This window comes from Firmicutes bacterium HGW-Firmicutes-1 (assembly GCA_002841625.1).
Lineage (GTDB): Bacteria > Bacillota > Clostridia > Lachnospirales > Vallitaleaceae > HGW-1.
In genome coordinates this window covers 115,343-173,013 of record PHAG01000004.1, presented here as the reverse complement: position 1 = coordinate 173,013, position 57,671 = coordinate 115,343, and the positions used below count along the sequence as shown (strand labels likewise).

Here is a 57,671-nt window from a genome sequence, read left to right as displayed (position 1 = left end):
AGATTATTAAAATGCTAAAAGATCAGAATATTGAATTTATAGATTTTGGATGTCATTCAAAGGATTCCGTAGATTATCCTGTATATGCGAAACGTGTATGCGAATCTGTATTAAGCAATGAAAGCAATAAAGGAATATTAATTTGTGGTACTGGAATAGGTATTTCCATTGCTGCCAATAAGATCAAGGGAATAAGAGCTGCTTTATGTAGCGATTGTTATACTGCCAGTGTGACGCGAGAGCACAACGATACGAATGTATTGTGTCTAGGTGGAAGAGTAATTGGGGTTGAGGTAGCAAAGAAGATTGTCGAAACCTTTCTTGCTACAGACTTCTCAAATGAAGAAAGACATATCAAACGAATTCAGCAAATCGAAGAATAAAATCATAAATTAGGATAATTACCTAGGAGGAAAAGTAATGGAAAAATTACATTTGATGGATCATCCATTGATACAGCACAAAGTAGGTGTGCTAAGAAAATCAACAACAGGATCAAAAGAATTTAGAGAACTTGTTTCTGAAATTGCAATGCTTATGTGTTACGAAGCTACAAGAAATCTAAAGCTTAAAGAAATAGAGGTAGAAACACCTTTAGCAATAACTAAAATTAAGCAGATAGATGGAAAGACACTTGGGATTGTACCAATTCTTAGAGCTGGGCTTGGGATGGTTGATGGGATGTTGAACTTGGTGCCTACAGCTAAGGTTGGACATATTGGATTGTATAGAGATCCAGAGACACTGAATCCAGTTGAATATTACTGCAAGTTACCATATGATGCAACAGAAAGAGAATTGTTTGTATTAGATCCAATGCTAGCTACAGGAGGATCTGCTTCAGCTGCCATTCAATTTATCAAGGATAAGGGAGCTAAGAAAATTCACTTTATGTGTTTAATTGCTGCGCCAGAAGGTGTAAAAAGATTACAAGCGGCGCACCCAGATGTTGAAATATATATAGCAGCATTAGACGAAAAGCTTAATGATCATGGATATATTATTCCGGGCCTTGGAGATGCCGGAGATCGCTTATACGGAACAAAATAAGGAAGGAGAATGGACATGAGACCAACATGGGATGAATACTTTATGAATATCGTTGAGTTGATTAAAGAACGATCGACTTGTATGAGAAGAGAGGTAGGCGCCATGATAGTGAAAGACAAACGAATTTTAACTACTGGCTACAATGGTGCTCCGGCTGGTTGTGTCCATTGTTCTGAGATTGGATGTATTAGACAGGAATTAAACATACCTTCTGGCGAAAGGCATGAACTATGCAGGGCTTCACATGCCGAACAAAATGCTATAGTTCAAGCAGCCATGTATGGTGTTTCAATCAATGGAGGCACCATATATGTTACGGCTCAACCTTGCGCTATTTGCTCGAAGCTCATTATTAATTCAGGGATAAAGAGAGTTGTGTATAAAGGCGATTACCCAGATGAATTGTCCTTACAGCTTCTATCAGAAGCAAGTATAGAAGTGGTTAGATGGGAAAAAAATTAAGTTGACAATTGTTACATATAAATATAAAATATACATGGTTATTACAGCAAGATACACATATGCTATAAATTAGAAAAGACTAGAAAAGACTAAGCGATAAAATTCCTTTACGGGAGATGAAGACATGGATTTGTTAGCAGGTATTAATAGTAATTTGATATATATTGTTGGTTTTGCTATGGCATTTGTAATTACACTTTTAATGACACCATTAAGTAAGAAGTTTGCATTTAAGGTAGGCGCGGTGGCGGTACCTAATGCTAGAAGTATGCATAAAGCACCTATGCCACTAGCTGGAGGAAGTGCGATCGTACTTGGATTTGCAATAACGGTTTTGGCATTAGCACCTACCATGAAGAGTTTTCGGATCGAACATTACATAGGACTAATTATTGGAAGTATTCTTATAACGGTAGTTGGTTTATTAGATGATATCTATGACTTAAATGCAAGAGTAAAGTTATTCTTTCAAATGTTAGCCGCGCTTATTGTTGTGTTTTCAGGGACGACTATTGAGTTAGTCACTTGGCCGTGGGCAGCAGGTGGCGTGTTGATGCTTGGACCTATGAGTAAGATTGTTACAGTAGTTTGGATCATTGGATTAACAAATGCTGTTAACTTAATTGATGGATTAGATGGCTTAGCGACTGGAGTTTCTTCAATTGCTGCGCTCTGTCTAATGTTCATATCAATTATTTACAAGGAGCCAATGGTTGTTCTTCTTACTGCAGCACTTGCAGGCTCTTGTATGGGATTTTTGCCACATAATTTTAATCCAGCAAAAATCTTTATGGGGGATACTGGTTCAACTTTTCTGGGATTTACCTTAGCAGTCATATCAGTGAAAGGATTCATAAAAAGCTATACCGCTATTACCTTAGTGATTGCGATTGTTGTGCTTGGATTACCAATTTTTGATACCTCTTTTGCAATACTTAGAAGAATCATTAAAAGGCAGCCGGTTATGAAGGCGGATAGAGGACACTTACACCATCGTTTGGTTGATAAGGGATATAGTCATAAAAAGGCAGTTCTTACCCTTTATGGTATTAGTGGAGGGTTTGGTATTGCTGGTATATTGGTTGCAATGAATGACACTATATTTGCCCTAGTTATTATTTTGTTAATGGGTGTTGTATGGGTTACAGATTTGATGATATCAAAAAGAGAAAAGAAAAAATTATTAAATAAACAAGAACACGTTGAATAACGTGTTCTTGTTAGTGGTATGAAGGTATATTAAGATTATTGATTTATAAGTACCTTTTATTGATTTTATCCAGTAGGAAAGTTCTACTTTCCACGAAGCATAGAACAAAGCGTTAGATATCATAAATTATTATGTAACGCGCTGACAAGCGATTTGTTCTATGGTTCATTATTCTTTTATTAGTTCTCTAAATAATTTTGTAGCGATATCTTGATCAGAAGCATAAATTAGATAGGATATATCAACCTCAGAAGTTGTTATCATTACAATATCTATACTGTTCTCACATAGCAACTGCATGGTTCTCGCTGCAGTACCTGGTGTTGTTCTCATTCCCTCACCAAAAAGTGATATTTTAGTATTATTAGAATTAACTTCAATTCTAAGAGAAGGAATGCTGCTTTTAAATTCTTTAAGAGCTTGTATTGCAGCAAAAAGGTCTGAATCAGGTATTGTAAAAGATAAATTGATTGTGCCCTTTAATGGAGAAGTTTGACTAATCATATCAACATTAATCTCTTTCTTTGAGAGGGATAAAAAAATGCTCGATAAGACTCTCTGAGAAGTGGGGATTGCTATTAAAGTAATGAGTGTTACATTTTCTGTTAAACTCATACGGGTAACCGGTATGCTCATTAAAACACCTCCTAGAGTATGAACAAATGTGTGGTATTTATATTATAACATATGAGATTTTATGAAAGCAAATGGTATTGCACAACACGAAAATAATTGTTGATAATGAAATAAAAGGATATAATAAAAACATTACATAGGAAGGAAAGATATGATATGGCAATTCGAGTAATGAGTGTTTTTGGAACAAGACCTGAGGCGATAAAGATGGGCCCAGTCGTAAAAGCTATCGAAAGAACAGAAGGCATGGAAAGTATTGTATGTGTTACAGCGCAACATAGACAGATGTTAGATCAGGTTTTAGAAGTTTTTGACATAAAGCCAGATTATGACTTAGATATTATGAAAGCGGGTCAAACTTTAACTCAAATTACTACAAGAGCTTTAGAAGGTCTCGAAGCTGTCATTATAGAAGCCAAGCCTGATATCGTTTTAGTACATGGAGATACAACAACAACCTTTGCTGGAGCATTAGCAGCTTTTTATCAGCAGGTTAAGGTAGGACATGTAGAAGCGGGTCTTAGGACCTATAATAAGTACGAGCCATTCCCAGAAGAGATGAATCGCAAGCTTACAGGGGCAATAACTGATTTGCATTTTGCACCTACGCAAACGGCTAGAGAGCATTTGCTTAAAGAGGGCGTGGAAGATAGTTATATTTATGTCACAGGCAACACCGTTATAGATGCACTTAGTTCAACTATTTCTGATGAATATATGTTTTCTGTAGATCTTTTAAATACAATTGACTATAAGAAGAAACGTGTTATAACACTAACAGCTCATAGAAGAGAAAATCTTGGACAACCACTGATCAATATTTGCAATGCAGTTAAGCAAATAGCGCTAAACTTTTCAGATGTAGAAATTGTATATGCAGTTCATCTCAATCCTGCAGTTAAAAATACAGCATATGAAATATTAGGTGGCCTTAAGAATGTCCATCTTTTAGAACCACTAGAGCTGAAGGATATGCATAACCTACTCAATCGTTCCTATTTAGTGCTAACAGATTCTGGAGGTTTACAAGAAGAAGTGCCATCGATGGGTAAGCCTGTCTTGGTTCTTAGAAATGTTACGGAAAGACCTGAAGGAGTTGTTGCGGGAACATTGAAATTAGCAGGTACTGAGGAAGACACAATTTACCAAATGACCCATGAACTCCTTACGAATATAGAAGAGTATGAGAAAATGTCAACTGCAACCAACCCATACGGAGATGGTCATGCGGCTGAAAGAATAGTAAAAGCTATATTAAAAACAATATAATTTGAACCTTAAAAAATATTGTGAAAAAATTATCTTAATTTGCGAAAAAAGAATGGACATATAAATCATTTATAGGTATAATGTTATATTGTGGAAGGTAGTGTTTATTATGAAATTAGATTATAGTGCATTGAAGAATTTATCGCTATTATCCCAAGTAGGATTCCTTATGGCAATTCCTATTATAGGCTGTATACTACTGGGAAGTTATTTAGATGGACTGCTTGGAACCAATATTATTTTTTTAATTGTCTTTACAATTTTAGGTGTAATGGCTGCATTTAGAAATTTATACGTACTAAGCGTAAAGAAGAATCCAAGTGGAAAGAAGGCTCCTAAAAAATGAATTCAAAACACTCGCTTGTTATTGCTCTGGCCATAAAAGTAGTTATCATAATTGGCATATCATTTTTGATAGGATTATTTCTAGTAAATGATGTGATGGCGTATGGAAAAGGTCTAGCGTTAGGTGGAATATTTACAATATTAAAAATTCAATTAATGCAAACAACTTTTCAAAAAGCCACAGTTAAAAAAAGAAAGGCTGCAGAAAGTTATGCTACGCTACATTATACAATTAGATATGTACTTACACTTTTGGTAATTATTATTGGTGCATTAGAACCTACTATTCATATTGTGGGGGTTGTTATTGGACTATTGTCAATGAAAGCAGCTGCCTATTGGCAAGGCTACAAAGAAAAGCCAACGCCAAAGGATGGTTCCGTTGAATTTCTAGTATGGGAAGACGACGAAGAAGAAAATAGTGATTTTTAATAAATAAATGGAAAAGCTGCGGATATATGACAAGGATTTAAATTAATCACAGTGTTTTTCTTACATAAAGGAGCGAGGCTCCTATATAATAAGCTTTGACCTAACTGGAGAAGGTTTAGAGTTACATAATTCATTAAAAGGTACTTTATTCGAGGGATGCATTTTTAAAGCTATTCAAAAATGTTTTTGAGAATTGGCATAATGGGATTATGTAACTTTTTATATATATTCTATTTTTTATGCAAAGGAGGTGGAAAGTAATGGATTTTAATATTCATGTTGCCAAGGTCATTCACATCTTTGGTATTGAGATATGGATTACAGAGTCAATGGTTAATTCTTGGTTTATCTGTAGTTTCATAATTATAGGTGCCTTATTGATAAGAATGGCTATTAGAAATCCACAGAAAGTCCCATCAGGTGTACAGAATGTTGTAGAGTTTTTCGTTGAAGGCTTTGGTTCATTTACCTCATCAACCATGGGTAAGTATGGTCCGAAATTTTCATCATTCTATGGTGCTATGTTTATTTACATTCTATTTTTTAATCTTTCCGGATTATTTATAGGTCCAAATATTGTAGCGAGTACACCGTTAGACAAACAGCTACCATTTACTTTTATGAGACCACCAACAGCGGATATTGCTGTGACTTTAGCCTTAGCACTTATGACGTTTTTTATGACACAAGGCTTCGGTATTAAAAGTAAAGGTATAAAAAATTGGTTGAAAGGTTTGACAGAACCCATATTCTTGCTAACGCCATTGAACATTATTGGAGAACTTGCGAATCCTGTTTCATTAAGCTTCCGTTTATTTGGTAATATCCTGGGAGGCACCATTATTATGGGTCTTTATTGGAATTTACCATGGTTTGCATTGTTAGGGATACCGGTTGCGCTTCATGGTTACTTTGATGTTTTTGCAGGGGTATTACAATCATTTATTTTTATTATGCTGAGTATGACTTTCGTTTCAGGTGCTATGGAATAGATAATAGTAGCACTTATTTATCAAGAAGAGAGGTGAAGCCATGGCTATATTAGAATTTCTTTTTGGCTGGATGGAGCGCGTTGACGGGAAAGCATTAATATTGGGCTTTTCAGCTATTGGAGCAGGAATTGCAATGATCGCAGGAATTGGGCCAGGAGTTGGGCAAGGATTTGCAGCTGGTAAAGCAGCTGAAGCTGTTGGAAATAATCCAGAAGGTGGTAGGCAAGCAACCATTGTTATGTTGCTTGGTGCAGCCGTTGCCGAAACATCGGGTATTTTTTCTCTTGTTATTGCAATTGTTATATTGTTTGCGAACCCTTTAGTCAATCAAACAGGAACAGCAGTTGTATTAGCGGCTAGTGCATTAGGCGCGGGACTATCTATGATTGCTGGTATAGGGCCTGGTATTGGTCAAGGCTATGCAGCCGGTAAGGGTGCAGAAGCTGTAGGAAAACGACCGAAATTACAAAGTAGTATTGTCAGAACAATGTTACTAGGTCAAGCGGTAGCCCAAACCACGGGAATCTACGCGTTGATCATATCTTTAATTTTATTGTTTGTTAATGTACTTAATAAATAATACTAATTTATTTAAAATTTAAGGAGGATTTATCATGGAACAAATCGATGGAAAGGCTTTAATTTTAGCATGTTCAGCAATAGGAGCAGGTCTTGCAATGATAGCAGGGATAGGCCCTGGAATTGGACAAGGTTATGCAGCAGGTAAGGGTGCAGAAGCAGTTGGAAGACAACCTGGAGCTCAAGCTGATATCGTTAGAACTATGTTACTTGGTGCAGCGGTAGCAGAAACAACAGGTATTTATGGATTAATCGTAGCAATTATTTTATTATTCGCTAATCCACTTATTATTAAATATATCAGCTTACTTGGCTAATAAATGTGTAAGTAAGGGTGCCTACCCTGTTACACTTTTATGAAAGGAGGAAAGTAATTTTGAATGCTTTATTAAGTAGTGTTGAAAACTTTTTAGCAAGTAATGTCTTATTAACAACTACAGCTCCTGACGTTTCAGAAATGTCAAGAATCCTTGGATTTGATCAACAACTTCTTATTCAAACAGGGATTCATATGATTACAAGTCTTTTGCTTTTTGCAGTCCTTGGAAAGCTGCTTTTTAAGCCAGTTAAAACGATTCTTGCAAAAAGAAAAGAAACAATTGCAAATGAATATGAAACAATTAAAAGAGAAACGGAAACAGCGTTAGCCCTAAAAAAGGGATATGAGCTTAGAATTTCTGATATTAATAAAGAAGCAGCAGATATTATAACCAAAGCAAGACAAGCTGCCGTTACTCAAGAAAATAAAATACTTCATGAAGCTAGACAAGAGGCTGATAGAATTCACGCAAGAGCAGCTCTAGCAATTGAAAGAGAGAAAGAAAAAGCAAGAGATGATATTAGAAAAGAAATCATAGAGGTAGCAACTTTGATGGCAAGCAAATTTGTAGCAGCATCTATGACGGAGCTAGCAAGAAATGAGTTGTTTGAAAAAGCACTAAGTGAAATGGGTGAAAACACATGGTTGAATTAGTAGCACAACGATATGGTACTGCCTTATTTGAGCTTGCCTTAGAAAACAATCAAATTGATGAAATGGAACAAGAAGTTGTTTGTTTGAAAAAGATATTATCAGAAGAGAAGGAATTAATAGAACTCATTAGTAATCCGAAAATCACATTAAATGACAGAAAAAAAGTGGTTGAGGATATATTTAAGGATAAAATTTCTGATAATTTACTAGGTCTTATTGATTTAACTATTCATAAAAAAAGACAAAATATGTTACTGCAAATTTTTGAAGATTTTCTTTCTAAAGTGAATGAACATAAAGGTGTAGTAATTGTTGATGTCACGGTATATACTCTCTTATCAAAGGTTCAAGAGACAGAATTAATTGGTAGGCTTGAAGCTTTAACGAAAAAAACAATCGTCCTAAACCAAAAGGTAGATAAATCGCTTGTTGGAGGTTTAATCATTAGAATGGGTGATAGAATTATGAACCATTCTGTGAAAGGTATGATCGGTGCAATGTCAAAACAACTACTTGCACAGACTTAAACAAATTTATTTTCAAATTACATCAAAGTTAGCAATAGATATATGCGAGAAAAGTAATAAAACTAATAGAAAGGCGGTGTAACCTTCGTATGAACTTAAAACCAGAAGAAATCAGTTCTGTCATAAAAGAACAGATTAAAAGATATAAATCTGAACTACAAGTAACGGACGTAGGAACTGTATTACAGGTTGCCGACGGCATAGCTCGTATCCATGGTCTCGAAAATGCCATGGCTGGTGAGTTGCTCGAATTTCCAGGCGAAGTCTATGGAATGGTTTTAAACCTAGAACAAGACAATGTCGGTGCAGTATTGATGGGTGCAGACAAAAATATTAATGAAGGCGATATAGTAAAATCAACAGGTCGTGTTGTTGAAGTGCCTGTTGGAGATGCGCTTATAGGACGCGTTGTTAATGCATTAGGTCAACCAATCGATGGAAAAGGTCCAATTCAAACAACGAAATTTAGAAATGCAGAAAGAGTAGCACCTGGTGTTATGTCTAGAAAGTCTGTTGATACTCCAGTACAAACTGGTTTAAAAGCGATTGACTCTATGGTTCCGATTGGAAGAGGGCAAAGAGAGCTTATTATCGGAGATAGACAAACAGGTAAAACAGCAATTGCAATTGACACCATTATCAATCAAAAGGGTCAAAATATGTTGTGTGTTTATGTCGCTATTGGACAAAAAGCATCAACAGTTGCTGGTATCGTAAAAACACTTGAAGACAGTGGCGCAATGGATTACACAACAATTGTTGTATCCACAGCATCTGATCCAGCACCTCTTCAATACATTTCTCCATATGCAGGTTGTGCAATGGCAGAAGAATGGATGGAAGAAGGCAAGGATGTATTAATCATCTATGATGATTTATCCAAGCATGCAGTTGCGTATAGAGCCATGTCATTATTGCTTCGTAGACCACCAGGACGTGAAGCATATCCTGGGGACGTATTCTACTTACATTCAAGATTATTAGAAAGAGCAGCTAAACTTTCTGATGAGTTAGGTGGAGGATCCATCACAGCATTACCAATCATTGAAACACAAGCAGGAGACGTTTCTGCATATATTCCCACAAATGTAATTTCCATTACAGATGGTCAAATTTATTTGGAAACTGAAAGCTTTAATGCAGGGATTAGACCAGCGATTAACCCTGGTTTATCTGTATCTAGAGTTGGGGGTGCTGCGCAAATTAAAGCAATGAAAAAAATTGCTGGACCTATTCGTGTAGAATTAGCTCAATACCGAGAATTAGCTGCATTTGCACAATTTGGTTCTGACTTAGATAAAGACACAAGAGATAGCTTGGCACAAGGTGAACGTATTATTGAAGTGCTTAAACAAGCACAATATACACCAATGCCAGTAGCCCATCAATTGATTATTTTGTACGCAGTAACGAGAAAATTCCTTATGGATATACCAGTTGATAAAGTAAAAGAATTTGAAACAGGTTTAATTGAAATGGTTGAATCAAAGTATTCAGATATTATTACAGATTTAGTTGGTAAAGAGGGATTAACTCAAGAGCTTGAAGAGAAGTTAAATAAAGCAATTACTGAGTATAAAGGTCACTAAAATATGTAGATAAAGAGGTGTAAAAAAATGGCCTCCATGCGAGATATTAAAAGAAGAAAAACGAGTGTACAAAGTACAGGACAAATCACTAAAGCAATGAAGCTTGTTTCTACCGCTAAGTTACAAAAAGCGAAAGTGAAAGCTGAAGAAACAAGACCGTTTTTTAGAAAGATTTATGCCACTATTTCTTCTATTATTAAGACCAGTGGTAATGTAAAACACCCCTTATTACTTGAGCGAGAAGGCAATCGTCATACCTATATTGTGATTACCTCCAATAGAGGATTAGCAGGTGGGTATAATGGTAATGTTTGCAAGTTGATCTATGGTAAAGAAAAGAAAAATCAAGATGTAATCATTATTGCTGCTGGTAAAAAGGGATGCGATATTCTTAAGAAAAAAGGATATGATATTTTATCCGAGCACCACAATGCCGTTGATGTACCTACTTATGTAGATGCTCGAGACATTGGTGAAGAGGTATTAAATCTATATAAGGAGAATAAAACAGATAAAGTATACATTGCTTTTACTGGTTTTAATTCTTCGATTTCACAAGAAGCAAAAGTCATGAGATTGCTTCCACTAGAAGCGGGAAATTTTGAAGAAGAAGTAGCTGAAGAACCTATGAACTATGAACCAGAGGCAGAGGCTGTTCTTGATCAAATTATACCTAAATACATTTATAGTATTATTTATGGTGCTTTAAAGGAATCTGTTGCAAGTGAACATGGCGCAAGAATGACAGCCATGGATTCCGCAACCAATAACGCAAATGATATGATTGATAAATTGGCATTACAATACAATAGAGCGCGTCAAGCTTCTATCACACAAGAACTTTCAGAAATTGTTGGTGGAGCAGAAGCGCTTAAGTAAAGGAGTGAAATAAATGGCAGAAAATAACATAGGTAAAATCACTCAAATCATTGGTGCGGTACTAGATATTAAATTTGAACCTGGAAAGCTTCCTGGATTATATAATTCTATTATTATTGATAGAGAAAATGGGAAAAAGCTTGTAGTTGAAGTAGCACAGCATCTTGGTGATGATACAGTAAGATGTATTGCAATGGACGCTACTGATGGTTTAAAAAGAGGTATGGCAGCAATGGATACAGGGAAACCAATTGAAGTACCTGTAGGTGAGGAAACACTAGGAAGAATGTTTAATGTAACAGGTGATGTAATTGATAATTTACCAGCACCTGCTACGAAAGAAAAATGGTCAATTCACAGACAACCACCTACTTTTGAGGAGCAAATTACTGAAACAGAGATCCTTGAAACAGGTATTAAAGTAGTAGATTTACTATGTCCTTATCAAAAAGGCGGTAAGATTGGTCTTTTTGGTGGTGCAGGTGTAGGTAAAACAGTACTTATTCAAGAGCTTATAAGAAATATCGCAACAGAGCATGGTGGTTATTCTGTATTTACTGGTGTTGGAGAAAGAACAAGAGAAGGTAATGACCTTTATAATGAAATGAAGGAATCTGGTGTTCTTAGTAAAACAACAATGGTTTTTGGTCAAATGAATGAGCCACCTGGAGCAAGAATGAGAGTTGGACTTACTGGATTAACAATGGCTGAATATTTCCGTGATGAAGTAGGTCGAGACGTATTGCTTTTCATTGACAATATCTTCCGTTTTACCCAAGCAGGTTCAGAGGTTTCAGCACTTCTTGGTCGTGTACCTAGTGCGGTTGGATATCAACCAACCTTAGCAACAGAAATGGGTCTTTTACAAGAGCGTATTACATCAACAAGCAAAGGCTCTATTACTTCTGTTCAAGCGGTATATGTACCTGCCGATGACTTAACAGATCCAGCTCCTGCTACAACATTTGCACATTTAGATGCAACAACAGTATTGTCTCGTTCAATCGTAGAGCTTGGTATTTATCCTGCAGTAGACCCATTAGATTCATCTTCAAGAATACTTGATCCTAGAATTGTAGGACAAGTACATTATGATGTTGCTAGAGGGGTTCAAGAAATTCTACAAAGATACAATGAGCTTCAAGATATTATTGCTATATTAGGGATGGATGAATTATCTGATGAAGATAAAATAGTCGTTTCTAGAGCTAGAAAGATTCAAAGATTCTTGTCACAACCGTTCTTTGTTGCAGAAAACTTTACAGGCAAAGAAGGAAAATATGTTCCACTGAGTCAAACAATTGAAGGCTTTAAAGAAATACTAGAAGGCAAACATGACGATATTCCTGAAGGATTATTCCTCATGGCTGGTAATATTCAAGACGTTTTAAGTCGCGTATAGTAGGTGATAATATGGCAGAAAACACATTTAAGTTACACATCGTAACACCAGATAAATCGTTTTACGATGACGAGGTTTCTCGTGTAATGTTTAAATCTACAGAAGGGGATATTGCTGTTTTATACGACCATATACCTTTGACTACCACATTAGTAAGTGGTATGGCTATTATCTATAAGGATAATAAAGAGTATCCGGCAGTTCTTCATGGAGGCTTTGCTGAAATAAAAGAAGAAAGCGTTACAATACTTTCTGATGCTGCTGAATGGCCAGATGATATTGACTTAGACCGAGCCAATGCGGCAAAAGAAAGAGCGCAGTCTCGAAGTCAAGAGCAAGAAGAACAGATTTCACAAGCTAGAGTTAACGCCTCACTTATGCGTGCGGTTGCTAGAATTGATCTATTAGAATATCATAAAAATAAATCAAATGAATAAAACAAAGCACTTGCGGACGCGTAAGTGCTTTATTTATTAACAAGTTGCGGCATTGGAACTATAATTGTGCATATCTGTAAATAAATTGTAACATAAGCCCCTTATTATAAATGGCTGAGGTGTCGATATTTATATAGACGAATACCATTTTTTAGATACCCAAGACTTAAACAATGGAGGCACTACCAATGAACAAACGCAAAATAGCTTTATTTCTAGTCTTTATGATGGTTATTAATATTATATATACAGAAACCAATCCGATTTCAGTTGTTAATGCAGCTATAAAAGCATTTATCTGGAATGAAAGCGATACGTTGGATACTAATTTAAACATTGTTCAGGGTAAAGCTGGTGAAGACGAGCTATTATTAGAATTAGAAATGAAAGAGGACGACATTGGTGTATATAATTTGGTTTATTATTTAGAAGACAATCAGCGTACAACGGTTAAATTTACCAAAACGACTAGCCAGGTAGAATTGCGTTATCGAGTCGAAGACCAAGGGTTGAATAATCTAACCCAAGGACTAATAGACACTTCTTTTAGGGAAATGAATTATGAACCAACTATCCCTGTTTGGAAAGATTACTCTTTCCCGGCTAATCCGAAACTCGTTAATGCGGGCGATCTTACTTATACAATTGAAGCTACTGCAGGAAATCAATATCCAGGTGTTGCTTTCCAAATTCACAATAAAAAAATAATTATGAAGTGGGACTATCAATCAGAAAAGGTATATTTTTTAATTACTGGATATAAGGCAGGTACGATTGTACCTATTACGTATAAGAATCCATCCATGATCACACCGGATGCTTTAAAAATTTTGAATACCCTAGAAAACTTTCAAGTGGTACCTACACATTTAAAAGCCAACAATATCGATACTTCTGTTGCGACTGGTAACGATGAAATATCTCCAATCAACAATCCGGATCCATTGGGAGAGAAGCCTGGTGGAAGGCCCGGTTTAAAAATGACCTTTGAACAACCGAAAGAATGGGATGAGGGTACTTGGACATATGTAACAGCAGCAAGCAATCTTAATGATTTAAATGCAATCATTAAAATTAATGATATAAATAAGTCGACAGATGATAATATTAACTTTAATTTTGATTTAAGAAATGTGCCAGGAACGGGCATTATAGATAACTTAACAGATCCTACAGGCAGCAACGAGGATGTAGAGTATACCCTAACAGGAACGACTTATCAAATCGATATTGTTCAAGACAAAGATGCCTTAGCTGATTCTACTAGAACAAATTTCATTCAATGGGATGCACTTCAAGCGAGTAAGATTTACAATGTCTCGGTTGGCTTTCAAGTTAAGGCTGGCTTTACGGACTATGTATTTGGGGATTTCTTACCAATATCTAAATTTGCATATACTTATATGGATTATCAAGTGAAAAGGGCGAATATGACAGAAGCTTATTTGGAAATTAAGCCATATGATATTGGTTCCCAAGTTGAATTAGAGTATAGGGTATACCACACAGATAGTCTGCCTATTAATCAATTTGACTTATGGGTAAAGCATTATTATAAGAATTCTAGTGAAATCATTCAACCCAATATTTATATTCCGGTAGACTTTAAGACTGGAAATTTTCAAGATATTTATCAGGTTTATATTAACTTTTCGGGGACTGATATTGGATCTCAAGTTTTAAATTATAAAGCAAAGGATGACAAAAACATACCTCAAACTACACCAAGAATTGAAGAAGTAGATAACTTGTATGTTGTACCTTCAGATGATGTTTCTGTGACGAATCCAACGAAGGCACAATTTGATTTGGTATGGAAAGCGCCAAGTGAAGAAGAGCTTGAAACTATTTTTACAGGAAGTCCAAACGACAGGATTTACTATGAATTGATGATTAATACACTTCCTACAGCAACCGCGACTAAACCCTTTGAAATAATTAAGGTGTTTGAAGTCACCAAAAATGGAGTGAGTGGAAAGTATGAGATTAAGCTTTACGACAAAGATCTTAACGATAACGAAACACCTTCTATAGGAGCTAATTTCCTAGCTGGTTATGACAGTATAAATGGACTATTTAGAATGGAAAACATCACTATTGTTGAAAATGGAGTTTGGGTTGATAAGTTTACAACAGACATTGATCAAATAAGCGATCCAAATACATATGACGTGAATGCTCCAGTAGGAATCGACCCAGCTGGAAGTAATATTCCTTTTGTATATTATTTGAAATTGAAAGCGATTACAGTGAGAGATGATAAAATTGGGGTAAGTGAAGCATCAATACCAGCCAGTTTATCTTTAAGCTTAACTAGATATGAGGTTCCGATTGTAGATGGTGTAACATATACACCTTTCATTGAGGCGGTTACAAATAAAATCGGACTTACGTTAAAATGGCAAGCAATCGATGTAAAAGATTATTATGACTACATGCTTTATCCTTTAAACAAAGTGTTAGAGGATGATCTTCATTATGGTGTATACATCTCTCAAAATAAAGAAAAGTTATTGAATTTAGATATACCAGATATTGAGGATAAAGACGACCCTGAAGATCCGGTACTTGGTGACCCCATACAAATGGGGACTTATCCTATAGCAAACGGGATAGATATTACCGCAAGTACATTAGCAGATTTACGAAATGGAGAAACAATCTATTTTGATTTGACCGCTGATAATGATGTAGACTTACAATGGGTTTCAAAAATAACAGGATTAGATAAAAATACGAACTATTATGTTCGAATAGTTACAAAACTGGATGTTACTAAAAGTGGTACCACTGCAGTGAAAATGTCAGACCCATCAAATCTGTTAAGTGTTACGACACCGGTTGTTACAGATGCACCAAATGAGGATGAGATCAAGCCTTTGTCAGTTGAGGACTTTACTGCAGAGTTTGCAGATAGTAGCCAATTGAGTGCTTTGCTGAGCTGGACACACCCAGATGAAGTGGAATTTGAATACAACAAATACGGCTTTGAAGTCATTAGTATAGAAGATAAAGCTCTTCCAAGTCTTTTGAATTCAAGTTCTCTTTCTTTGGAAGACTTAATGGTTGCTGGAGAACTTTCAGAAGATCAATTAGAGTACTGGCGTATTGTAGAAATTGATGATGTTGACGACGGATTAATGTATGTATTGCTCAAGTATGTAGAAGGTGAATGGGAGGTACAAGACCCCTTGAATGCGGAGAATGAGCCAATATTTACGATAGAAAACAATACAGTTAGCATTTTAGATGATACAAATACTCCTAATAAGGTTTACTACTACTATGCAAGAACCATAAATGTTATGGGAAGTGACCTTGATGCTGATACGGTATTAGATATGGAAACGGATATCAACGCAGCTTCCCCCTGGCAACTAGATACATTGACTACAGCGCCAGTTCAAGGGCCAATTAATTTGGATGTTTCTTATAATCCGCTTTATACCTATGATGATAAGCTAGAAAGTATCATTCGTTTTGACGCACCTATTCCTACGGATAACTTTTATCCTAAAACGGGTATTGTAAAAGAGGATGCAGACTATGTATTAGAAGTGCATGTAAAAGGTGAAGAGGATGCAGATTATAGTATTACAAAATATCCAGTAACCTTTGTAGCTAAAACCGATGAGGGTGCAACCGGTTATAAACGTTTTTATTATAAGGTGGCTAACTTAAAGCCTGGAAAAGCATACAGTATTAAGGTTAGAATAGTTGATCAGACAAAAGGACAGGATACTTTGCCAGATGACTCTCAGGCCTATCCTACATCCGCTTTTTCTGAAAGGCTTATTGTTCGAACTGAGTTTGACCAAGGTTCTTATGATGAGGAAATTAAGATGAAGAAATATTTAGACTATTATGATTTAAAAGTGAAAGAGTTAGCTAAGGCAACCTATTTTGAGTTGGAAAAAACATCTGCGAAATATGCAATTAAATATAGAGAAGAATATGCTGTAGGAGAACTTGCAAATTATAAGAATAGTGTATATCCTTTAACGGTTCAGAATGTTAAAACCAATGTTATTTATTTACCAGCAGATTTTATTGAAGCAGCAAATGCCAACAAGGTGTCTTTGAAAATTGATCATAGTGGGCAGAGTATTCTAATACGTCCGTCATCTATTGGACTCACCATTACAAAAGCAATTAACGATCAGGCCAAAGAAATTTTACAATACAATACAACTTCGGTAGATTATTATATTAAAATCACTGTTGATAGTAGTACTACGAAAGCTACCATTAACTCGAAAACGCCGGCGAGTCCAATTTTAGATATTAAAGTAGATATTGTTGGTAGTAAAATCCTAGAAAATAGTATGGATGAAAAAATAATTAAAGAACTGGATACCATTATTGCATGGAAAAGAGGGCTTTTAAAATCAGCATTATCTCTAGAACTTGCTAATGGCATTGATGAAACTAAGCTTTTGAAGATTGCGCAAGATGCACTTGATGGGGTAAATTCGAATTTTAGGTTTAGCTCCAACGTTATTATGACAAATAATATCATGACTACCACTAAACCAGTAACAACTGTGGCCAAAAGTTTATTATTAACACTAAAACCAACAGTAGCTGATGCAACGCTTCAGGTTATCAAGAAGGTCGGTTCAAGTTGGGTTGGACAAGCTTCAACGTATGGAACCAATCTCTATAGGGTTGAAACACTGGACTTAACCTCTTATGTATTGGTATCACAAGAAATAACCTCAACAATTCTCGGTGGGAAATATTCACCACAAGAAATTGATGTAATCAATAAGTATAAGCTAAATGAAATATTCAATACAAGTGAACTAAGTACGGGAACAATGAGCTTACAAAAGTATAGAATGATTCCAGCATTAGGTAGATTACTTGGAGCACCAGTGGGAAGCGATAATATGCAATTTTTGAAGGATGAAGGGATTACAGTAAGTAGCACAAATATGTATTCCGACTTGACCAAGCAAGAAGTATACTATTACTACACGATAACATTTGCGAAGAGACATTCAATTGTCTTGAATAATGCTAAGATTACGAACTACAATATGATACAAGATATCAGCAAAGTCAATGAAGCCTATAAAAACACATTGCTTATTGGAGCCAATTGGAGAATGTATCAACTCAATAATGGTTATTTACTACCAGAAAGCAAAGTGACAGTGAAAGAGTTTATTCAATTATTAACAAAAATAGATCAAGGCTTGAATTGATAAGGAGGATGTGCATAATGAAAAAAAGAATCTTAGCTCTAGTAGTTGTACTATCATTACTAATCAGTACAACTGGAACACCTACTTATGCAAATAGACAAATACAAGTAGAGAATGTGGCCATCGAGGACGTGTTTTATATCGAAGGAATTGATATTAATACAAACAAACCAATCCTTAAGCCTACGATGACTGTTACGTGGGATGATCCAGCAGATTGGGAGGAGCCTATTAACCTAGCAGAAGATAAGGATGAACCTGATGGTTATGACATTGTAGTCAAAAATATAACTAAAAATAGCACCAGTACCTTTAAGATTAGAAAAGGGATTCATCAGGAGTATATCGATAAATCGGTTGACATTGAAAAATTCATCAATTTGGATACAGGTTCGTTATATCAAGTAGAAGTAAGACCATACCATTATCATGATGTGGTACAGGGAACAGAAACGGTAAGTGTCCTAGCTCCCAGTATTGGAGCAGTGGACCTTGCTTTTGGCATTACAGATTTAGATGTTGAACTGATTACTACGGATTCTTCCATTCAAGTAATTTGGGATGACTTAGGACAACCAGATTTTAATTATCGTATTGTCTATGCTGTGGGAACTTATACAAACAAGCAGCTATTAATTAACAATAAAGAAGGAGAAAAGATTGGTTTAACGAGTGAAAATGTCCAGAAATTTTATGATCCTGTTTCTAAAAGAAATAAACTCTCCTATACCATTAGCGAAAATGTTTATCCTGGACAGGTTTATTCTGTTATGGTCGAACCAACCGTAGATTTTTTTGCTGGAGATTCTGTGATGAGGAATAGGAACTTTCCTTACATTGGCGCTTGTTCAACTCAAATTGAACTTGACCTTTACGAAGAAGGCAATTATATTCGATTAGAATGGAGTGTTCCTACTAATTTCCAAGTGGGTAAAGACAAACAAGATTATGAATTAGTAGAATCCACCCTTGTACAGTATGTAGACGGACAAAGCAGTAATGTTGTAATCTTTAATGGGAGCTCTGCGTCGATTGGTTATTATAAAATACTGAAACCAAAGAAAGAAACAGAATATCAAATTGAGTTTGTGTATCGTGCACTAGGAGTAGGCGGGCAGTCAAAGCCTGATATTAAACCAATCTCAAATAAAATGACATATGTTCCATCTGAACTTAGAATTACCCCAAATAAGCCGGTAGTTCCTAAACTATTTTCTAAGGAAATATTGGACGATTTAAAGCTTGAACATGATAATGATTCAGCGGCTATTAGAACAGAATTAAAGAATGAGTACTTTGTGCCAGGGTATACTTATCCAGTAGGTAGCCTTGATACACTTATAGAGGAGAACAACAATACATACCATATTCTAAAATCAAATAATAGTATTAACTTCATATGGAGTGCTTTCCGTCGCTTGGATGTGGATCCGACATCAGCAACCTTTGAGAGCACTATTACAGATACGAATATTTATTATGATATATGGGTAACAGACTCACTTGAATCTCTTGCATATGCAAAAAAAGCCGTAGATGATAAGCGATATGGAAGTTCAACACCTGATAATATCATTGCTGATGGATTACAAATATGGGGTTATAGTCAAGAACTAAATCAATACTATAACGATGAAACAGGAGAAATGTCGCAAATAGTTCCTAATAAGCTCTATTATATTAAGGTTGTAGCTAAGAAAAGGACGGGTAATGGAGTACTTACATCTGAACCCACTACAGTTGCAGTTTATTTTAACTATGAGGGTGATGCCTATGCACCACCAACGATTACCAAGCCTCCGTTAAAAGAAAAAGAATCTGAAACAACAGATGTTGGAGTAACTGTCACCTGGGAAGAATCCTGGTGGGAAATTACCTCTGATGATTTAGGAACTTGGGTTCATGAAGTATGGGTGGCTGCAGATGGTACACTTAGTGCAACAAAGGTTGCGGGCTCTACACTTGTTCCTATTTATAGTTTAACAAGCGAAGAGGAAATTGAAGAGACATTAGAGGATTTAGATGTGGATATTACCGATGTAATTTCACGACATGTTGATTTAGGAAAAGATTCTTTTGGTACTTCGGATGTGAAGTATAAATTTTACAAAATTCCTTATGAGACTGTTAAAAGCATCATTGCAACAAAGAAATTAACAAACCCTGCCTATGATTTCAATGCCTATTATGAAGAGATCGTTAAAGCGGACAAAGACGGTACGAAACCTTTGGCGTGGGTTAATATTACGCCAACTAGAGAAGTTGAGGATACAAATAAGCTAGACTATCGTGCAATTGGGCTTCTGCCAAACACCTCCTATATGGTTATGATTTACCCTTACAGAGAGATCAATGGTACAACCCTTTATGCCCATTATCCAACACCACTCGTGGTTGCAACTAAGCCGACGGACGTTGTAGTGAATCCAGATCCAACCGTACCCAATTTATATACGTATAATTATACGGAAACGTCTATCACAGTGAGATGGAAATATAATTTGGATTTTAATTATGAGGTAATCTATTCAACCTTTGAAGATATAACAACAGCTAAACCGGTTACATGGACATTGCCAACAAATCCACTAGACCCCAAATACCCTGTGAATGGTAAATATTATGATGTGGTTGTAGATGATTTATTCCCAAATACAAACTACTATTTTTGGGTTCGTGCAAAACAACCAGCCAATAACAACACTTCTCATTGGAGCAATGCTGTTATGGGGACAACGAGAGATGTAAATAATCCTTATGCGCCTAAGGGCTTTGGTATTGCATCTTTAGAGAATATGAAAAAGTATGGATATGATGCTAGTGTTACAGATAAATATATATCTATAGAATGGAAATTAGATATTGGAGATGTGCCACAAAATGCATCAAAAAAAGTAAAACAGACCTATAGCTATATTATTGAAGTATCAGATAATCCAAAGTTCATTGACCCAATTTATATCGTGAGTAGCGATGGTGCGGCGGATGTTGTCCCTGCTACTGTCGAACTGTTACAAAAGAATCTGATTATGATTAACGAGCTAATACCAAATCGATCTTATTATGTTCGAGCAAAATCTCGAATTAAGATTGTGGGAAGCGAGCAAGGACAACTCATTGAAAAAGATTCTAACTATACAACAACAATTAAGATTATTACTTTATCTACGGGCGACGAGTATGATGGAACAATAGACCCGGATTTAGAAATTCTACCAAGTGAAGACTATGAAATGATCTATAATAAGGAAACGAAAGAATTAGAATTTAGGTTTCGAGATAATAGTGTTGGAAGTGATGGTAGCAAAGATAATAATGTAGATCAGAGATTAATTAGTAATTTGATAGCTCAAAACGTTTATGTATATAACATTGATATATCCAATTTCGAGGATAAAACAATATTAAAAAGGAGTGTAAGCATACCTTATACGATACTTGAAGCTTTTGATACAAATAAAGTAACACTTACGATTGATGCAGGGGACGTTTTGCTGGAGGTGCCTTTTGGAGCATTGGCATCCGAAGTGAATGAACACGCGAAGTCTTATGGAGGTGTACCCTCTGTTAGGATAGAAATTAAATCTCTTGGTAAGAACTACACGAAAGAACAAATGATAAATCAACCTATTAGGCCAGTTTCTGATGCTCAAGATGTAGATATTTATGTGAATAGCGAAAAGAAAAATAAGGCCGTATATTTTACTGATAAAGAGCTAGAAATTCAATTGATGACGAATAATAAATATGAGCAATTTCGAGTCAATAGAATGGGAACTGTTAGAGATTATCAAAATAATTGGAATTCAATCGAAAGCACCTTTGACAGCGAAAGTGGGTACATGTCCTTTAAAACAGCAAAGGTAGGTGTCTATGGTGGTTATGTTCTTGAAGATGTGAATGCCTCCCTTTCAACAGATAAAGCACATTGGTCTGAAGTTGCAAGAAAGCTAGTAACATCACAATATTCAATTAAAGGCTTAAGTAATTATAATGCCAATAGTAAAATTACTGAGGCAAAATTAATTAACATAATGTATAATATTACGTTAGGCAAGAAAGAAATTAATTTGGATGATTATATTTCCAAGGATATCATGACTGCGCTAAAAAGTTCTAAGATTAAAACAAATGACTCTTCATCAAAAGCTCAGGTTACAAGGGAAGAAGCCATAAGTATGTTTACTAGAGCTTATGAAATTATAAACGATCAATCAATTGTGCCAAGCAATACTACAACCAATGCAGTTAGTAAAAATGCCAATATTAGTAGTGCTTACAAAGCTTCAATGGCAAAGGCTGCTACAATTGGATTAGTATCATCATTGGATACAGCTAGACCAAAAGATACCATTACATATGGAGAGGTCTTTGCAATTTGGTCTAAGCTAATTAACTAAAGGGTGGAATAAATAATGAAAAATGCCACTAAAGGTACCTTAATTAAATATATAGTGATTACACTACTGCTTTTGGTACTTATGTCTATAACAATTTGTGCAGCAGAACGTGTAATTTGTGACGTTAATATTTCGTCTGATCAAAGCGCAACGATACAGTTAAAATGGCATGAGGGTATTAATAAAAATCCAATTAGAATTATTAGTTGGACACTATTAGAAAATGGAACATTAAAAGTTACCTATGAATCAAGTTCAACTACAATAAAGGGTTGGGATTCTAGGAAGATTCAAGCAACAAATTTCAACTTTCCTATCAAAGTAGTATTAGAAGAAAAGGGAAAAGAAATGACAAACTTTTCCGATATGCCAACCTCGGAGGCTGAGAAACTCAGTATATTAAACCTATATAATAGAGGTATCATTTCGGGATATGCAGATGGAAGCTTTAAGCCTAAAAGTAACGTGAATAGAGCGGAGTTCGCTAAGATGATGACGCTTACTGCAGAGTATGAGTTGCTTAGAGAAAGTAAACTTGAGTTTAAAGATATTGCTAAGAATTTTTGGGCCAGACCTTATATTCTTACGTTGGCTCAAAGAGAAATCTTTGAAGGAAGGGATGGCGGAAAATTTGATCCTGCTGGAAATATTACTATCGGAGAGGCTTTAGCCGTAATCAATAGGACTTTTGTTTTCTTTAACCAAGGAGAAAAATATACTTATGCATTAAAAGTTCATTGGAGTAATGATGAGTTCAAGGCTTTGGTTGAAGCGGGAATTGTTAAGCCAACAGATAAATTCTTTTATCCGTATACTCCAGATACCAAGGCGACCAGACAGGATTGTGCTGTGCTTCTGTCGAGAGTGTTAGAGCAGATTTGTGAGGCAAAATAAAATTGTTCATAGGAAAGGAGCTACTTCACTATAGATATTTGTCTATAGAAAAGGGGCTCCTTTTTTGTGGCAGTTAGTTTTCTGTAATCTTTTTGTTTTAAGCCGTTTTTCCTGTTGAATGAGAACGATTTGCATATGCAATTGGAAAAACGGCAATAAGTTCTTCGTAATATTTTCTCTTATAGAGCCGTTTTTCTTGAATAACTAGTTACTTATGTGTCTATACTCTAGGAAAGATAATAATGTGTGGAAATATTTTGGAGGGGTAAGACATGAAAATCTATAGAAAACTTCTTTTTGCTACTATCTTAGTGATAAGCTTAATTTTAATTGACAATGTTATAGATGAAGACTTGGTTTATGGTGGAGAGGAACTCGTTGAGGCCTTTGGGAATACTGAATTTAGAATTGAAGATACTGAGTTGAATGTATGGGGGGAATATATTCCTCAATATATGACAAAGGAAGAAATGAGTATGGTTGTTGAGGGAGTTGCATTTAAACTTGGTATTGAAAATTATCATGCGGATTTTGTGGATGTAAAGGATAAAAAAGTTTATACGATTGAAAAAAGTTCTAACGATGCACACACTAAAATTGAATTAGTAGAGATTGTAGAGAATATAGATAATGGTACATTTAAGGCAAGGAATTACTTGACAGTAAATATTAAGCTTTACAATAAGTGTAAGAGCATTGGATATTTTGAGGATGAAATAAATAAGATATATAGTGATATGGAAATGATTGCAACAAAAGGTTTGATTATCACAGCAAGTCAACTCGGGGAAATCTCTGATGAAAATGCGAAAATGGTTATGGAAGATATTGTTGAAGCATTAAAAGGAGAAGTGAAATCTATGGTATCTATACAGGAATTAAAGAGTGCCTATGGGTATTCTAAGTATATGGATGATTATGTTGTTTCGAATGGAGAGAAAATCAATATGGATCTTGCAATGACATATAATGAGATAGAGAATAAAACAATCTTTTATGTCGCAACTCCGGTCATTACTTTTGAATATTAATCACACAGTAAGTAAGTCATTCATATATTAGTATTGAAATAAGAGTTGGAGCAATTATGATAAAATATCCCGGAAAGTATTCAATGTATTCTGACATAAATGCGGTTAATCATAATAGAAATGATTATTATCAATACAACAATATAAGCAATACAAATCAAGCATCAATGTATTTGTCCTCGGGAATTCAACTGCCGAATCAATATGATCAAGAGGAGAATAATGATTCGGATATTCAATATATGAAAAGCATGTATCCAGACTTCTGCAAAAAAATTCAGGCATATATCGAGGAAGAATGTGATAAACTGGAATATGATGGTAGTTATATGTATGATGAATATCCTGATCGTGAAACAATTGAACAAATAACAGATAAAATTAATGACACTTTTAGCAAAGATGAAAGCTTGAAAGCTAAGGAAGAAGTTGAGGCTGACGTTACGGGAATGCAGCTTAGAGGAGGCTATGACTTTCAAAGAGATTTGGTTGAAATTTTATTATTAAACGAGTTATTTAGTAGAAGAAGGCACGGATTTTATGGTGGAAGATATAGAAAAAATCGCAATTATTATTCTCCTTATTATTATAATTACAGACAATACTTTTACTAAAGAGAGCCAGTGGATCAAGCAAACAATATTGCTTGATTCACTTAAGGTATGTTAATAATTAGCTATGAATAATTTGTGAACAATGTGAATGCATGTAGAATATACCAAATAATAGTGCTATAATAAAGTTATATAAATAAAAGGGTTGATAGGGATAGTAGTCAGATTCATTTGTAAAGGGGTGTTAGCATTGGAAAATCAACCAAAAGTTTTAGTATGTATTACAATACAAGGTAATTCTAAAAGATTAATAGAAAAGGGTGCAAAGATAGCTCGAGAAAACGCTGCACAGCTGCATATTTTACATGTAGAAAAGGGTATGAGTATATTTCAAAAACCTGAATCAGCAACTTTACTTGAGGACTTATTCAAATATGGCAAAGAATTAGGTGGTGAGGTTCATTTTGTAAGTGATCAAAATGTTTCTTCACGTATTATAGCTTTTATTAGAGACATGGATGTAGCACAAGTTGTTTTAGGAGAAACCATGAGAGGTAAGTTATTCAAACTCTTAAAGAGGGATATCTCAAGTCATATTTCATCAGAAGCTAAAGATCTAGAGGTTCTTGTACTTGAACGAAGGCCAAAGCCGAAGGAGTTACCTAACCTAAAGAGTAATGAGATAGTTACATAGAAGAATCGTTAATTGGGAAGGCACAAGTGTGAAAAGCTTGTGTCTTTTTTTGTGTAGTGATGGTATTAAATATTTTAAGAGCGTTTTGTTTTTGGTAGTAAAAGGGATATAGATAGAGTTTGGAAAAGCGGTGGGGTGGGTTTCAAGATATTGAAGGTGCTAGCCGATTTTCCTTTTGGCTATTGATAAAAGAAAGAGGGTTGGAAAAGCGGCGGATGTGTAAATAAGGGGATGATTATTAGGAGCCGATTTTCCTGACACAGAAACCTCACAAATAAATATATATTTTTTGTTGATTTTATAGTTCAAATACATTAAACTATAATAGTTAAGCTTAGTTAAATAATTGACACATAATATAAGCTTAAAATGGTGTAATCCATATAAAATATACGGGTAATATAGTAAAAAGGGAGCTAAAAGAAATGAAAAAAATAGTTATATTAATCATGATAGTAACACTAATGGCGACAATGTTTGTAGGTTGTTCAGATACAACCAATACAACGATTGTCGAGATTAAAGGTGAAAAGGCGACGATAGACGAAGCAAAGTTTTTCGTATTCAGCATGGAATCACAAGTTGGAGCCGAAGGTATGAGCCAACCAAGTCCAGACGGCGTAGGAACTGTTGGGGATTATGTAAAAGAACAAGTATTACAAACAGTTATTACGATTAATTTAGCAGCACAAGTTGCTAAGGACAAAGGTATTACTTTAACAGAAGAAGAAATTACAAAAGCTAAAACGGATGTTAAAACATATTTTGAACAATTAGATCCAGAGGTTGTAAAAACAAGCGGATTTACACTAGCAACTTTAGAGAAAATTGCGGTTAACTATCTATACCTAGATAAACTAATTGATGTAGCAACACCAGATGAAGAATTAGATCAAGAACTAGTTAAGAATGATTTGGCTATCGCAGCAATGCAAGATCCTATTTATGGTTCCATTGTTAAATATGGAATTGATGCAGATGTTGTCGTAGTAAAACATATATTGATTAAAACAATTGATGACGCAACGGGTGCTCCATTAGATGAAGCAGGTCTGGCAGCAGCAAAAGCAAAGGCAGAAGAAGTACTTGCAAAAGCAAAAGCGAATGAGGATTTTGGTAACTTAGTAGTAGAATATTCACAAGATGAAGCCTCAATACCTGATAAGGGTGAATATACTTTTACAAAAGGTTTAATGGCTCCTGAATTCGAAGAAGCAGCATTCTCCATGAAAACTGGGGAAATAAGCGGGCTTGTTGAAACTACTTATGGATATCATATTATTAAGGTTGAAAAAGCTGCTACAGCTCCAACGGCAGAACAAATTCAAGAAAGAAAAGATAAAGAAGACGCTGCAATTAAAAATGCAAACAGAAGTCAAAAGGAAGCTGCTTTTGAAGAGAAGATTGAACTTTGGAAAACAGAGTACAATGTTGTAGTAAATGAAAAGAATTGGGCAGCGTTTATAGTGACTGGCGAAACAAAGCCAGAGGATAAAGCAAAGGAAACAACGCCAGAAGAAACTCCGGTAGTAACACCAGATGCAGCACCTGAAACTCCTGAAGAAACACCAGAAACTACCGAATAATTTTTAGACTTACATTGAGCCATGAGCGATTGCCCATGGCTTTTTTTATTGCGAAATTTTAACCAGTATAAGGTACATAAATTGACAGGGGGATCAATACTGTAATAGATACATTATACATATTTGTAAAATAATGTTAGAAATAAAACTGAAATACGACAAATATCGCAAAACATAACAAAATATAACATAAAAAACCCTTGTAAATAGTAAAATAAATGTATATAATTGGTTTATTACAACACCTGTGGTACATAATTACTATTATCGAAATGGGGAGGTAAAATGGAGATCGGGAAGGTGTACTTTGACAAATTTCGAGTAATCGATGCACTTGGACAAGGAGGTACAAGTGAAGTCTATCTTGCAGAAAATATTAAAGTTGGAAACAAGTGGGCAATAAAAAGGGCAAGAAAAGATAATCATAATATTAACTTACTTGCAGAGCCTAATATATTGAAGCATTTAAATCATCGAGCCATACCTAAAATAATTGATATTGAAGAAGATGAAGAAGCTATTTATATTATTGAGGAATATGTAGAAGGAACGAATCTTAAAGATTATAAAAAACAGTGCTCAGAAATCGAGACTAGTCAGGTCATTCATTGGGCATTTCAATTGTGTGACGTACTTAAATACCTACATCAGCGTAAACCACATCCAATTATATATAGGGATGTTAAACCAGATAATATTATGTTAATGGATGATGGTAACATTAAGCTTATAGACTTTGGAATAGCAAGGGAGTATAAAGAAGAAAGCCAAAACGATACTATGCCAATTGGCACCAAGGGTTACGCAGCGCCTGAACAATATGGTATTGGACAGAGCGATGAACGGACTGATATTTATTCTCTAGGTATTACAATATATTATTTGTTAACCAGTAAAAACCTATCTCTCCCACCTTATAAAATTCAATGGACTGAACAGCTTAATACAGAATTGGCGAATGAACTATTTGAGATAGTTTTAAAGTGTTGCGAAATTTTACCGAATCTAAGATTTCAAAACATAGAAGAGTTAGAAAAAGCATTGTTAGGACTAGATAATAACAAAATAGAAAATACCTTGGAAAAATATGAGTATATAAATTACTCCAATAAGATGGATTCTGGAGGTGAAAAAAGCACTAATGAGATAACTGTAAAAAGGACAGTAACTATTGGTTTTTTGGGTGTATCCAAAGGAGTTGGTGTCACACATTCAAGTATTATGTTTGCGCAGATCTTGTCTAAAAAAGGTAAAGTAGCTTTAATCGAATTGAATGATTCAAAGCATTTTAAAGAGATTGGATTTGTTACCGTGGATGAAAAGGCGGTAGAAAAAAAGAATTTCATTTATAATAGAGTTCACTATTTCTGGGATATAGACTACTGGCAATTTCTTACTTTATATAGGGATAAGTATGATTTTATTCTTTTAGATTTAGGTTCTTATCAAGTACTAGGAAATATAGATGAATTTATTAGAGCTGATATTAGGATTGTCGTTGGTCAAGGAATGGATTGGAAGGTTAAAGAAATAAAGAGCTTTTATACCTTAACCCGAACATATGATCCAAACAACAATTGGTATTATTTATTACCTTTTATGGATCAGAAGTCAATTAAGGAGATAAAAGGATGGACGAAAAGTAAGACATTTCACTTGCCCTATAACATGAATCCATTCATTCCTGGTCAAGAAATAAAAAAAGCATTTGAACAAGTATTAAAAACTTAAAGATGAATTCTTAAGCAGGGGGAGCATTATGGCTTTTGGAAAGAAAAGGTTAAAGCTATCAAAGGTTGTAAGGAATACTTTAATCGCAGTGATATTAATTGGAGGTATAGGAGCACTAGGATACATAGGCTATAAAATGCAAGTGTCAGGATATGTGAACGAGATTTATGCTTTGAAGAGTAACTTAAAAAGGATTGCACTTGTAAGTAATGAAAAGCTTGCGGCGGGAACAGTTTTAAAACCAGAGCATTTTTATGAGGGAGAAATAAGCTCCAGCACTTCTCAAGATCAGTTTGTAACAAGTGTAGAGTATGGAAAAGTGCTGTTAGTTGACGTGGAACAAGGAATTCCTTTAATGAAGGCTATGATACATGAGGAAATTATTTCTAATGATCTGAGGGAAGAAGAACTCAATATGCTGCTATTGCCTAGCAATTTAGAAAAAAGTCGTTATATAGATGTTAGGATAGGGTTTCCTAATGGAGAAGATTATATTGTTTTAAGCAAGAAAAAAGTTAGAAATATACAATTAGCAACAAATACACTTTGGTTGTGGGTGGAGGAAAAAGAAATTTTGACTTTAAGCAGTGCAATCGTTGATGCATACTTACAGAAAGGTTCAAAATTATACACGGTTACATATGTTGCTCCATCTATTCAAGATAAGGCGATATATAATTATCCGGTAAACCTAGATGTTCTAAAAGTCATAAAAAGCAATCCTAATATTATCGAGGAAGCTAAAAAAAGTTTAACAGAGGATGCCAGAAGACAGTTAGATGAACGATTAAGTAAAATCAGTGATGAAGCAACTTATAGTGTAGAAAGTGGTGTAAAGCAAGAAGCAACGAATAGAGAAAATAAAATTACAAAGGAACAAGAAGCATTAAAGCAAGAGACAGGCATTTCTGTAGATCCAACAATAGAGCCAACAACAGAACAAAATCAAGAATCAACACAAAAACCAACACAAAAGCCAACACAAAAGCCAACACAAGAAAATGATAGTTCTGAAAAACAAACTGAAAAAAAGGAGGAGGATGTAAATGGATCCTTTTATTAAATTAGGATTTGTTGGTTCATACAAGGTTGATATGCTTCACTACTTATCTAGGATTTTAAGGGCATTGAACAAACAGGTATTGATTATTGATGCAAGCAAAGATCAAGCATTAAAAGCAACCCTCCCCACCATGACTGGGGGTGATGTATATACATATTTAGGTGTGGATTGTTGTTCCCATGCAGATAGGTTAACGGAACTAAACAAAGCAATTAACCTTAAAGATTACGACATCGCTCTTGTAGACCATGGGCTCAACGGAGAACTTGAACTGCTCAATATGGATTACTCTATAGTATTTATTGTGTCGGATTATGAACGACATCATATTCTGTCTTTAAAGCAGATCCTTAATAACTTCTTAAATAAAAAAATGAATGTGGTTAAAATTTATCGAGATGTTATCAACACTAAGATTGATAAAGACTATATTAATCAAATTTTAGATATTGAAGAGTATGCGAAGGTGATAGCGGAGTATGAGTTTGAATTTACAGAGGATGATTATAAGTGTAAACTGTTGTGTCAATATGATGATGTGTTTTCGTTTAAAAAGCTTTCAAAGAAATATAAAGAAATGTTTGCAGACATTATTGAAGAGCTTTATGGCATTAAATTTGGAGAAGTAATGAAGATCATCAAGTCAGTAGAGGGGGCAAAAGCATGCAAATAGCCTTTTGGAGTACTGTGCACGGACAGACTACAACAACTTCGAATGCTGTTGCTATCGCTTGTGCCATAGCTCTTGATTATAGAATGAAAACATTAATTACACACAGTCATTTTGAAAAATCTACATTGGAAGCAGCTTTGTTAGATAAGATATACCTAAATACAGAGATGACTCAGCTAAAGGATACTGGAATTGATGCACTTAGTAGATTTATAAGATTTAGTTCTTTGGATCAGGAGAGCGTATTAAGCTACACAAATACGTTGGTTAAAGGAAGGTTGGATCTTCTTATAGGGACCAAGAACACCAATAAAGAGCTTTATTTGAGCGATTTTAATAGTATGATTGAAATTATTTTGAACTCAGTAAAGAGTTATTATGATTTGATCATTGTCGATGTACCAGCAGGTAATAGCTGTATTAGTCATAAAATATTATTTAATTCTGATTTAATCGTATTTAATCTAAATCAAAATACAAATGTATTGGAAGATTTTTTTAATAATGAATACCAACTATTTCAACAAAAATGCGTGTTTTTAATATCAATGTATGACGAAAGCTCAAGGTTTGGGCTAAAGAATCTCCAAAGGAAGTATAAGCTTAAAGATAATATAGCCTGTATTCCTTACTGTAGAACCTATGCAGATGCTTGCAATGAAGGAAAAGCAATAGATTTCTTTATTAAAAACAGGAAGGCTAGCAAGGATGACAGCTACTATATGTTTATCAATGAAGTTAGAAAAAGTGTAATGTGTATATTTGATCAACTTGATATAGACCTAAAAAGAGGAGATTAAGATGTTAATGAATAGCATAATGATTGGAATCATTCTTGTAGGGACATGCTTGCTTATTCTTATAATAATAAAAGGTAACTCAAAGGGATCTCCTGAATATGAGGTGGATGAAGATAAATATAATATTGACCAACTCATTGACTTTGTTAAAAATAAATTCAATGATATTTTAAAAACCAATTTATATGAAATGAATTTATCAAGGGATGATTTTGAGAAAAGAATGAAAAATAGAGCCCAACTTAGAAAAGCCCTAAAAACTTGCAGCTATGGTGATATTAATTCGAAAAACTACATTAAAAGCTTCATAAGAGATATTTTGGTTAATCTTTATGGCATTAACGAAGAGAACATTGGAAAAATTATTGATTTTGATAATTCTAGGGCTCTTACAGTACAAGATAAATTTGAAATCTTGCTATCCATATATAAAAAGAAATACTACTATAATGCACTTGAGCGGCTTATTGTAGACAATGGATTAGATCAACAAAGACAAATTGAAGACCTAGCAACCTATTTTATATGCACTGAAGACATTGAGATAATCTATGCCCAAGAAGTAAAAAAGCTTACTTCTTTTGAAGACAAAATAGCAATTATAGTTCAAAGGATATATCAAGCATATAAAGGATATGGTGTTATAGATGAAATTCGAGACATGAAAATTGATGGTGTATCCGGGGGTGTATCGGGAATTCCCGCTACCTTTCATGAAGAAGCGGATTTGGGGAGCGGTATAAATAGTGTCAAAGCGTTACCCTTTAGCTATGACTCCGTTTGGATTTTTTTAAGAGGAAAAACAATCCACTTGTCTTTTTTATCCTTTAAAAGTGAAAACGAGCTGGTAAGAGTGTGCAAGAATATTTATAGATTCAATAATCCAGGGCAGTTATCAGAAAGTAACGGGTACAAAGTAAATGAAATGAAAGATGGTTCAAGAGTTGTAGTTGCAAGGCCACCTTTTTCTGAAAGTTGGGTATTCTTCGTAAGGAAATTTGACAGCATCACAAAGGCACATACGGAGGATCTTATTGTAGATAAAAACAATCAATTGCCCATTCAGTTTATGGAATGGTTGATCAAGGGCTGTCGAGTCACGGCGATCACGGGGAGTCAGGGAACAGGCAAGACAACCCTATTAATGTCAATTGTTAAATACATTAATCCTACCTTTGCACTTCGTATTCAAGAGATGTCTTTCGAACTTCAACTTAGAAAAATATATCCTAATAGAAATATAGTTACATTTCGAGAGACACCAACGATTTCAGGGCAAGAAGGGCTGAATTTGCAAAAAAAGACAGATGGTACAGTAAATATTCTCGGTGAAGTTGCTGAAGCAGGAGTGAGTTCCTGGATGATTCAAATGGCCCAAGTGGCGTCACTTTTTACTTTATTTACTCACCACGCAAAATCCTCTGAAAGTCTAATATTCTCCATAAGAAACAATCTTCTTCAAACAGGAGTTTTCAATAATGAAAAAGTGGCTGAACAGCAAGTTGTTGACGTTATTAACTTTGATATTCATTTAAATAAGTCTGTGACAGGGCATAGATATATTGAAAGAATTACAGAAATTGTACCACTAATGTGTTATAGCGATTATCCAAGACATTATAAAGCAGGTAGAACATACGAAGAAAAAACAGAAGCCTTTATGGACACGATGCATGAATTTTTCATAAGAATGACAGATAGAAAAACCTTTGAGACTAGAGATATTTTAAAATACGAAAATGGCGAATATGTTGCACTACAGAGGATAACAACAAAATGCCAAGAAGATATTAATAAACATTTAACTGATCAAGAGAAGGTAGAGTTTGAAGCCTTTATGAATCGTAATTGGGAGGAGAATTAATTTGGGTGATCGAGATTTATTAGGCTTGCTAATAGGTATCGTTTTATTTATGTTATTGATACTTATTGCCGCAATGATGTTTTCCTCAAAAAAACACAATTCATTAAACGATAAGGTTAACAAAAGAGTAAAAAGCAATTTTTTCATTAAGTCCTATCATTTCTTTAGTAAGTTTAAGCTGTTAAAAAGATATTTACTAAAAATTAGAGGTCGAATTGAAATGTTAGATTTATCGGATAATTGGACAATTAACAAGAAAACAATGCAGTTTATTTATGTATCTCTTGGTTTATCAATTGTTTTATTTGGCGTTGTATTACTCATGCAACAGCGGCTATATTATACAATTATTGGGCTACTTACTATTTATATTATACACAATCAAATCATTAAACTGCTTGTTGAGAAGCTCGACGATAAGCTGCTGTATCAATTTGAAAGATTTTTAGGAGACATTAGACACCACTACCATGAGCATGGAATGATTGACGAAGCAATATATGATTCTATAGAAGAAAGCGATTATGAGGTTTCTCATCACGCAGAAAAAATTTATGAGGTCCTAACATCAGAAGATGCAGAGGAAAAACAAGCAGAGTACAATGATTTAGTACCTAATAAATACTTTAAGACCTTCTTAGCCCTTTGTTATACTGTTCTGAAATTCGGAGATAAGATCATTGATGGAAAGTCTATGTTTTTAACAAATTTAAACTATTTGAAGCAAGAAATTAACCTTGAAACCTTAAGAAGAAGGAAGCTTAATTATTTGTTTAAGAGCCTTGCGGTTATCGCCATACTGCCAATATTCTTCTTATCAGCGATAGAAAACTGGGCAAAAGGAAACCTGCCTGAGCTTAGAGTTTATTATGAAGGAGCTTATGGCTTTGTAGTTCAAATCGTTTTATTTATCATTGTAATTTTATCTTTTGAATTAATCAATAAAATGCAAAGTAATCAAGAGGTTCAAGTCACAAATTACAGCTTTCAAGAAATAGTATTTAAAAATAAGAGACTATATAAAACGTTACATGGAATTACACTAAATCATTTTAGTAAAGCAATGAAATATGAAGACATGCTGAAGATTACTGGTACTAAGATGACGGTCGAAGGCTTTTACATGAAAAGACTTATTTATGCAAGTATTGGATTTCTACTTAGTGTAATCGTTTTCATTAATGTTCAGCATATCGTTAAATACAATATTTTATATTCTTCACAGCCTTTGCTGGTACAAGAGGAAGTCATTAATCAAGAGGTAGAAACGGATATAGTTGCATTTGACAGGGCTTACATTTTAAAGTATTACAGAAAGGGCTTGTCCTACGCAGATATGGAACAAGTGTTAATGATGGACAACAAGGTTGTTCATAAAAGAATGATACCAAGTATGGCAATTAGAATATTAGATAAGCTAGAGCGCTATGAAAATCAATATTTTAAATGGTGGCAGTTGATTATTTGTATTTGTATCGGTGGAATCTTCTATTACATACCCTACTGGATGCTATTATTTAGAAGAAGCGTGATGTATATGAATATGGAGGATGAAGTGATGCAATTCCATACGATTATATTGATGCTTATGAATATTGAAAGAATTTCTGTAGAGGATTTATTGCAGTGGATAGGAGTGTTTGCATTTATTTTCAAGGAATCAATACAGAAGTGCCTTAATAATTATGAGAATGGTGATATGAGGTCACTGGAACAGCTTAAAACAGATGAACCCTTTATGCCATTTGTTAGAATTGTCGAGAATCTCCAAGCAGCAACAGATAAAATATCCATATCAGAGGCCTTTGATGAGCTTAAAATAGAAAGAGGCTATTATCAAGAAAAGCGAAAGCAGGATCATGAAATGATTGTAAGCAAGAAAGGTACCTGGGGTAAAATTATTGCATTTATTCCCTTAACGGGAACTTTAATATTATATCTCATTACACCATTTATTCATTTAAGTATCACTCAGTTTATCAACTATTCCAATCAAATTAAGGTTTTTTTGTAAACCAAGGAGGACAAGAACAATATGAATGAAAATGTATTAGGTTTTATCAAATGGGCAGCAGGAATTGTCATTACCCTAGCAATTATAAGTATTGCTTTTGTAGTATTTAATATGGCAAAGGATGGAACGATGGAAGGTGTAAATAAAATTGGTGCAATGAATGCGCAAATAGCTGAAAGTGATGTAACCATATATGATAATCAGGAGATCTCAGGATCAGAGGTGATTAATGTTATTAGAAAGTTCGAAAAGAGCTATCTAGCAATTCAAGTGCAAACAGGTAAAAATTCAGGAGGAACATGGTATGGTTATAGTGCTTCGATATCTTCTGGTATTGCAACCATAGGTTCTACGTCATCAACGCTAATAACGAGTGCAATTGATGAGACGAGTAATCAATATGTTAATCCAAATGGACGCTTTATGGGGAAGGTACATAGAGATGCAAATGGTGCAGCGGTTGCCATGGTTTTTGTTCAAAAGTAGGTAGCAATCATGAATGAGAATATACAGGATCTAATCTATAATGCGACAATAATTGGTTTGTTTATTTTAGCGGTAACACTCGTTTTATTTATTAACATGACCTCGATTAATATGAAAGATGCATTTAATGAGGCAAATAAAATAGATAAAACTGTTTATGAAAGTAGTAATGAGATTCATGAGGTTACTATGGCAGGCTCCGATATCATTTATAAAATATACAACGGTTTAGAGAGTGACATTGAAATTGGAGGTATAGAGATATTGAAAAGTACTGATGTACATACCTTTGATTTTTCAACGATAGAGCCTTTGCGACAATATCAAATAACAAATAGAATGAACGATTCAGGTGAAATAATTCGGGTAATCTTTCATTAAAGGAGGGGAAAACATGGGAAATTCAATTGGCAAAATATTTACAGTGTTTCTTGCTGTCTTACTGTTATTCATTTATCCCCTCATTCAAATGTTTCAGCAGCAAGAGAGCACTACAAGAAACTTCGTTTACATTGAAACAACAAAATTAGTAGATGCAGTGAGAAATATAGGCAATCTGACTCCACAAATGTATGAAGAATATACTTCTAAGCTTGCAGCAACAAATAATTATTATAATATAAGCTTAGAACATCAACATAGAAAATATGATCCTGTTTACGAGGACCCACTTGATTTGAGCACCTTCAAGGAGGATTTTGGCGTTAATTATAGTGCATTTTATACAAATGATATTTTAGATATACTTTTTCCAGTAGATGGAAGACTACAGAATAAGTATGAATTTTCTAGGGGAGATTATTTTCTAATAAGAGTAGTGAACAAAAACAAGACACTTGCTACAAGGGTTGGACAGTTGCTTTATGGGAGTGAATTGCCTACAGAAACCATTTTCGTACAATATGGAGGCATGATTAAATGAAGCTGACAGATTTGATCATTGTTTTTGTAATAATCACGCTGCCATTTGGACTTATGCTACAGATTCATGCTAGAAATATGGAACAGATCGTGAATAAGAAAGTTGAAATGAATCATGTGCTTGATACCGCAGTTGAAGATGGAGTTACTTTGTTGGTTGGAGCGGGTGACGGTAAAAAGATAAGCTTAAATAAAGATAGATGTTTGGAATCATTTTATAATACCTTATATGTTAATTTTGGTATCGTTGGGGATGAATATGCAAAGGAAAAGATAAAAGGTTATATTCCGGTGATTGTAATAATAGATTATGATGGGTTTAATACACTAGCAAGTGAGACCTTTTTAGGAAAGGATGGATTAACACGAATCAAACCAGTCTGGCAGCCTAAGAAAGCTTTTTCCTATACGAGGGATAATTTCGTTTATGGGTTTACAATTGAAGATTATGTGACAGTATATAATACAGACACAGGATTATTTATGGAAGGTAAGCAGAAGGACTTAAAAGGGCAGATAGCGGATAGTCTTCTTCAGGATGAAACTTTATTTGACGAGGTTAGACGAAGAACAATTGTTGAAACGCTACAAAAAGAGATTGGTTATTATATTAATCGACACAATGAAGTTGCAAAGCAGTATGGTATTAGTTACCAATTTTCGCTTCCGGTTATCGAAGATGAAGACTGGTATCGTACTTTAGATGATATCGGTATGCTTGCTTTTTTTCAAGGCATGCCTATGGGATTTGAAGCGGAGTATTATAATAACTATGCTTTTGGAGGCGCGCAGGTCATCAAAGGAGATAGTTATTACATTCAAGCAGATCCAGGGAGTACAATAAATTACTATCATAGAGAAGAGTGCAAGCTTTTGACGATTAAAAATTTAAGGTTTAACAGTCCAAGAGGATGTGCGCTTGAAGGTGCATTTCCTTGTGATGAGTGTAAACCATAAAGTAATGAAATTGATGGGAGGTAGCTATAGCTAGTAAAAGCTTAAAATGCACCTTTGTTTATGTAAGTAATATGTTGTAAGTGGATTTCAGGATTTTATACTGGTAAAATATTCCTATTATTATTGACTTAAGTTAACTTGATATCTATACTAATACTATAAATATAAAAAACTTGAACGTAATCATAAAATATAGAATTAAATCATTCTGTATATGGTGATGAAAGAGGTGTAGAATGGATGTTGAAAGAAACCAGTTTATTACTGGATTATCTATTACTTCCTTTAGTGATCAATTTGGAAGAGAGACAGAGATATGGAGAGGTTATAAAGAAGTAATCGTAGTACATAAGGGTGTAGGTCATGAAAGTGATTCAATGAGAAGATATAGTATTCAAGAGTTCGAAGAGCTTACAAAGGTATTTGAGCAAGTAATTGCAAGCCGTGAGTTGGATACAATAGATCAAGTAGTGAATAAATAGTAGTAGTATTTAAAATGCCTAATTGTCTATTGGTTAGAGTTATTGCAATAGGTTTTAGAGCCTTCCGACATTGGAGCATATCTGTTGGTAGGTTCTTTTTTGTTGCATTTTTATGTTATTGCAAATAGTTTAATAATGTCCCTTATTGTAATAATTATTAAACTACAAGAATGGTTCAAGCCTGAAAAAAGATATAAGAATATTGAAAAAAAGACAAAGTGACTTTTTAATTTATTATTAAAAATACCTTTATATTTAATAAAATATAAAGGTATTTTTGGCTTTTTGCAAGTTGTTTCTGATAAAATAAAAGTTAAGAAATAGCCCCAATATGATATAATAAAACGAATTCTACTTATCCCAATATTTATATATCATGTATGAACAGGAGAAACCGTATGCCATCCATTTTATACCGGACGATAAAAATTACTATCGGCGTCATTCTTGCAATTTTTCTATCTGAATGGTTTCAATTAGAGTTTGCGTTATCAGCAGGCGTCATTACCTTATTGAGCATGATGGATATGAAAAAACAATCTTTGGGAATTGCATTCAAGAGAATATATTCGGCTCTTTTAGCGCTATTTATTGCTTCTGTATTATTTGCGCTATTTCATTTCTCTTTATGGAGTCTTGGATTATTTTTATTAATTTATATTCCTATTTTATTAAAGTTGAACGCAAGTGTTGGACTAGTCGTTAACACGGTTCTAATAAGTCATATATATTCCTTATCTGAAATTACAGTTAGTGGTATATTAAATGAAGTATTTTTAATGATGATTGGTATTTCAATTGCACTTCTTTTTAATTTGCATATGCCAAATAAAGAGGAAGAAATTATTGAGTTGCAAAGAACTTTAGAAGAGCAATTACGCTCCTTTTTAAGGGCATTATCGTTTAACTTGAAAAATAATTGCGAAATAAATGGGCCGTATGCTACACTAATGGATTTAAAACAAACTATTGATGAAGGTATAAATAAAGCCATTATATTTATCAATAGTTTTTATTTTAAAGAAAACAGTTATTATTTGTTATATTTTGAAATGCGAAAACATCAGTATGGTAGGTTAAGGTATATGCAAGAACATTGCAATGCTATTTTTGTCACAGAGCATGAAGCAGGTATTTTAAGCGATTGTACTTTTCAACTTGCAACAGAGATTAGTGAATTTAACACTGGAGAGGCTACGCTTCATATTTTAGGAGAGTTAAGAACATATTTTAAAGGCTCTGATTTGCCTAAAACACGAGAGGAATTTGAGAACAGAGCGTCTTTATATCAATATTTAAATGACTTAGAGGAATTTGTTTTAATTAAAATTAGATTTGTAGAAACTCTTGGGAAAAAAGCCAGGATATAAAAATTAGAGTTAGTTGATAAGTGTAGTTGCTGACTTTCTTGAGCTGAATTTAAGTCAGAGAGTATGATATAGTTCAGATAAAAATATAGAGAAAATCCGAATATTTTACCTCCTCATGAGCAATACTAATCCTAAAACATTATAACAAATGAGGTGTAGCAATATGAATGATGCAAGTACAATTGTTAAGATTAGAAAAAATGACGATGGAGATATTACAAATGTGATGTTGCAAGATGGGACGGTTTTCCCACTTGATGAGGCCATTCGGATGACCAAGGATGAAAAAATTCATGGTGTCAATGTTGGAAAATCAAAAAATGGAATAGAATTTTTAAGGGCTGATCCAGATGGTGACAAAAGCAACAATTTAGACAACCTTCCAACCTTTTAAAAAGAGGACGCAACAGAAATTTCTGTTGCGTCCTCTTTCAATGGAATAAGAAGTTAAAAATGTATGCCTACGTAATTACTTTTTAATTTTTACCCTTTTTCTTACTACCCTTCTTTTTCACGGAGTATCCAAAGCTACCCAATGACTTGCCAAGACCAAAATAATGACCATGAGAATAGCAAAGTGGATTAGATTGATTTAAATGAAATTTTTCATTCTGATCCATATATGCATCGTCAACATGTACAGCCACAACCTCAGCAATAAACAAGTCATGAGAACCTAACGATTTGATTTCAACCACCCTACACTCAATGTTTACGGGGCTTTCTAATATAAGCGGAGCACTAACGACTGAACCCTTACATGTATTTAATTTGGTTTCTGCAAACTTATTTACATCCCGCCCAGACTTTACGCCACAATAATCCACTGCCCAAACCATACTCTCAGTAGTAAGGTTAATAACAAACTCTTTTGTTCTCATAATTGTTTCATAAGAATGTCTGCTAGGCTTAATTGAAATTGAAACCATGGGAGGGTTTGTACAAATGGTTCCAGCCCATGAAATGGTTATCATATTATAGCTTTCTTCGTTATCTCCACAGGAAATCAATACGGCTGGCAGTGGATATAGCATATTACCCGGTTTCCATTGTATTTTTGACAAAGACATCCGCTCCCTTCAATAAATGATAGGATTCATTATAAACCATATATTCAAACAATGCAAAGAAGAATTCTATTCTATTAGGATTTACAGAAAAGCGATTGCATAACACTGATGATTACCATTATCTTTCTTAAACTATGGGTTAGAAAAAGGAGGATTTATGTCGATATAGACATAAAGGTTGACTTTCAATTGTTTTTTTGCTAAGTTGAAGGTAATTATGCAAAGATAAGAGGCGATAGGATGAAACGCTTTTTCTTCACATTCATTTTCTTGATTATTGCTGGATCAGGTATTCTAATAGCGTTTTCAAGTGAAATAAATCAAAAATTACACATAGAAAAGCCCGAGGTATTAAAAAATATGCAAGACCATCCAATTGGTTATTTAATGGATGAAGGTCAGGCTTATAATGTTTTATACCCTTTTTTTAACGAAGTAGAAGAATTTGCTATGACAGATTCCGTTGCGGTGTTCAGTAATGAAGAAACCATATCCTTGTATATGGATAAAAAAGATGTAGGTAATCTATCTTACGAAATAATCAATCCCTTAACGAAAGAGAGCCTGTACACAGACGACCCTTCAAATATAACGAGTAATGAGAAGGGGGTAAAAGCAGATATTAAGCTTTCCAATTTAGAGCCCTCAAAAAGATATGTACTCAAGGTAGTTGCCGAAGAAGGCGGCCACAATATTTATTATTACCAAAGCTTTTATATTGGAAATAACAATCAGAGTGATTTGCTAAATACAATAAGAAAAACCCATTCCCTAATGTTTGAAGGAGATAAAGATTACAAGGATTATATTGGAGATGGCGAAGAGGGGGGATCGTTTTACGAGGCGAATAAGAATTCATCTGAAAAAGTTCTTATGTGGGAAACCATAAAAGATTATGTAAAGATGAATGAACCAATACCTGAAATTATTTCTTATAATCCATCAACAGGAATTTATGAAATAAGAATGAGATTTACCGTAGCTACCCGCAAAGATTACGAATTTGAATATTGGGATTTTACAGAAAAATATACTGCAACTGCCTCAAATGGAAAGGTGAAAATTAACAACTATGAACGTTATGGCAACAAGAAGAACGAGCCATACTTTGACGGTACACGTTTACAGTGGATATTAGATGAAGGCTATGAAAGGAAGGAATCCCAAGCAATCCTCTCAGATAGCAATCAATACGTAGCCTTTGTATATAAAAATGAAATTTGGTTATTGGATAAAACCTACAACGAGCTAACCAAGATTTTTGGGTTCGATATTTTAGACAGTGATTATGTTATGGATGAAGGAGATCAGCACAGAATGAAGCTTTTAGACATAGATGACAAAGGAAACATTAAGTATCTAGTCTATGGTTATATGTCTGCAGGTGATTTCGCGGGTTATAATGGCATCTTGAAAAATACATACAGTCATCATAAACGAGACAACGAAAGTACTTTGTTTGTTAAGCTTGGTATTGGTTACCAAGAATTAGAGTATTACATAGAAAACGCTTCCTATTTCAACGCGGAAAATGAAGAATTCTACATTACGATTAAAGATGTATTATATTCCATAGATTTTAGAGAGAGTAAATTCGCCCCAATTATGTCATTGCCAAGCAATTCAACTTACTCAGAGGATGGAATCATCTATTCTTTCGACAATAAATTGAAAGAAAATATCGGAGTTCAATTAATTAATCTAACCTCAAGTGTATCTGACAATAACATTAAGACAATTCTGTTTGAAAATAAATATACTAGAGTAATCGGCACAATCGATAAAGGGATTATAATAGGCACTTATTCCCTTGAAAATACTTATCAATATCTTGATGGTTCGGTTTTTTATCCCTTTGATGTGATTTATATAGTAGACTTCGCAGGAAATGTTATTGATAAGCATACTCCAGAGCAAGGCACCTACTATCAAAATGTGAACATTAACAAACAAGAGGGTCTAATAAGTGCAGCAACGTATAGATTAATCAAGACCATTGGCTTTAATCCAAGTGAAAACAACGTTACCTATGAAAAAACAAACGATCAAACGATTTACCAATTTGCCAAAGAAAACTATGCGACGTCTACTATCACAAGCAATGAAATCATTGATGAAACGAATCATATTATGATCAATCAGGCAAGTATATCTTTAAATGAAGAGACGGTACCCGTTGCAACAAATAGCCATAAAAAATATGTTCTACTAGATGCAAGCCTACAAAACGAAAATTATATTTACGAAGTCTATAACAGAAATAAGCTAATAGGAGTTGCAAAACAGCTAGAAGTTGCGCTCCGTATGACGAGTGCAAATGAATTAACAATCCTATATGAAAATAGAAATGGTAAAAGAAAGGCTATGTTTTCAGCCTTCGACCAACCATCAAGTATTTTAATAGATGTACCAATCCTAGCGCAAAAGCCTGAACTCATAAGAGGCTGCGAGGTCACGGCATTAGCTATGTTCTTATCCTATTATAAGCAAGACAATATTAGTAAAATAACACTATCAGAACAGCTTAGAAAAGATGGAACCCCAAAAACCATAATAAACGGAATCATTCACTTTGGAGACATGCACAAAGGTTTTGTAGGAAGTGTATCAAACGGAGCAGAACCAGGCCTTGGTGTATACGTAGAACCAATCTATGACCTTGCGGCTACCTACACAGATAATCTTTACAATATAACAGGCGCCAGCTTCGACCAAGTACTTATGTTTGTAGGCGAAGGCCGCCCAGTTTGGGTAATAACCCCTGGAAGCTACAATAAAGTTTCCAATAAATTACTTGAAAACTGGCTAACTCCATCAGGCTATATGGAAGTATCCTTCCTCGAACATTCAGTAGTTATCGCAGGATATGATGAAACCTTTGTATACCTTAACGACCCCCAACAAGGAAGAGTAATCAAACAACCCCGAATATCCTTCCAAATAGGTTGGGAAAACCAAGGCAGCCAAGCTCTCGTAGTTCTTGACTAACCAGCAAGTTATAGCTCGAATAGAACTTTAACAGATAATTCAATGTTTCAGGTTGTCGATAAAAGCATTTTTTCTGATAGGTGTATTGATTATTGGCAGTAAGTGTTCATTTTTCTGGCCTTACCCTTCGGCCGGTCTAACGAAAAATGAACACTTACTGCCTTTGGTATTTATCTAGAAGAAAAAATGCTTTTATCTCTGTTTCGTTAAATGATAATTAATTCAATTTCCAACAACCTGGGATACAGAAGTATTTTATGGGAATTAACTGAATAAAAATAAAGCAACTACTATATGGGTTGAATTCTAAGCGTGCAGGAGCAAGCGAACCCTCATTTTGTGCATGGATGCACAATGAGGGAAAGAATGGAACCCATATAGTAGTTGCAAAAGCCAATACCCCAATAAAATACTGACCGTCTTACATACCATAAACCGATTGAAATTTTACTTAAGATTCTCCGGATTCAACCCTTCAAGCTCCGAAATAACAAACAACCCATCCTTCCTAATCAACACATCATCAAAATAAATCTCCCCACCACCATACTCAGGTGTTTGAATATAAACTAAATCCCAATGAATATCCGATTTATTACCATTATAAGCCTCTTGATAACAATTCCCAGGAGTCAAATGTATACTCCCCATAATCTTCTCATCAAACAAGGTATCTTTCATAGGTTTCAAAATATATGGATTTACACCAATCGCAAATTCCCCAATATATCTTGCCCCTTCATCAGTATCAAGCACCTCATTAATCAGCTTTGTTTCATTTGCTGTAGCATTCACTATCTTACCATCTTTAAACTCAAAACAAATATTCTCATAAGTAACACCTTGAAAAACGGCAGGAGCATTATAAGAAATTTTACCATTAATAGAATCCCTAACTGGTGCCGTAAACACTTCACCATCTGGTATATTTACGATCCCATCACATTTAATTGCAGGAATATCTTTAATTGAAAAAGCTAAATCGGTACCTTTACCCACAAGCCTGACGCGGTCGGTCTTCTCCATAAGTGTTACAAGAGCATCCATCGCCACAGACATTTTAGAATAATCTAAATTACATACATTAAAATAAAAGTCTTCAAAGTTATCTAAGCTCGTATTTGCTAACTGTGCCATAGCATTATTTGGATAACGTAGAACAACCCATCTTGTCTTTGGCACACGAATTTCATGATGTACAGGAGTGGCATAATATTTATTGTAAAGGGTCATCTTATCAGAAGGCACATCACTTAACTCGGAAACATTATCTGAACCTCTAACGCCAATGTAACAATCCATATTACTCATACGAAGGGTATCCCAAGATGCTTCAAGCTCTTGTTGTTCTTTAGTTGTCTTTAACAGTACCTCTCTTTGAAGACGCACATCCGTATAGTCAAGGAAAGGAACTCCGCCCGCCCTATATACTTCATTTACCAATTCCTTTGCAAGAGCGCGAGTTGAGTCACCAACATAATGAATCAATACCTTTTCACCCTCTTTTACCTTACAGGAATAATTAACAAGATTTTTCGCTAGCAATTCAATTCTAGAATCCATTTTTATTACATCCTTTCTTTATCACATTTTTAATCCAGTAGGAAAGTCCTGCTTTCCACGAAGCATAGACCAAAGCGTTAGATATCATAAATTATTACGTAACGCGCTGACAAGCGCTTTGTTCTATTGTAAATAGTATATCATATTTTGAAAATTATGCCTAGAAACGGACAGAAAATATGAAATTTAATGAAATAAGACTTATTTATTGTGGTATAATGTGTAATAGAATATACAAAAAAGGAGGGCTTTTTATGGAAAGCCTATTAATTAAAGAGTTATTTAACAATCCGAGTAAGCATTTTGAAACAAATATCACAATCTCAGGGTGGATTAGAAGTGTAAGGGATTCTAAAACCTTTGCTTTTATAGTATTAAATGATGGTTCTTGCTTTAGTAATTTGCAAATAGTGGTACAGGGAGAACTTGAAAACTTTAAGGATGTTGCTAAGCTAAGTGTAGGGTCTGCAATCATTGTTACAGGTAAACTAATACCAACGCCAGAAGCCAAACAGCCTTTTGAAGTACAAGCAACTGCAGTGAAAATTGAAGGGGAATCAACACCTGATTACCCATTACAAAAAAAGAAGCATTCCTTTGAATATCTTAGAACCATTGCACATTTAAGACCAAGAACGAATACTTTTGCTGCTGTGTTTAGAGTAAGATCAATTACAGCATTTGCTATTCACAAGTTTTTTCAAGAAAGAGGTTTTGTATATGTAAACACACCTATCATTACTGGAAGTGATGCAGAGGGTGCAGGTGAAATGTTTAAGGTGTCAACCTTAGACAATGAAAAATTGCCTAAAGATCAAAAAGGTGCAATTGATTATGGTCAGGATTTTTTTGGGAAGGAAACGAGCCTAACGGTAAGTGGACAACTTAATGTTGAAACCTATGCTATGGCCTTTAGAAATGTATATACCTTTGGACCAACCTTTAGGGCAGAGAATTCAAATACAGCAAGACATGCAGCAGAATTTTGGATGATTGAGCCAGAAATTGCTTTTGCAGATATTGAGGATGATATGGCATTGGCAGAAGACATGCTAAAATATATAATTCGCTATGTAAGAGAGCATGCACCAGAAGAAATGGCATTTTTCAATCAATTTATAGATCAAGGTTTACTTGAGAGACTCGATAATGTTGTTAATAACGATTTTGCAAAAATCACTTATACAGAGGCAATAGAAATATTGGAAAAGAATAAGGACAATTTTGAATATCCTGTTTCATGGGGAGTTGATCTTCAAACAGAGCATGAAAGATACTTAACGGAGCAAGTCTATAAAAAACCAGTGTTTGTCATTAACTATCCTAAAGATATTAAAGCATTTTATATGAAGCTAAATGATGATAAAAAAACAGTAGCGGCTATGGACTTATTAGTGCCAGGTGTTGGTGAAATTATTGGTGGAAGCCAAAGAGAAGAAAGATATGATGTATTGGTAGAAAGAATGAAGGAAATGAATTTAAATGAAGAAGATTACTGGTGGTATTTGGACCTTAGAAAATATGGTGGAACTAGACATGCTGGATTTGGGTTAGGTTTTGAACGAGCAATTATGTATATAACGGGAATGGGTAATATTAGAGATGTCATTTCTTTCCCAAGGACTGTTAATAATTGTGAACTATAAAGCTACACAAGTAATTTGTTAATGGAGTTGATTGTATGGATATAAATAAACAGGACATTGTGGAGGAGATACCAATTCCTCCAGATCCTTTAAAGAAGAATAAAGGAGAAAATAAAGCTCCAAGGAAGAATAAGGGCAAGCGTTTTGCCCTTATTGGATTAGGTATCATAGTAGGAGCGTTTTTATTAAGTACTTTATATTTATTTATGAATACCTTTGAAATTAATTATGAACCTAAGACAGTTGCCCAGTTCTGGGTTGAGAATAAGGTAACGGACCAATTCATTACGAAAGGTAATGAAGCGGAAATGAGCCTCCCGGATAATGTAGTAAATACGGAGCTTATGGTATTGTTTAAGAAAGCTCAATTACCAAACTATTATAAGATTGATAATGTTGGTGTTGATTATTCTCAAAAAAGAATACACATTAATGGAAGTTTATATGGGATTAAACTTCCGATTTCTATGTCCATTGATCCACATTTAGAAGGGGATAAAATATTTATTGAGCTAGACAATATCATGATTGGAAAGGGTGAAATTAAGTTAAAGGAAGCAAACTCAAATAAATTAAAGAGCTTCCTGTTTAAAAATAGCCTTCCTATAATGATTGACACTAAAACATTATTTGCTTCACAAGCGTTAACAATGAAGGGTTTAGAATGGTCAAAAGATGGCTTAGATGTAGTTACTCAAATAAATGATAAGCTATTGATAGACGAGCTTAAAAAAGTAAAAAACAATACTAATCCAGAAATATTAAACAGATTTGAAAATAGTGAAGTAGAAGAAGAGAGATTAGCAGCTAAGTATGTTATCAAGGTTGAGGAATTAACAGAACAAGAAATTGAGAGTCTCGTTCATGACATTCTTTCTGAATCGAAAATATTGAATAATATTTTGTTGATTTCAGAGCAACCTACAGCGAAAGGGTTATTTGAAAAGTATGGAACTCATTTCAAGAATACGACCCAAGCGCTGATCTTAGAAAAACGAATTGAGCTTATGGGCTCTATTTTGTCAGCATATCGAGATTCTTTATTTGAAAAATTGAACAACAACTATTTTCCACTAGAAGCAAAGCATATTAATAAGGGTCAATTGTATTCTGTTACAAATCATAGTTACTTCACGGTTGAAGCTATCTGCAAGGAACAAAATGTGAACATTCCAGAAGCAACGTTAAAAAGACTCGCTTTTTATTATGACAAAACGAATCAAATACTACTTATTTCATACAAGCTTGATGAGGAAACATATTTAATTATTAACGAAGATCAAGAAGCCACAATTAGTAAAGAAGCCTATTTGAAAAACAATGAATTTGAGGATACGGGTAGAGTGTCTCATGTGAAAGATCGTGAAACCTGGGATAGCATAGAAAAAGAAGTGAAATCATATTTTCAGGCTGAGGAAATTTACGTAAGATATATGAAGGCTGATGACAAATATGCATTTGTAGTAGCTTCACCAAAATACAATTATCAAACTTTCAAGACCATTGCTTTTGAAAAGGTAGATGGAGCTTGGGTAATGTTAGATGGAGATATCCAATCAATTACTGACTTTAACAAAAAATACCCAACCTTTAATTTAGAAACTGCAACAATGGAAATTGAAAAGGTTACTATATATAATTTGAGTAAGGATATGTATGCCGTAATTCTAGAGGACCTTGTAAATAAGGGTGTTATTGAAGCGAATAATAACTTTACAATAGAATATTGCTCTTATGGAAATGTATATATTGATTTTAAGTTATCTAATGGTAAAGAATATGTCTATAAGGTATACAGCATGTATTTGCAAGCAGTATATGACAAGGAAACAGCTGAAAAAACCTTAGAGGATTTACCTGAAATACTCACACTACAAGAGGCGCCCTCGAAATAATATTAATCAAGTAATTGATCCATAATGAAAACATTTTTATCCCCACGATATCGTGATAAAGTATAGTCGATAGGGGTATCAAATTTATTATAACCTAAGCTATGGGCAAACAAGATTGCGGTTGTTTTTGATATAGAGAGTAGGTCACAATCTTCCTTCGTAGCAATCGCTGCTTCAAGTGAATAATGTGTATGGGCAAGCTTTGTATAAATACTTTTTGAAAGAACATGAGCGAGAGAATCATTATTTAAATCATGTTGATAAATATGTTTGCATAAAGAATAAGGTAAATAGGAATGACTTATTAATACAGGTTCATTATCTGCATAACGCAATCTTTTTAGGCTGATAATATCTGTACCAACTGGAAGATTTAAGGAAGTAGCAACTTCTATTGGAGCGGGGATTGTTTTCAGTTCAAGTACTCTTGTTGAGGGAGTAATGCCTTTCTCTATAAGCGCATTTGTAAAAAGTGATTTTTCGAAACAAAGGTTGTGATGGATTTTTTCTTGAGTAACAAAAGTACCACGACCTTTTACTCTATAAAAAACGCCCTCTTGAACTAGCTCGGTTAATGCTTGTCGAATAGTCGTTCTACTAATATTAAAAGCAGTGCATAACTCATATTCTGTAGGAATCATATCTCCAGGCGATAGATGGCCTTTTACTAACATATCCACGAGTAGGTTCTTTACTTGAAAATAAAGTGGAATGATTGCTGATTTATCAAGGGTATATTGTTGGAATTTTTCTATTTGCGTCATAATTCACCTGCTATATATTAGAATTTTTGTTTTTTATATAATATATTTTACAGCATTGCCAAATAAATGCAATACTTTATACAAAAAGTAGCCAAAAATACCTATATTGTTCTAGGTAGCAAAAACGTGTTTTTGTTACAAATTATGATATAATAATAAGATGAAATCATTGTAAATGGAGGCTTCCATGAAAAAACGAATTGGTATTTTAACAAGTGGCGGGGATTGCCCTGGATTAAATGCAGCTATTAGAGGCGTTGCAAAAGCGTCCTATGGGATGTTTGATTGTCAAATAATTGGAATTGAAGATGGATTTAGAGGATTGATATATAATAAATATAAGAATATGAAGGAATATGATTTTTCAGGAATTTTGACAAGAGGTGGTACGATACTAGGTACATCTAGAACCCCTTTTAAACAGATGAGAATATTAGAAGAAGACAATATCGATAAAGTAAAAAACATGATAAATACCTATGAAGCCTTAAAGCTAGATTGCCTAGTTACCTTAGGTGGAAATGGAACTCATAAAAACGCCAACTTATTAAGAGAAGAAGGTCTAAATATAATCGCCCTACCCAAAACAATAGATAATGATATTTGGGGTACAGACATTACTTTTGGATTTCATAGTGCAGTCGATATTGCTACAGAGGTAATTGACCGTGTTCATACTACCGCAGATTCTCATGATCGTGTTATGCTAGTAGAGCTAATGGGACATAAGGCTGGCTGGTTAACACTATATGCAGGTATAGCTGGGGGAGCAGATGTGATACTGATTCCAGAAATACCTTATAATGAGGAAAAGGTTTTTGAAACACTTGAAAATAGGCGAGCAGCAGGTAAGAATTTTTCTATTTTAGCAATTGCTGAAGGTGCGATGACAGAAGAGGAAGCTAAGATGAGTAAGAAAGATCTTAAAAAGTTAAGAGAGATGACTCCTAACTATACAGCATCCTATCAATTGGCAAGTGAAATTGCAAAAAGAACAGGCTTAGAAACAAGAGTGACAATACCGGGACATCAACAAAGGGGTGGATCTCCATCACCATATGATCGTCTTTTATCAACAAAGCTTGGAACCTTCGCTGCTGAAATGATTGCTGAAAAAAAATATGGTATTACAGTTTCTATCGTAAACAATAAAACCAAAGCAACATCACTAAGTGAAGTTGCTGGAAAATTAAAACTAGTAGAACATGATGAAGAGTTAATTAGTACTGCTAGAAAGGTTGGAGTTGGTTTTGGAAATTAATTCATTTGGAGGTTTTGTCATGAGTATAAAATTTGTGCATACTTCAGATATTCATATTGGAAGAAGCTTTGGAGCAGCTAGTTTTGGACATGCGTTAGGACACAAACGCCGGGCAGAGTTAAAAGAGACCTTTTTCAAAATTTTAGACCTTTGTAAGGAGGAAGGTGTTCAGTTACTACTTATTGCTGGAGATTTGTTTGAAAGTGATTATGTAGACACTAGTGATTTGAAGGATCTTCAGAAAAAGTTCGAAGAGCTTGAAGGAGTTCATATTGTTATCGGTGCTGGAAACCATGATGCGATCATCAATGCAACAACTGGCTACAATATGTTAACCTGGAGTGAAAATGTCCATGTTTTTCAAGAGAGCTTAAGCAAATATTCAATACAAGCTTTAAATGTTGATATTTATAGCTTTAGCTGGAATAAGAAAGAGATTCGTTCCATGAGCTTTGAAGAGCTAGTAATCGAGGATGATACAAAAACAAATATTTTAATGCTGCATGGGGACATTTATACACAGAGCCCTTATTTGCCATTAAATATTTTGGATCTTCAAAATAAAAGGTTTGATTATATAGCATTAGGACATATCCATAAGCCAGATGTAAATGCGGGATTTGCTTACTGTGGATGCCCTGAGCCTTTAGACTTTAAAGAAACTGGTGAGCATGGCATAATTGAAGGTGTTATTGAAGACGGACAAGTAACGATTGGGTTTAGGCCAATAGCGAAAAGAAGCTTTGTAATTAAGACAATTACGATTAATCCCGATATGTCTTTTGAGCAAGTAAAAGGTATGGCGCTGAGTGAAATACACAAAGATAGGATGCCACATTCTATGTATCGTTTAATCATTGAGGGAATTAAGGATGAAGAAATTACATTAAATATAGATATCATTAAAGAGATTTTAGAGACTCAAATATTTTATTGTGAAGTAATAGACCAGACTCAAAGTAATTATGACATTGAAGGTATCAAACGAGACAATGAAGGAAATTTAATTGGAGATTTTGTTAGATATATGGAAGAAAGAGGATTAGATGATCCTCAAATAAAAGATGCTTTATATGAAGGACTTAATATTTTGTTGAGTGAGAAGGTGAACTGATGATTATTAAAAAGCTCATGATTAAAAGCTTTGGTAAATTTCAAAACACAACGATAGACTTACAAGACGGCTTAAATCTCATACTTGGTGAAAATGAGGCTGGAAAGAGCACGATTCATCAGTTTATTGAGGGAATGTTTTATGGTTTTTACAAGCCTAATATTAAAAACAAGAAATCGAGTGAAACCTACGAAAAGTATTTTCCATGGGATAATGTAAATGATTATTCAGGAGTTATGATTATCCAAGATGAAAAAGAGCTAAGAATTGAACGAAATTTCATGAAAAATAGAGATTCTGTCCATATTTTTAATAATGTTACAGGAGAAAATGTAACTGATGAATATCCTTATGATTCAGTGACAAAAACCTATCAACCAGCGTTAAAGCATTTAAATATGAATTTAGCAGCTTATCAAAATACAGTTAGTATAACGCAAATGAAAAGCAAAACAACCGAAGAACTTGTTGGTGAGATTAAAGACAACATTATTAATTTAGGGGATACGAAAAGAGTAGATGTGTCGGTAAACAATATTCTTCGTATTCTTTCAGAAAAAAAAGCAGCTATTGGAACAGAAAGAAGTAAAAAATCTAACTATGGTAAAACAAAAGAAACAATTGATTACATAGAAAGTGAAAAAGAAGATACAAGCAAGATCTGGGAAGAAATCAAACAATTAAAAGTCAATGAAAACAAGTTAGCTTTTGATATTCAAGCCTTAGAAAATAAGAAACAGCATATTGAAAATAAAATGTTATTTCTGAAGAGGCAAGATGGAGAAGAAGCATATCAAAAAGTGAAACAAATAAGAGAAGAAATTGAGGGGCTTAAACAAAAAGTCCTAAAATATAATGCTTTTGCAGAGGTATCAAAAGAAGAAGTCAATGATGTAGTAATCAAAATCAATAATATGGATTTTTATAAAAAAGCGTTTGAAGAAGAACAAGAAAAGATTTCTGAGATGATTCAAAAGAAAATTGTAGTTGAAAATGAGATTATACAAATAGATAGCGTTATTATTGAGATCGGTGCTTCAGAGCAAATATCAAGAGATGTATATAAATATGAGGAATTTGAAAATGGCAAAAAATATACAGGACAAGGCTTTGATCCAGAAAAGGTTGAACAACAAAAGAAAGCAATAGCGAAGTGTAAAGGTAAGATGAACAATACTAGGCTTTTATATATTTTAACCTTAGTGCTTACAGTATTTCTAGGTGCAATTAAGCTATTTGAGACAATGGGGAGCATTTGGATCAATAATAATTCTGGTATGCTTGGGCTATTGACAAGTATAAAGGGCCTTACCTTAGTAACGTTAATTGGACTTCTATTAATGCTGGTTACAACACTACTGTTATGGACAAGAAACAAAAACCGACGCATTGAACTTAGAGATTTAGAAAATCAAATGAAGCTTATGCTAGAAAGTGAAAGTGCATCTATAAATAGGGTTAAGGAAATTGAAGAACGTCAAGAGGCACTCCTAAGCAAGCATGAATGTGAAAATATCGATGCGCTCAAAGCATTAAGAGATAGAATGGTTAAAGAAGAGCTTTTATACCAAGATAATTACATGAAGGCTAGACAGCTAGAAGAAGAAATGGAAATTCTTGAAAACCGTATTAATTCAGAAAATGAAAAGCTCAGAGGACAACAAAGAATTATTGAAGAAGATTCAAATAAGATTAGAGAACTTATGGTTAAACTAGAGGTAAATTCGGAAGAGGAATTAAAGGATGTTCTTGGGGAATATGATCTCTTTAAGGCTATAGAACAAGAAATTCAGAGTAAAAAATATCTTCTCACCGAAATGACCAAGGGTAAATCATATTTAAGTATGGAAGGGTTTAGAGAAGAGGATGTAGGCGAAGTAGTATCAGATGACCGAGAAGATAAATCGTTATTAACTACAGAGAACGAAGAAGTTGATGTTGAAGTAAGCTATGATGAATTAGAGGAAGAACTAAAGAATATTAACAATCAAATAGTTCAAGAAAATAAAGAAGTTAGCATTATTAGTACATCAATTGCAACAAAAGAAAATCGCGTAAGAAGCTCTTCACAAATTGAAGAAGAGCTAAATAAAAACTATGAAGAGTTTGAAAAAATGACTTTTAAGCTCAATTCGTATAATATTATCGAAGACGCAATACGACATATATCAAGGAATATTCAAGATAATTTTGCGCCAACATTGAATGAAAAGATTTCAAAGGTTATTTCTATTGCTACTGATTACAAATATACAGATGTAAAGGTAAGCTCAAATATGGAAATATCTGTAGTAGATAATGAGTTAAATAAACTAGTGCGTGTAGATGATTTAAGCGCAGGGACTATAGATCTCATGTATTTTGCATTAAGATTAAGCATTGCAGAGGTTGTAAACAACTGCCAAGCTGTACCAATTATATTAGATGATAGTTTTGTTCAATATGATGAACGACGGTTGATTAAGATGCTAGAATATTTATCAAAGCTTAATCGTCAGGTAATTCTTTTTACTTGTCACAAGAGAGAGGCTAAGGTTATAAAGAGGATTGTAGAGGATTTACATGTAGTGAATTTGTAGAAGATAGAGGGCGTTACGATTGCAACGAAATTTACAGTATTATTAGATAATAATATCAATTTGAATGGGGCGAGTGGCAGTATGTATGATTTACTTGATAAGAAGAAAAAAGAATTAGATTTAAGAAGACCATTATCACATGAAATTCTCTATATTATAAATTTGAATACGATTTAAAAAAATGATAGAATATAGTATAATGTAGTTACTTAAAGCAAAGGAAGGTGCTGTTATGTCATTAGCTCAAGACTTGATAAGAAATTTTAATGAACTTTCAGAGGATAAGAAAAAAGAAGTTATTGATTTTGTTGAATTTTTGAAAGTAAGAAGCCAGAAAAACTTAGAACAAGCTATGGATGAAATTATCGAAGATAATAAAATAGCTTTAGAGGAGTTGAGTAAATAGTGGAGACGATAAATATAGACAATGTGACTGTATTCCATCGAAAGATTATAGAAAAAACAGGTGGAAGCATGGGGATAAGAGACGAAAAGTTGCTCTATAGTGCATTAAATAGAGGATTTAGCACTTTCAAGGGGGAGTATTTATACAAATCTGATGTAGAAAAAATATCTGCTATTACCCATTCGTTAATATCAAATCATGCTTTTGTTGATGGTAACAAAAGAGTCGGAATCTCAACTATGCTATTACTATTAAAACTAAATAAGATAGAAATTACATATTCACAGGATGAGTTAATTATTCTGGGGTTAAGGGTTGCATCAAATAATTATTCCTTTGAAGATATAGTTGAATGGATTAATTCAAGAATTGTATAACAGTCGAACTTCGAATAACAATATGTTCAGTACATTCCTCAGTCTTAAGATATTCTATGTTATCAGTGCGTGATCTGATGAACGTCGTGAACACGCAAACGTTAAATCACATTGTGCACTAGTATAAACACAAAGATAATTTGTATAATCTGAACTTTGGAGGAAAAATGCTGATATGATAATTAAGTTGATACAACCGAGGATGATGATGAGGCCAATGGATACGCAACTGAAAACTAGAATGGCCCCATCACTCGGATTATTGACAATAGCAAATATACTTCATAAAGAACATACAGTTATAATTGAGAATGAAAATATTGAAGATATCAATTTTAATGAAGTGGTAGATATTGTAGGCATTACTGTCACTGTTGATGTTATGATACGTGCAACAGAAATTGCAAAGATCTACCAAAGTAAGGGCATTTCTGTTGTAGCAGGGGGTATACATATTACTGCATTTCCAGACGCAATAAAAAAATACTTTGATGTTCTATCTGTTGGTTTAGCGGAGAAAACATGGCCTGCTATTATTCGAGATCTTCAGGATGGAAAACTGAAAAAAATATATTGGTGCAGTAGCGAAATTAAAGGTAGTGAGATTATTTCACCAGGATATCATTTGATAGATATGAAAAAGTACTTATACTGTAATATTATCAGTACAAGTAGAGGATGTCCGTTTCAATGCGATTTTTGTTACAACAGTTGTGAAGCATACAAAAAATTATATATTAACAGACCAATTAAAGATGTAATTACAGACATAAAAACAATCGGTAAGAGACATATAATGTTCATAGATGACAATTTTATTGGTAATCCCAAGTGGACATTAGAATTTGTCAGAGCGATAAGACCCATGGGATTAAAATGGAATGCGGCAGTTTCGGCAAACATAGTCGATATGCTTGATTTGCTGGATGAAATGGCTCTTTCCGGATGTGAAAGTTTATTTATTGGATTTGAAAGCTTGAATGAAAATGCTCTAAAAAATGTTCATAAAGGTCAGAATAATATCTTGAAATATGAGAGTTTGGTTGAAGAAATTCATAAGCGTGAAATAATGATTAATGCTAGTTTTGTTTTTGGTCTAGATGAGGATGATGTTACAACGTTTCAGACGACGTTGGACTGGATCGTAAAGAATAAAATCGAAACGGTTACTTCTCATATACTTACGCCGTATCCCGGAACTAAAGTTTATGATGAGTTCGTCAAAAATGGAAGAATCACAAATTTTGACTTTTCAAAGTACAATACTGCTAATGTTGTATTTAAGCCACAAAATATGACAGCTGAAGAACTTTATAATGGATACATATGGATTTATAAACAAATTTACTCTACAAAAAATATATTTAGAAGGATGCCAAAGACACATAAACAACGAGTAGCTTATTTTTTGTTTAACTTTCTATACCGCAAATTTGGAAAAGCAACTGAAAAATTATGTGAATTGATTACTTATGAGCGTGTTGGTAAAATTGCAGAAAAGCTTTCCTACCATTTATAGATTTTATACTACAATCAGTGAAACAAGGTGTTTTGAATCTAATATCCAGTAGCGAAATAGCATAATTTTTGGCTATTATTAGTTGCCCTGAACAACATCACCTGGAATTACCTGAGATTTTGACTCCTCAAGAATATATGGTAAGAAGGTCAGACGAAAGTCGTGAACACGCTACCATTATGTGACATTTCAAATACTGGTGCAGCAAATTTAAAGTTAGACTACATAGTCGATAATGAGGGTTAAAGAGGTGAATAATGGGTATGAAAATGAAAACCAAAGATAAGAATTTTACGATAAGATTTGCAAAAGAAGATGATGTAGGTATTATTCTTAGATTTATTAGAGAACTGGCTGAGTATGAGGATTTATTGGATCAAGTAGTAGCAACAGAAGAGGTTCTATATGATGCATTGTTTAGACGAAGGTCAGCAGAAGTAATAATAGGAGAATATAACAATGAGCCAATTGGATTTGCGTTGTTTTTCCATAATTTTTCGACATTTCTAGGGCAAGCAGGAATATATCTAGAAGATTTATATATCAGACCAGATATGAGAGGGAAAGGGCTAGGAAAGATAATGATATCTTTTTTAGGAAAAGTAGCGAAAGAAAGAGGATGTGGAAGGTTGGAGTGGTGGTGCTTAGATTGGAATGAATCATCAATAAATTTTTACAAGAATTTAGGTGCCGTGGCAATGGATGAATGGACAGTATATCGTATCAGTGGAGAAGATCTTGATAATTTAGCGAAAGATGAAGAATAAGTAACAATATTACGCACTTCAAAAATACAGGTCATTAGTAATATGGAGGAGAATATGAGTAGTGAGTATATAATAAGACTGATAAGAAAAGAAGAGTTAAGAGATTTGCTAAATTTATACAAGCATTTAGAGAATGGAGACTTAGAATTAGAAGATTGTAAAGCTTTATATGATTTATGGGATAGTATATATGAAGACCCTAATTTATAT

General features: G+C 34.1%; 51 protein-coding genes (2 of these 51 running past the window's edge). 47 read left to right on the top strand and 4 right to left on the bottom strand.

Annotation, left to right across the window (positions count from 1 at the left end; genetic code table 11):
• The 4 genes from rpiB to CVU84_06515 all read left to right on the top strand — a co-directional run.
• On the top strand, positions 1–383 hold the 3' portion of the coding sequence (gene rpiB / locus CVU84_06530; GenBank protein ID PKM95330.1) for a ribose 5-phosphate isomerase B. The gene continues 46 nt to the left of window position 1, outside the view; the window shows 383 of its 429 coding nt (coding positions 47–429); its start codon lies beyond the left edge, outside the window; it ends in the stop codon at positions 381–383.
• Positions 384–420: 37 nt separating this feature from the next.
• Positions 421–1,050 (top strand): uracil phosphoribosyltransferase, encoded by a 630-nt coding sequence (locus CVU84_06525; GenBank protein ID PKM95329.1) that lies wholly within the window; start codon positions 421–423, stop codon positions 1,048–1,050.
• 15 nt (positions 1,051–1,065) lie between these two features.
• Positions 1,066–1,512: a cytidine deaminase gene (locus CVU84_06520; protein PKM95328.1), complete on the top strand. Its 447-nt coding sequence runs from the start codon at positions 1,066–1,068 to the stop codon at positions 1,510–1,512.
• Positions 1,513–1,636: 124 nt separating this feature from the next.
• Complete coding sequence (locus CVU84_06515; protein ID PKM95327.1) at positions 1,637–2,722, top strand: undecaprenyl-phosphate alpha-N-acetylglucosaminyl 1-phosphate transferase; 1,086 nt, start codon at positions 1,637–1,639, stop codon at positions 2,720–2,722.
• A 168-nt stretch (positions 2,723–2,890) separates the two neighbouring features.
• Here CVU84_06515 and CVU84_06510 read toward each other — a convergent pair whose 3' ends face one another.
• Positions 2,891–3,358 carry an amino acid-binding protein gene (locus CVU84_06510; GenBank protein ID PKM95326.1) on the bottom strand — a complete coding sequence of 156 codons (468 nt, stop codon included), beginning with the start codon at positions 3,356–3,358 and terminating at the stop codon, positions 2,891–2,893.
• 156 nt (positions 3,359–3,514) lie between these two features.
• On the opposite strand from CVU84_06510, the gene CVU84_06505 reads away from it, so the two are divergent.
• The 32 genes from CVU84_06505 (at position 3,515) to CVU84_06350 (ending at position 39,906) form a co-directional block, all read left to right on the top strand.
• Positions 3,515–4,627, top strand: a complete 1,113-nt coding sequence (locus CVU84_06505) for a UDP-N-acetylglucosamine 2-epimerase (non-hydrolyzing) (protein PKM95325.1) — start codon at positions 3,515–3,517, stop codon at positions 4,625–4,627.
• Positions 4,628–4,736: 109 nt separating this feature from the next.
• On the top strand, positions 4,737–4,973 hold the full coding sequence (locus CVU84_06500; GenBank protein PKM95324.1) for a F0F1 ATPase subunit: 237 nt from the start codon (positions 4,737–4,739) through the stop codon (positions 4,971–4,973).
• Positions 4,970–5,404 carry a hypothetical protein gene (locus CVU84_06495; protein PKM95323.1) on the top strand — a complete coding sequence of 145 codons (435 nt, stop codon included), beginning with the start codon at positions 4,970–4,972 and terminating at the stop codon, positions 5,402–5,404. The genes CVU84_06500 and CVU84_06495 overlap by 4 nt, the downstream gene beginning before the upstream one ends.
• A gap of 239 nt (positions 5,405–5,643) precedes the next feature.
• Positions 5,644–6,396, top strand: a complete 753-nt coding sequence (gene atpB / locus CVU84_06490) for an ATP synthase F0 subunit A (GenBank protein PKM95322.1) — start codon at positions 5,644–5,646, stop codon at positions 6,394–6,396.
• A gap of 40 nt (positions 6,397–6,436) precedes the next feature.
• Positions 6,437–6,976 carry an ATP synthase F0 subunit C gene (atpE, locus tag CVU84_06485; GenBank protein PKM95321.1) on the top strand — a complete coding sequence of 180 codons (540 nt, stop codon included), beginning with the start codon at positions 6,437–6,439 and terminating at the stop codon, positions 6,974–6,976.
• Between the two features lie 34 nt (positions 6,977–7,010).
• On the top strand, positions 7,011–7,292 hold the full coding sequence (gene atpE, locus CVU84_06480; protein PKM95320.1) for an ATP synthase F0 subunit C: 282 nt from the start codon (positions 7,011–7,013) through the stop codon (positions 7,290–7,292).
• 59 nt (positions 7,293–7,351) lie between these two features.
• Positions 7,352–7,948 carry an ATP synthase F0 subunit B gene (gene atpF, locus CVU84_06475; protein ID PKM95319.1) on the top strand — a complete coding sequence of 199 codons (597 nt, stop codon included), beginning with the start codon at positions 7,352–7,354 and terminating at the stop codon, positions 7,946–7,948.
• Positions 7,936–8,475: an ATP synthase F1 subunit delta gene (gene atpH, locus CVU84_06470; protein PKM95318.1), complete on the top strand. Its 540-nt coding sequence runs from the start codon at positions 7,936–7,938 to the stop codon at positions 8,473–8,475. The genes atpF and atpH overlap by 13 nt, the downstream gene beginning before the upstream one ends.
• Before the next feature lie 89 nt (positions 8,476–8,564).
• Positions 8,565–10,064, top strand: coding sequence for a F0F1 ATP synthase subunit alpha (locus tag CVU84_06465; GenBank protein ID PKM95317.1), 1,500 nt, complete (start codon positions 8,565–8,567; stop codon positions 10,062–10,064).
• 27 nt (positions 10,065–10,091) lie between these two features.
• Positions 10,092–10,943, top strand: a complete 852-nt coding sequence (gene atpG / locus CVU84_06460; GenBank protein ID PKM95316.1) for an ATP synthase F1 subunit gamma — start codon at positions 10,092–10,094, stop codon at positions 10,941–10,943.
• Positions 10,944–10,956: 13 nt separating this feature from the next.
• Entirely contained in the window at positions 10,957–12,345 is a 1,389-nt protein-coding gene (gene atpD / locus CVU84_06455) for a F0F1 ATP synthase subunit beta (GenBank protein PKM95315.1), read from the top strand.
• A gap of 11 nt (positions 12,346–12,356) precedes the next feature.
• Entirely contained in the window at positions 12,357–12,782 is a 426-nt protein-coding gene (gene atpC / locus CVU84_06450) for an ATP synthase F1 subunit epsilon (GenBank protein ID PKM95314.1), read from the top strand.
• A 188-nt stretch (positions 12,783–12,970) separates the two neighbouring features.
• Positions 12,971–17,992 (top strand): hypothetical protein, encoded by a 5,022-nt coding sequence (locus CVU84_06445; GenBank protein ID PKM95313.1) that lies wholly within the window; start codon positions 12,971–12,973, stop codon positions 17,990–17,992.
• Positions 17,993–18,009: 17 nt separating this feature from the next.
• On the top strand, positions 18,010–22,392 hold the full coding sequence (locus CVU84_06440) for a hypothetical protein (GenBank protein ID PKM95312.1): 4,383 nt from the start codon (positions 18,010–18,012) through the stop codon (positions 22,390–22,392).
• A gap of 15 nt (positions 22,393–22,407) precedes the next feature.
• Positions 22,408–23,286 carry a hypothetical protein gene (locus CVU84_06435; GenBank protein ID PKM95311.1) on the top strand — a complete coding sequence of 293 codons (879 nt, stop codon included), beginning with the start codon at positions 22,408–22,410 and terminating at the stop codon, positions 23,284–23,286.
• A 272-nt stretch (positions 23,287–23,558) separates the two neighbouring features.
• Positions 23,559–24,317, top strand: coding sequence for a hypothetical protein (locus tag CVU84_06430; protein ID PKM95310.1), 759 nt, complete (start codon positions 23,559–23,561; stop codon positions 24,315–24,317).
• A gap of 56 nt (positions 24,318–24,373) precedes the next feature.
• Positions 24,374–24,931 (top strand): hypothetical protein, encoded by a 558-nt coding sequence (locus tag CVU84_06425; GenBank protein ID PKM95309.1) that lies wholly within the window; start codon positions 24,374–24,376, stop codon positions 24,929–24,931.
• A 190-nt stretch (positions 24,932–25,121) separates the two neighbouring features.
• Complete coding sequence (locus CVU84_06420) at positions 25,122–25,565, top strand: hypothetical protein (GenBank protein PKM95308.1); 444 nt, start codon at positions 25,122–25,124, stop codon at positions 25,563–25,565.
• A 569-nt stretch (positions 25,566–26,134) separates the two neighbouring features.
• Entirely contained in the window at positions 26,135–27,151 is a 1,017-nt protein-coding gene (locus tag CVU84_06415; GenBank protein PKM95375.1) for a hypothetical protein, read from the top strand.
• Positions 27,152–27,436: 285 nt separating this feature from the next.
• On the top strand, positions 27,437–28,882 hold the full coding sequence (locus CVU84_06410; protein PKM95307.1) for a hypothetical protein: 1,446 nt from the start codon (positions 27,437–27,439) through the stop codon (positions 28,880–28,882).
• 28 nt (positions 28,883–28,910) lie between these two features.
• A complete protein-coding gene (locus CVU84_06405) occupies positions 28,911–29,945 on the top strand; it encodes a hypothetical protein (GenBank protein ID PKM95306.1) in 1,035 nt (344 codons plus the stop codon).
• Entirely contained in the window at positions 29,929–30,618 is a 690-nt protein-coding gene (locus tag CVU84_06400; protein ID PKM95305.1) for a hypothetical protein, read from the top strand. Before CVU84_06405 ends, CVU84_06400 begins: the two co-directional genes overlap by 17 nt.
• Complete coding sequence (locus CVU84_06395; GenBank protein ID PKM95304.1) at positions 30,609–31,418, top strand: hypothetical protein; 810 nt, start codon at positions 30,609–30,611, stop codon at positions 31,416–31,418. Before CVU84_06400 ends, CVU84_06395 begins: the two co-directional genes overlap by 10 nt.
• A 7-nt stretch (positions 31,419–31,425) precedes the next feature.
• The gene (locus CVU84_06390) at positions 31,426–33,282 is read left to right on the top strand and encodes a pilus assembly protein CpaF (protein ID PKM95374.1); all 1,857 of its coding nucleotides are present in this window, start codon (positions 31,426–31,428) and stop codon (positions 33,280–33,282) included.
• A 1-nt stretch (position 33,283) separates the two neighbouring features.
• The gene (locus tag CVU84_06385) at positions 33,284–35,296 is read left to right on the top strand and encodes a hypothetical protein (protein PKM95303.1); all 2,013 of its coding nucleotides are present in this window, start codon (positions 33,284–33,286) and stop codon (positions 35,294–35,296) included.
• Positions 35,297–35,317: 21 nt separating this feature from the next.
• The gene (locus CVU84_06380) at positions 35,318–35,782 is read left to right on the top strand and encodes a hypothetical protein (GenBank protein PKM95302.1); all 465 of its coding nucleotides are present in this window, start codon (positions 35,318–35,320) and stop codon (positions 35,780–35,782) included.
• Between the two features lie 9 nt (positions 35,783–35,791).
• Positions 35,792–36,163 carry a hypothetical protein gene (locus CVU84_06375; GenBank protein ID PKM95301.1) on the top strand — a complete coding sequence of 124 codons (372 nt, stop codon included), beginning with the start codon at positions 35,792–35,794 and terminating at the stop codon, positions 36,161–36,163.
• Between the two features lie 13 nt (positions 36,164–36,176).
• Complete coding sequence (locus CVU84_06370) at positions 36,177–36,704, top strand: hypothetical protein (protein PKM95300.1); 528 nt, start codon at positions 36,177–36,179, stop codon at positions 36,702–36,704.
• Positions 36,701–37,660 carry a hypothetical protein gene (locus tag CVU84_06365; protein PKM95299.1) on the top strand — a complete coding sequence of 320 codons (960 nt, stop codon included), beginning with the start codon at positions 36,701–36,703 and terminating at the stop codon, positions 37,658–37,660. Before CVU84_06370 ends, CVU84_06365 begins: the two co-directional genes overlap by 4 nt.
• Positions 37,661–37,896: 236 nt before the next feature.
• A complete protein-coding gene (locus CVU84_06360; protein PKM95298.1) occupies positions 37,897–38,142 on the top strand; it encodes a hypothetical protein in 246 nt (81 codons plus the stop codon).
• A gap of 380 nt (positions 38,143–38,522) precedes the next feature.
• On the top strand, positions 38,523–39,512 hold the full coding sequence (locus tag CVU84_06355) for a hypothetical protein (protein PKM95297.1): 990 nt from the start codon (positions 38,523–38,525) through the stop codon (positions 39,510–39,512).
• Between the two features lie 163 nt (positions 39,513–39,675).
• On the top strand, positions 39,676–39,906 hold the full coding sequence (locus CVU84_06350) for a DUF3892 domain-containing protein (protein PKM95296.1): 231 nt from the start codon (positions 39,676–39,678) through the stop codon (positions 39,904–39,906).
• 82 nt (positions 39,907–39,988) lie between these two features.
• Here CVU84_06350 and CVU84_06345 read toward each other — a convergent pair whose 3' ends face one another.
• Positions 39,989–40,576 (bottom strand): flavin reductase family protein, encoded by a 588-nt coding sequence (locus CVU84_06345; protein PKM95295.1) that lies wholly within the window; start codon positions 40,574–40,576, stop codon positions 39,989–39,991.
• Between the two features lie 246 nt (positions 40,577–40,822).
• On the opposite strand from CVU84_06345, the gene CVU84_06340 reads away from it, so the two are divergent.
• Positions 40,823–43,570, top strand: a complete 2,748-nt coding sequence (locus CVU84_06340) for a hypothetical protein (GenBank protein PKM95294.1) — start codon at positions 40,823–40,825, stop codon at positions 43,568–43,570.
• A 447-nt stretch (positions 43,571–44,017) separates the two neighbouring features.
• Here the strand turns inward: CVU84_06340 and CVU84_06335 are convergent, their stop codons facing one another.
• Complete coding sequence (locus CVU84_06335) at positions 44,018–45,133, bottom strand: aminopeptidase (protein ID PKM95293.1); 1,116 nt, start codon at positions 45,131–45,133, stop codon at positions 44,018–44,020.
• 254 nt (positions 45,134–45,387) lie between these two features.
• On the opposite strand from CVU84_06335, the gene CVU84_06330 reads away from it, so the two are divergent.
• Positions 45,388–46,779 carry an asparagine--tRNA ligase gene (locus CVU84_06330; GenBank protein PKM95292.1) on the top strand — a complete coding sequence of 464 codons (1,392 nt, stop codon included), beginning with the start codon at positions 45,388–45,390 and terminating at the stop codon, positions 46,777–46,779.
• A gap of 35 nt (positions 46,780–46,814) precedes the next feature.
• Positions 46,815–48,674 carry a hypothetical protein gene (locus tag CVU84_06325; protein ID PKM95291.1) on the top strand — a complete coding sequence of 620 codons (1,860 nt, stop codon included), beginning with the start codon at positions 46,815–46,817 and terminating at the stop codon, positions 48,672–48,674.
• 2 nt (positions 48,675–48,676) lie between these two features.
• Here CVU84_06325 and CVU84_06320 read toward each other — a convergent pair whose 3' ends face one another.
• Positions 48,677–49,438, bottom strand: coding sequence for a GntR family transcriptional regulator (locus CVU84_06320; GenBank protein PKM95290.1), 762 nt, complete (start codon positions 49,436–49,438; stop codon positions 48,677–48,679).
• 187 nt (positions 49,439–49,625) lie between these two features.
• Between CVU84_06320 and CVU84_06315 the strand changes: the two genes are divergently transcribed.
• From CVU84_06315 to CVU84_06280, 8 genes are all read left to right on the top strand, one after another.
• On the top strand, positions 49,626–50,699 hold the full coding sequence (locus CVU84_06315; protein ID PKM95289.1) for a 6-phosphofructokinase: 1,074 nt from the start codon (positions 49,626–49,628) through the stop codon (positions 50,697–50,699).
• Complete coding sequence (locus CVU84_06310; protein PKM95288.1) at positions 50,689–51,813, top strand: DNA repair exonuclease; 1,125 nt, start codon at positions 50,689–50,691, stop codon at positions 51,811–51,813. Before CVU84_06315 ends, CVU84_06310 begins: the two co-directional genes overlap by 11 nt.
• Positions 51,813–54,392: a hypothetical protein gene (locus CVU84_06305; protein ID PKM95287.1), complete on the top strand. Its 2,580-nt coding sequence runs from the start codon at positions 51,813–51,815 to the stop codon at positions 54,390–54,392. Before CVU84_06310 ends, CVU84_06305 begins: the two co-directional genes overlap by 1 nt.
• 232 nt (positions 54,393–54,624) lie before the next feature.
• Entirely contained in the window at positions 54,625–54,798 is a 174-nt protein-coding gene (locus tag CVU84_06300; GenBank protein ID PKM95286.1) for a hypothetical protein, read from the top strand.
• Positions 54,795–55,175 (top strand): type II toxin-antitoxin system death-on-curing family toxin, encoded by a 381-nt coding sequence (locus CVU84_06295; protein ID PKM95285.1) that lies wholly within the window; start codon positions 54,795–54,797, stop codon positions 55,173–55,175. Before CVU84_06300 ends, CVU84_06295 begins: the two co-directional genes overlap by 4 nt.
• A 175-nt stretch (positions 55,176–55,350) precedes the next feature.
• On the top strand, positions 55,351–56,694 hold the full coding sequence (locus CVU84_06290) for a B12-binding domain-containing radical SAM protein (protein ID PKM95284.1): 1,344 nt from the start codon (positions 55,351–55,353) through the stop codon (positions 56,692–56,694).
• Between the two features lie 257 nt (positions 56,695–56,951).
• Positions 56,952–57,461, top strand: a complete 510-nt coding sequence (locus CVU84_06285) for a GNAT family N-acetyltransferase (protein ID PKM95283.1) — start codon at positions 56,952–56,954, stop codon at positions 57,459–57,461.
• A gap of 54 nt (positions 57,462–57,515) precedes the next feature.
• Positions 57,516–57,671: the 5' portion of a GNAT family N-acetyltransferase gene (locus CVU84_06280; protein ID PKM95282.1), read on the top strand. The gene runs 297 nt beyond the window's last position; only the first 156 of its 453 coding nucleotides appear in the window; its start codon is at positions 57,516–57,518; its stop codon lies off the right edge, out of view.

What these genes read in the sequence shown, in the direction of transcription:
- CVU84_06525 (PKM95329.1), top strand. Translation starts at nt 421, where the DNA reads ATGGAAAAATTACATTTGATGGATCATCCATTGATACAGCACAAAGTA.
- CVU84_06520 (PKM95328.1), top strand. Translation starts at nt 1,066, where the DNA reads ATGAGACCAACATGGGATGAATACTTTATGAATATCGTTGAGTTGATT.
- CVU84_06515 (PKM95327.1), top strand. Translation starts at nt 1,637, where the DNA reads ATGGATTTGTTAGCAGGTATTAATAGTAATTTGATATATATTGTTGGT.
- CVU84_06510 (PKM95326.1), bottom strand. Translation starts at nt 3,358, where the DNA reads ATGAGCATACCGGTTACCCGTATGAGTTTAACAGAAAATGTAACACTC.
- CVU84_06505 (PKM95325.1), top strand. Translation starts at nt 3,515, where the DNA reads ATGGCAATTCGAGTAATGAGTGTTTTTGGAACAAGACCTGAGGCGATA.
- CVU84_06500 (PKM95324.1), top strand. Translation starts at nt 4,737, where the DNA reads ATGAAATTAGATTATAGTGCATTGAAGAATTTATCGCTATTATCCCAA.
- CVU84_06495 (PKM95323.1), top strand. Translation starts at nt 4,970, where the DNA reads ATGAATTCAAAACACTCGCTTGTTATTGCTCTGGCCATAAAAGTAGTT.
- atpB (PKM95322.1), top strand. Translation starts at nt 5,644, where the DNA reads ATGCAAAGGAGGTGGAAAGTAATGGATTTTAATATTCATGTTGCCAAG.
- atpE (PKM95321.1), top strand. Translation starts at nt 6,437, where the DNA reads ATGGCTATATTAGAATTTCTTTTTGGCTGGATGGAGCGCGTTGACGGG.
- atpE (PKM95320.1), top strand. Translation starts at nt 7,011, where the DNA reads ATGGAACAAATCGATGGAAAGGCTTTAATTTTAGCATGTTCAGCAATA.
- atpH (PKM95318.1), top strand. Translation starts at nt 7,936, where the DNA reads ATGGTTGAATTAGTAGCACAACGATATGGTACTGCCTTATTTGAGCTT.
- CVU84_06465 (PKM95317.1), top strand. Translation starts at nt 8,565, where the DNA reads ATGAACTTAAAACCAGAAGAAATCAGTTCTGTCATAAAAGAACAGATT.
- atpG (PKM95316.1), top strand. Translation starts at nt 10,092, where the DNA reads ATGGCCTCCATGCGAGATATTAAAAGAAGAAAAACGAGTGTACAAAGT.
- atpD (PKM95315.1), top strand. Translation starts at nt 10,957, where the DNA reads ATGGCAGAAAATAACATAGGTAAAATCACTCAAATCATTGGTGCGGTA.
- atpC (PKM95314.1), top strand. Translation starts at nt 12,357, where the DNA reads ATGGCAGAAAACACATTTAAGTTACACATCGTAACACCAGATAAATCG.
- CVU84_06445 (PKM95313.1), top strand. Translation starts at nt 12,971, where the DNA reads ATGAACAAACGCAAAATAGCTTTATTTCTAGTCTTTATGATGGTTATT.
- CVU84_06440 (PKM95312.1), top strand. Translation starts at nt 18,010, where the DNA reads ATGAAAAAAAGAATCTTAGCTCTAGTAGTTGTACTATCATTACTAATC.
- CVU84_06435 (PKM95311.1), top strand. Translation starts at nt 22,408, where the DNA reads ATGAAAAATGCCACTAAAGGTACCTTAATTAAATATATAGTGATTACA.
- CVU84_06430 (PKM95310.1), top strand. Translation starts at nt 23,559, where the DNA reads ATGAAAATCTATAGAAAACTTCTTTTTGCTACTATCTTAGTGATAAGC.
- CVU84_06425 (PKM95309.1), top strand. Translation starts at nt 24,374, where the DNA reads ATGATAAAATATCCCGGAAAGTATTCAATGTATTCTGACATAAATGCG.
- CVU84_06415 (PKM95375.1), top strand. Translation starts at nt 26,135, where the DNA reads ATGGAATCACAAGTTGGAGCCGAAGGTATGAGCCAACCAAGTCCAGAC.
- CVU84_06410 (PKM95307.1), top strand. Translation starts at nt 27,437, where the DNA reads ATGGAGATCGGGAAGGTGTACTTTGACAAATTTCGAGTAATCGATGCA.
- CVU84_06405 (PKM95306.1), top strand. Translation starts at nt 28,911, where the DNA reads ATGGCTTTTGGAAAGAAAAGGTTAAAGCTATCAAAGGTTGTAAGGAAT.
- CVU84_06400 (PKM95305.1), top strand. Translation starts at nt 29,929, where the DNA reads ATGGATCCTTTTATTAAATTAGGATTTGTTGGTTCATACAAGGTTGAT.
- CVU84_06395 (PKM95304.1), top strand. Translation starts at nt 30,609, where the DNA reads ATGCAAATAGCCTTTTGGAGTACTGTGCACGGACAGACTACAACAACT.
- CVU84_06390 (PKM95374.1), top strand. Translation starts at nt 31,426, where the DNA reads ATGAATAGCATAATGATTGGAATCATTCTTGTAGGGACATGCTTGCTT.
- CVU84_06380 (PKM95302.1), top strand. Translation starts at nt 35,318, where the DNA reads ATGAATGAAAATGTATTAGGTTTTATCAAATGGGCAGCAGGAATTGTC.
- CVU84_06375 (PKM95301.1), top strand. Translation starts at nt 35,792, where the DNA reads ATGAATGAGAATATACAGGATCTAATCTATAATGCGACAATAATTGGT.
- CVU84_06370 (PKM95300.1), top strand. Translation starts at nt 36,177, where the DNA reads ATGGGAAATTCAATTGGCAAAATATTTACAGTGTTTCTTGCTGTCTTA.
- CVU84_06365 (PKM95299.1), top strand. Translation starts at nt 36,701, where the DNA reads ATGAAGCTGACAGATTTGATCATTGTTTTTGTAATAATCACGCTGCCA.
- CVU84_06360 (PKM95298.1), top strand. Translation starts at nt 37,897, where the DNA reads ATGGATGTTGAAAGAAACCAGTTTATTACTGGATTATCTATTACTTCC.
- CVU84_06355 (PKM95297.1), top strand. Translation starts at nt 38,523, where the DNA reads ATGAACAGGAGAAACCGTATGCCATCCATTTTATACCGGACGATAAAA.
- CVU84_06350 (PKM95296.1), top strand. Translation starts at nt 39,676, where the DNA reads ATGAATGATGCAAGTACAATTGTTAAGATTAGAAAAAATGACGATGGA.
- CVU84_06340 (PKM95294.1), top strand. Translation starts at nt 40,823, where the DNA reads ATGAAACGCTTTTTCTTCACATTCATTTTCTTGATTATTGCTGGATCA.
- CVU84_06335 (PKM95293.1), bottom strand. Translation starts at nt 45,133, where the DNA reads ATGGATTCTAGAATTGAATTGCTAGCGAAAAATCTTGTTAATTATTCC.
- CVU84_06330 (PKM95292.1), top strand. Translation starts at nt 45,388, where the DNA reads ATGGAAAGCCTATTAATTAAAGAGTTATTTAACAATCCGAGTAAGCAT.
- CVU84_06325 (PKM95291.1), top strand. Translation starts at nt 46,815, where the DNA reads ATGGATATAAATAAACAGGACATTGTGGAGGAGATACCAATTCCTCCA.
- CVU84_06320 (PKM95290.1), bottom strand. Translation starts at nt 49,438, where the DNA reads ATGACGCAAATAGAAAAATTCCAACAATATACCCTTGATAAATCAGCA.
- CVU84_06315 (PKM95289.1), top strand. Translation starts at nt 49,626, where the DNA reads ATGAAAAAACGAATTGGTATTTTAACAAGTGGCGGGGATTGCCCTGGA.
- CVU84_06305 (PKM95287.1), top strand. Translation starts at nt 51,813, where the DNA reads ATGATTATTAAAAAGCTCATGATTAAAAGCTTTGGTAAATTTCAAAAC.
- CVU84_06300 (PKM95286.1), top strand. Translation starts at nt 54,625, where the DNA reads ATGTCATTAGCTCAAGACTTGATAAGAAATTTTAATGAACTTTCAGAG.
- CVU84_06290 (PKM95284.1), top strand. Translation starts at nt 55,351, where the DNA reads ATGATAATTAAGTTGATACAACCGAGGATGATGATGAGGCCAATGGAT.
- CVU84_06285 (PKM95283.1), top strand. Translation starts at nt 56,952, where the DNA reads ATGGGTATGAAAATGAAAACCAAAGATAAGAATTTTACGATAAGATTT.